This is a genomic window from [Clostridium] ultunense DSM 10521 (genome assembly GCF_000511955.1).
GTDB classification, from domain to species: domain Bacteria; phylum Bacillota; class Clostridia; order Tissierellales; family Tepidimicrobiaceae; genus Schnuerera; species Schnuerera ultunensis.
The window spans coordinates 200,720-258,390 of record NZ_AZSU01000006.1 but is presented as its reverse complement, the minus strand read 5'-3'; the positions used below and the strand labels follow the sequence as shown (position 1 = coordinate 258,390).

The window sequence follows — 57,671 nt, the reverse complement described above, 5'->3', positions numbered from 1 at the left end:
TAAGGCCTAGTTCTGCAAATTATACTGGGGGTAGAACTAGGCCCATGGTGGGCTTATTTTTGCTCTTCTATTGTAGCAATGGCTTCGCTATGAAGCTCTGTTACTTTAGATAGCACATTCTCATCTATTATATTTTGGTTTTCACCTATAATATCTATATATTTAGAAACTACTTTAGATGTTACAGTTTCATCCATATCCTTTACTTTTTTATAGCTTGATAGAATCTCGTCTTTTATTTTTTTACTCTCAAAATCATATATAGGAGTATTGCTTGAACCTTCTAAATAGAATTTTAGATATACTCCATAGAGTCTTAGAATTTCCTCATATTTTATGCTATCTGGATATTTTAGGATATAGTTTTCCGTTTTAATAAGCCTTTCTGCTAACTGGTCGAAGGAAATGACTATCCCTGCATCCAATATGGTAGGCATATTAGAATCCATAGATTTTATATCTATATACTCCTTCATTTCCTCGGATAGATAATCATTATAAACCTTCAGTTCTTCATAATCTATAATTGGATAGAAAGCTCCTTCCATATTGATAAGCCTATATTTACCTTGTATTAGCTTCTTAACCAGTTCATTCAAATTGCCATTTTTTATCTCTTCTATCTTGGTTTCGTCAAAGAATAAGAGGTTTTCAATTTTATTTTCCATTTCATCTCTTCCAGTTTGACCTATTTCAGAAAGACTTAATAATTCCATTTGATGTTCCTCCATGAACAGTTGATCCGTATATCTTTCTATATATCCTTCTTGGACTTCTTCTAAATCCTTTATCATTTCCGTAGCGTATTCTATTTTTACTTTTTCAATATTTTCATCTATAAATTTTACCAGTGTAAAAGGTTCGTTATCGCTTTTTACCATGGTTTTGAAATCCTTCATTATCGTTTCTTCATCATTTTCCACTATATCCTCTGTTGTTTGTTCTACCTTATCTGCAGGTTCTCCATTGTTTTCATCTACATCCTTTCCCCTACATGCTACAATAGAAGTAAATAATAGGATACTGATAAGCAACATAAAAACTGTAGTTCTTTTCTTCATAATCCTTACCTCTTTCAATAATTTTGTTATTCCTATTATATCCATTAATCCAAATTTAATATGGATTACTATATTTAATATACCAATTATATACATAAAAGTCGTTACAAACGGGTTACAATATATTTACTATTAAAAGTTAAGAGCCTTCCTTTGATTCAGGTGACAGATTATCACCGAACTGGGGAAGGCCTTTCCTCTTAACTTTCTATATTATAGGCTTTTGATTCATATTCCTTTCTTTCTTCCACATTATCGTGAGCAGTTGAAAGCATTAATTTAATCCTATTTAACTGATTTACTTCACTGGCTCCTGGGTCATAATCTATGGCAACTATATTAGCTTGAGGATATATATCCCTAATGGCTTTTATTACCCCTTTACCTGTTATGTGATTTGGTAAACAGCCAAAAGGCTGAGTACAAACTATGTTTTCTGCACCAGTTTGGATTAATTCTAACATCTCTGCAGTAAGTAGCCAACCTTCTCCATATTGATTCCCTATGGAAACCAACCTTTCCGCTTCCTTCACCAGCTCTTTTACTGTTAACGGCGCATGGAATCTATTAGAATTTCTCAAGGCTTCCCTTATAGGTTTCCTATAGTATTCTATATATTTTATAGCTATATCGCCACCTATCTTAGGTAATAACCCCTTTGACAAATATTTATATTTATAAGTTGCATTGTAGCAACAGTATAGCAGAAAATCTGTTAGATCCGGTACTACCACTTCTGCTCCCTCAGATTCCAATAAATTCACTAAATTATTGTTGGCCATTGGATGATATTTTACTAGTATTTCTCCAACTACTCCTACTTTTGGTTTAACTAAATCTTCATCTATTTCCAATTCATCAAAATCCTTTACCATCTGATGAACATTCCCTATATATTCTTTTTTATCTCCTATTTTGACTGCCTCAGAACATTTTTCAATCCAGTGTTCAGCCAATAGATTTGCAGAGCCCTTTATCTTTTCATAGGGTCTTACCCTATATAATAATCTCATGATAAGGTCTCCGTACAGTGTAGCCATTACCCCTTTTCTACCCATCTCTAAAGAATAGGTAAACCCTGGATTGGTTTCAATACCTTGGGCCGATACTGCAATTACAGGAACATTTCCAAAACCAGCATCCTTTAATGCCTTTCGTATGAAACCAATATAATTGGAAGCTCTACAAACTCCGCCAGTTTGACTCATTAAAAGGGATACATTGTTTAAATCATATTTTCCAGATTTTAATGCAGCTATATACTGACCTACAGTTATTATAGAAGGATAGCAAGCATCATTATTTACATATTTTAATCCCTCATCAATAGCTTTTAAATCCATTGCAGGCAAAAACTCTATATTATACCCACAGGTGTTTAATGCTTCCTGCAATATTTTAAAATGTATAGGCGCCATTTGAGGGGTTAAAATAGTGTGATTTTCCCTCATCTCTTTAGTAAATACTATTTTTTCTATCGGTTTATATTTGTTCTCTATAGTAAAGCCACTCTTATCCCTTTCTGCCAATGCGGCATAAAGGGATCTTACCCTAATTTTAGCAGCACCTAAATTGCTAACTTCATCAATTTTTAATACTGTATATATTTTTCCATGACCATGGAGTATTTCTTCTACTTGATCTGTTGTGACTGCATCTAACCCACAACCAAAGGAGTTTAGCTGTATAAGCTCTAAATTCTCCTGAGTGGCTATGAAGGAAGCTGCTCTATATAATCTAGAATGATATACCCATTGGTCTAATACCCGCAAAGGTCTTTCTGGTTTTGCCAAATGGGCTATAGAATCTTCCGTCAAAACAGCCATCCCTAAGGAAGTAATCAATTCCGGTATACCATGATTGATTTCTGGATCTATATGGTAAGGTCTGCCTGCCAATACTATTCCCTTTATTCCTTCTTCTTCCATGATTTTTAAAGTTTCTTCACCTTTTTTCTCTATATCACCCTTATAAGCCATCAATTCATTCCAAGCTTTATCTACAGCCCTTTTAATCTCTCTATAGGGTATATCAAAATCCTTTAATTCATCTTTTAGTCTTTTTTTCAATCCACCTTTATCATCAAAGGATATAAATGGATTCAAAAATAATATATCTTCATGCATTACCTCATCTACATTATGCTTTATTACCTCTGAATATCCTATTACCACCGGACAGTTCACATGGTTATCTACCTTATCATCTTCTTTACGTTCATAAAATACTGCAGGATAAAATATAAAATCTACACCCTTATCTATTAAATCCATTATATGACCATGGGATATCTTAGCTGGATAACAGGCAGTTTCACTTGGTATAGAACTTATTCCTTTCTCATATACTTCCCTATTGGATTCGGTAGACAGTACAACCCTGAAACTTAAATCCGTAAAGAAAGTATGCCAGAAAGGATAGTTCTCATACATATTTAAAACTCTTGGAATTCCTACTGTGCCTCGCTTTGCTTCCCCTTTAGACAAAGGCTCATAGTCAAAGGTTCTATTATATTTGTATTCATAAAGATTTGGAATCTTTTTAGTCCCCTTTTCTATTCCCGCTCCCTTTTCACATCTATTTCCTGTAATATATCTTTTACCATCAGAAAAGATATTTATAGTTAAAGCACAATTGTTCCCACATCTTCCACAATTTGCTCTTTTGGTCTTATAGGTAAAATTATCTAGTTTATCTTTTAGCAATATATTAGACTCCATTCCTTCTTCATATCTTTCCTTAGCTATTAAAGCAGCTCCTAAAGCACCCATAAGTCCAGGTATGTCTGGCCTTACTACCTTTCTATTAGATACCAATTCAAAGGATCGTAAAATTGCATCCCCATAAAAGGTCCCACCCTGAACTACTATATTTTCTCCTAATTCTTGTGGATCCCTTACCTTAATTACCTTTTGAATTGCATTTTTTATTACTGAATAGGATAGACCTGCTGCAATATCCCCAACGGTAGCTCCTTCTTTTTGAGCCTGCTTTACCTTGGAATTCATAAATACAGTACAACGGGATCCTAAATCTACAGGATTTTCAGCCAATAGTCCTTCATTTAAAAAATCCTCTACGGACATGTTTAACGAATGAGCAAAAGTCTCTAAGAAGGAACCACAGCCTGAGGAACAGGCTTCATTTAAAAGTATGCTATCTATGACCCCGTCCTTTATTCTCATACATTTCATATCCTGGCCGCCAATGTCTAGGATAAAATCCACATTGTGTTGGAAAAAGAGGGCTGCTTTATAATGGGCCATGGTTTCAACTTCCCCTATATCTATACCTAATGCAGCTTTAATAAATTCTTCTCCATAGCCAGTAACGGTAGAATAAGTAATCTTCTCTCCTTCTGGAAGTTTATCATATATTTCTTTTAGAATTTCAATGGTCAAATCTAAAGGTTTCCCCTTATTATTGCCATAATAAGAATAAAGTATATTATTATCTTCATCTATAAGGATAGCTTTGGTAGTAGTAGAACCTGCGTCAATTCCAAGATAGCAATTTCCACCATGTCTATTAATATCCTTATATTTCATTTTATGGGTTACATGTTCTTCCCTAAATATCTTTAATTCCTTTTCATCTACAAATAGAGGTCTTATATTTCTAATCTCTGACTCAATAGCTACTTCCGAATCTAAAGATCTGTTTTTTAATTCTTCAAAACTAATGGTTTTCTCTTCCTTAGAAGCAACGGCTGCTCCTATAGCCACAAATAGTTGGGAATTATCTGGAAATATTATTTCATCTTCAGATAGTTTTAATGTTTCCACATATCTTTTTCTCAATTCGGGCAAAAAGTGTAATGGCCCTCCCAAAAAAGCAACCTTTCCCCTAATAGGTCTACCGCAGGCAAGGTTAGATATGGTTTGGTTAACTACAGATTGAAATACTGAAGCTGCTATATCTTCTTTTGAGACCCCTTGGTTAATCAAGGCTTGAATATCGGTTTTTGCAAATACTCCACATCTAGAAGCAATAGAGTATATGGTTTTATGGTTTTCTGCCAATTCATTTAATCCTTCTGCATCGGTTTCAATTAAAGATGCCATCTGGTCTATAAAGGCACCAGTCCCACCAGCACAGATGCTATTCATCCTCTGTTCAACATTTCCATCTAAGTAAGTAATCTTTGCATCCTCACCACCTAGTTCAATGGCTACATCCGTTTCTGGAATAAATTTTCTAATACCAGTAGTAGAAGCTACTACTTCCTGAATAAAAGGAATGCCTAACCACTTGTGAACAGAAAGTCCACCTGAACCCGTTACCATAATGGTTACAACTTCATTTTTAAATCTTTTATAAGCATCTAATATAACATCCTTTACACTATTCCTAACATCAGAATAATGTCTTCTATAGGTACTATATACAATATCATAAGATGAGTTTAATACCACTAACTTAACCGTAGTGGAACCCACATCTAAACCTAAACGTAAATTTATCATATCTTCGCAGTTAACTGCTTTACCCCCTTATCTATAATATGCACAGCAGCAACAACTATATTTATATAACTATATTAGATTAAATGAATTATAGCATAGTTAATTATCAATTACAAATATTGTTAATCTCTTGTTAAAACCTGTATATTGACTGAAAACCTAATGCCTTTGTTAATACTAGCTATAGGAACATTATCTCTCTTTTAAGTATATTATACTACATATTTCTTTTAGTTGGAGAATAAGTAAACTTCATGTATAATAATATTATAAGACTTAAAGGAGATGCTTATGGAAGGTAAAGTATTAAAACAGGAACGTACAATATATAAAGTGAATCTTTTCTATCTATTGGTAATCATATGGTCTATAATAGTACAGTTTTTACCTATACCTTTTAATGCCTATCAATATGTGACCTTTTTGTTACCCATTAGTATATATTTGTTCATTAATAGACAAGATGCAGAAAGAATTTTAAAACCCAACATATTAAATTTCGAAAGCACCATAATCATTTTTATTATTTGGTTTTGTACATTACCCATTATGATTTCTATTGTTACTCTATATACTAAACTATTTGGAAATGCATTAGCAGATATTATAGCTGAAAATTCCCATGATACTTTCATAGGAAACCTTTTATTTACCGCTGTAACTCCAGCTATATTTGAAGAAATGCTTATGAGGGGTATTATATTAGATGGATATAGGAATAAGAGTAATTTTGTTGCTGCTTTAATGAATGGATTATTGTTTGGAATGCTTCATTTAAACTCCTTCCAGTTCTTCCACACCTTTATAGCTGGTTTCATAGCATCTTATTTAGTGTTTGCTACAGGTTCCATATACGCTGGAATGATAATTCACTTCATAAACAATGGATTTCCCATATTTATGGATTATTTGTTTCCACCAGACCCCGATGTAGGCTATGCATCTAGCCCAAACTTTATCAACTGTTTTGTATCAGTAACCTTTTCGATTGTTGCCATATATATGCTTATACGTTTTTTAGCCAAAGTAAATGATATAGACCTTAGTAATGAAAAGGATACATCGGATGAGAAAATTTTTAATTGCCCCTTAATAATAAGTATTATTTTGTTCATCCTTTTCAGTATACTCTTAGTAATTCTACTATAAATAAGACTCCCAGCCGGGAGTTTTTTGTTTTTATTTCACTTTACAAATCTTATTTTAACAGTTATAATACCCATATACCCCCTGGTGGTATATTACATTACATAGGAGGTTTCAAATGGATAATTATTATATTAAAACCAATCGAACTTTTACCAATATTAGAAAATACGCTTGGCTATTTACCCTATTAGTGGCTATTGGTGGTCTATGGCAACCGAAATTAGGATTATTAGTTATTTTTATCATGGCTGGTTTAACCATTACTTCATTTTTTTCAGGCAGATATTGGTGCGGAAATTTTTGCCCCCATGGTTCTCTGTTCGATAGGATAGCCATGCCTATAAGTTTAAACAAAAAAATCCCCACAATTTTAAAATCAAAATTTTTAGTTATAGGATTTTTTATATTCTTTATGTATAATTTCTCAAAAAAGGTAATTAAAGCATCAAATTTTTGGGGCACCTATGATTTTTTAGATAAATTAGGCTTTGTTTTCGTTACTACTTATTTGATGGTTTTAATAACAGGTGGATTATTTGCTATATTTTTAAACCCAAGGACTTGGTGTCAATTTTGTCCTATGGGTACTATCCAAAAATTATCTCATAAACTAGGTAGGAGCATTGGTATAACTAAAACAACTGAAAAAAAAGTTACCATAGAATCTTTAGACAAATGCCATGCCTGTGGAAAATGTTCTAGAGTTTGTCCTTTCCAATTGACTCCTTATTTAGGGTTTTCGTCAAATAATCAGTTGGAGGATATTAACTGTATTAAATGTGCCACCTGTGTTGAAAACTGTCCAGCAAATATCTTATCTTTAAGAACAGAAAAAGAAGCTGCTAATTTAATGAAGGACATCTCAATTAAAGGATATGAAAATCGGCAAGAGATAAAAGCAAAGATTATAGATATTAAAAATTTAACTAAAGATGTGAAAGAATTCACCTTTTCCTTTATATCTCCTGGAAAGATAGATTGTAAGGCGGGCCAATTTATTTTAATAAAAATACAAGATGAACCAAAAGCCTTTAGGGCGTATTCTATCTCCTCTTTTAACAAAAATAGTACTACGTTAAGTGTTATTATAAAAAAGGTAGAAAAAGGATATGGAACTAATATTATATTTAATGATTTTAAGGTAGGGGATATAATTGAATTAGAAGGCCCTATGGGTGATGAGTTAGTAATAGATGATTCTGCTGAGAAAATATTATTTATTGGAAATGGAATAGGGGTTACCCCATTTATCGGTTTAACTAAAGAAGTCTTAACAAATAATCCTTCAGTAAAAGATGTAAAGCTTTTAGATGGTCAAAGATACGAGAATGAATTTCTATATAGGGATTATTTCGAATCCTTAGATAAAGAAGAAGATAGATTCCAATATATTCCCGTTGTGTCTCAAGATAAAAACAGTTGTATTAGGAAAGGTTATGTCACCCATATGCTAAAAGATATGGATTTAGAAGGATATAAGGTTTATATTTGTGGTTCTAAAAATATGGTTATAGATAGCTACAATATTTTATTAGATAAAGGGGTTAAAAAAGAAAATATATTCTATGAAAGTGAAGAAAGAATTTCAATAAAGAATTAAAAAGCCCAAATTCTTGGGCTTTTTTAAATCCTTTTAGAAACAAAATACAACACATCTTCTAGGTATGCATATTACCTGACCTATTCGCAGATTATTTGGGTCGATTCCTGGGTTGGCATTTATTATTGCTTGGACTGATACATTAAACCGTTGGCTAATAGCAAATAGGGTATCTCCTGGCCTTATAGTATAATAGAATCCATTTGGACATGGTGGCAATGGTGGTGCCATTTGCGGTATACATATTACTTGACCTATTTGTAGATTGTTTGGATCGATTCCTGGGTTGGCATTTATTATCGCTTGAACTGATACGCCAAACCGTTGGCTAAGTGCAAATAGGGTATCTCCTGGTCTTATGGTATATAGGAATCCATTTGGACACGGAGGTACTGGTGGTGCCATTTGTGGTATACATATTACTTGACCTATTTGTAGATTGTTTGGATCGATTCCTGGATTGGCATTTATTATCGCTTGAACTGATACGCCAAACCGTTGGCTAAGTGCAAATAGGGTATCTCCTGGTCTTATAGTGTATAGGAATCCATTTGGACACGGAGGTGTTGGCATCATTCCTGGTATACATATTATTTGCCCTATTTGAAGATTTTCTGGTTCAATCCCCGGGTTTATAGCTATAATGGCTTCTACTGTGGTATTAAATCTACGTGCTAATGCAAACAATGTATCTCCTGACCTTATAGTGTAGGCAAAACTTCCAGCAGGACATCGTTGTTCTATTTCATGATTTTCTTTCATACTAACCACCTTTCTTTCATATAGTTATTTGCAATATATAATATGCAGATAAGATGGTAGATGTTAATGATTTAAATAAAAGAAAAAGGAGCTAAGCTCCCTTTTCTTAGAAAGTTGGTATACATATTACTTGGCCTATTTGAAGTCTATTTGGATCTACTCCTGGGTTTGCCCTTATTATAGCGTCTACACTAACCCCAAATTGTTGACTAAGTCTAAAGAACGTGTCTCCCGCCCTTACTACATAAAGGAAGCCATTGGGACATGGTGGAGTTGGAGTTACTGCACTTGGTATACATATCATTTGCCCTATTTGAAGTCTGTTTGGATCTACCCCTGGATTTGCTCTAATTATTGCATCTACACTAACCCCAAATTGTTGACTGAGTCTAAAGAATGTATCCCCTGGCCTTATAGTATATAGGAACCCATTTGGGCATGGTGGTGCTGGAGGAGCCATAACTCCTGGTATACATATTCTTTGCCCTATTTGAAGTCTATTTGGGTCAACCCCTGGATTTATTCTCATTATAGCCTCAACTGTAGTATTGAACCTACGAGCTAATAAAAAGAAGGTATCCCCTGATCTTATAGTATAAGCAAAGCTCCCAGAAGGGCAGGCTTGCATTGTTTCATGACGATTATCCATATTAATCACCTTTCTTCATATTTTCTTATGCAATATATAATATGCTAAAAAGGTGCAGGCTGTGAAAGTTATTCCCCCTCTAATACCCTATAAGAATTCCTTCTTCTCCACAGGCGGGGTCGGATTAAAAACTAGGTTTTTTATAGGCTTTATTGCTATTTTCTATGATTATAGATATAATTTTAGAGAGAACTAGTTTATTGATTAGTTCTCTCTAAGGTTGTTGTTTACCATATTCAATAAAATGATTCTTTATCTTATCAATTTTATTCATCTTTACACCTCAATGTCCACTTTCGTTTTTGTAAGCGGTCTTTTAAGTGCATATTATCATAATATTACTTTAAATAACCTTAATTAACTAAATTTCAATAAAAATTTCACTTGAAATCTGGAAATCTTTCTAAAAATACCACATTGGCCTTTAATAGATTCTGGTAATACTCCTCAGCAGATAGTATTGTCCCCTAAAATGCCTAATTCATAGGTGTAGATAAGAAAATCGTCTGGTGATAATTGCTGTAATAGTAAGTATGTTTTCCCTCAGGGCTGCAATACTCTTTATCAATCCTGGTTCAGTGACAATAAATCTTTCCCTAAGGGAGGATGTTCCTAATATAGCATTTTTGTCTGCCTTGATAATTAAACAATTATGACCATCAATAAAATAGAAATTGCCTAGATCATCATAAGCCATCATATATGCTGTGAATCCCTTCTCTTCAAAACCAAAATCATAAATTTTCAATAGCACACTCTCTGGAGAATATTCATATACCCCATTAGATAATTCTAGTAAGTGGATGGACCCAAATATATGGCTAGGTTCCCCGTTGCCGTTAGTATCCTGTATTGCGTATGGTACTATGTCCATTGCAACCACTTCACAATAATATTATTAATAAGAGTGAAGGTATTCTTTTTTTCATATTTTTTCTTCCTACTTTCATATATTTTGTATTGGGTCTTTCTACTGATATCTCCTAAAATATAAGTTACTCCCGATTCCCAATAGCTTACGAATATGTAACGAAAAGTTTTTGCTAATTATCTATTTCATTTATAATAATCTTCCTTACTTATACCTTCAGAATGATGGATAAATCTTAGAAATCCAGAGTATCCGAGCTCTTTTATCAATGCCCTAGAACCTTTTTCCATTATTTCTTTATCTATATATTTAACTCTTTCATTCGATAACATTAATATACATCTCCTTCCTAAGAAAATCTATAGGATTATATAATCTAATATCCCCAATGATATCTTCTAATTTATCATTATTTTTTTCTATTGTTTTTATAAACTCATCATCACATGTAATAAATATACTCCATGTCATATATTAACAACTCTATTAATATAATATATATCCACGTAAAAGGAGAGTCCTTTATGGGAAAAAGATTAAGAAGGTAAATAAACTAGCTTATTTAGGTTTATTAGGATTCTTAAGTATACTACTGGTATTATATTCAAAAAACCCTAAATGGCTGGGTTTGTGTGGATTCTTTGGTTTTTTAGGCTATTTCAATGTAGAGAAAAACTAGTTATGGAAAACAGTAGGACTAGCCTAGGCTAGTCCTTTAAATTCAAGCTAAAATATTCTTCTAATCCATCTATTATTGAATCTACCATCTTATTCTGATAATCATCTGTCAGTATAAGTTTTTCTTCATTTTCATTAGATAAAAACCCACATTCAATTATTATAGCTGGCATCTTTGTCTGATTCAGTACAATTAAATCTTCTCTTTCTATTATTCCTTTATCATTAGCACCAGTTCCATTAATCAGGGAATTCATCATAATTTGTGCCAATTCATTATTATTTAAATCACCAATAGTACTTTCTCTATTTGGGTAATAAAGTACCTGAATCATTCCCTCCATGCCCAGCATCTATTACTATGACCTTTTCTAAAGATTTAAAGTTAAAGCCTATAAAAGGAATCTTCTTCATAATAATCAATATAACTAAAGCTAATAATATGGCTAAAAATACTCGTTTAGTTTTTTTAAACAACAGCTGTCCCCCCTTATATTGATCAGCATTACATAAACTACCCTTCTATAATTTCTTTTTTATACTTATTGTACATCTTTGATATAGAAATATATATTATAAAAATATATCCTACAATAACTAAAATAAATAGATAGTTTAAGTTTAATAAAAAATCTATTGGTCTAAATATCGTAAATATTTTAGACATTATATAGGTAACAGCTAATACTATAAAAGGCATTGAGAAAATAAAGCTAAATAAAATTTTCCTTTTCTCTTGTTCTAGTATACTTTCTAATAATTTTTTGTCCATTCCTATGGATTTATATAATAAAAATTCATCTTTTCTCTTTAGAAATAGGTTATAGAATGAGAAATAGGAATTTGAAAATCCAATTACTACAAAAAACATACTTAAGAAAATTGCCAATACACTTCCTATTATATTTCTTTTCTTGACTAAGTTTTTCTCATCTATTTTAGATTCTAAAAAATAGTCATCTACCTTAAAATACTCCATTGACGTATTATTAATACTCTCCTGAATTTCCTCAATATTATCAGTTTTAACTGAAATATATTCATATTGGTCTAAATCTGCTATTCTTAAAAAGTTATGGAAAAGTTCTATATACTGAGATTTGGGCATGTATACATTTAAACAATGTTTCATAACAGTATAATCAAATAGGGGGGTATCTATTTTATCCTCTACGTTTAAAGTAAATTCATGTCCCCTAGTTCTTGTACCTTCAATTTCTATAAAGTTTTCATATTCTGAAAGAGATAATTCATTTACATCATCTTTTAAAAATTTTATATCTTTCATATCTGATACTGGAATATCAAAATCATCCCCCATAGTATTTAAAAGAATCACTTTATTTCCAACACAATCATCTGGGTTCAACCCTCTTTCTAAAGCCAATTCTTTAAACTTTTCATCTTCTATACCAAATATTTCTACCCTCATGTTATCAAAAGACCCTATTTTTTCTTCTAAGCTACTTAAACTACCTGTGTTCTTATATTTATTTGAAACCATATTAGGAGCAAAATCTAAAAAATACAATTTCTTTTCTAAAATTTACTAAATCCTCTATTTCCAACTCTTTAATTTCTTTTATAAAATCTTCATCTAATGGCTTTAAAGTTGCATATTCACCTTGAATATCAAAGGTTTCATATTTATTTATACGATTATATTTCTTATCCATAGAATAGTAAGTAATGGCCGCCATTATAAATACCATTAATAAAAAACCTATTTTTAAAGTTATACCTGTAAATCTAAAATCATATTTACTATTTTTATAAAATTGTTTTGAAAGATCTTTTTATATATTTCCCTTATATTTTAAATCATATTTTTTATGGCTCTTACCTTTGATATTTCCTTTTAATCCACTTAATATAGAATTTTTCTTAAGTCTTTTAATTGGTTTTTTGGTACTTATATATATTATTAAAAGGCTTAAAATATATATAAATACGATAAGTTTAAAATCAAATTTTAAATTCAAATGCATATATATATTGAATATATATCTTTTTTACCTGAAAAGTATTTTTCGACTCCATTTATAATTAAAAATAATATTTTTACTAATCCAAGAGATAAAAATATTCCTAATGCTATTGGAATCTGGGATATATATATGATCTTTAATCTTATTATTTTACTTATATCTTTATTTGTAGCCCCAATAGATTTAAGCTTTGAATATTCTATAATAGATTTTGATTCTTGAACTAGAAATAAGTTTACAAGTATTGAATAAAAGAGAATTATTAATATTATGAATAAAGCAAGTACTAAAAGATGGCTATTATAATCTTTTAATAAATCCTTTTCTGGGTCAAATACAAAGGATCTATTTAAATATAAATCGTTATAACCATAAGTAACGTCTTTAGTCTCCAAGTTGTTCATAATTTCTTCACTTAAACTGTAGGTTCTATATATATTTTTATACCATATAAAAGGTGATAATTCTTCCCCACTTTCTAAGAGAACTTTTTGGCTTACATTTAAATGTATATTATAGAAGTTTTGATACCCATGAGTTGTACCATAGTATATACCTGATATATGGTATATCTTATCTTCAATTTCTATGTTATCTCCTAAATGTTTACCTATTTCTTTAGCCATATCATCACTTATCATTACCTGTCCATCTTTAGGAAGTTTTCCTTCTTTTAAGGAGAATTCTCTTGTAGACATTGCATTATCATCCATTTTAAAAAGCTTAGTCTGCTCTTTAGAGCCAAAACCTTCTTCCAGCTCTTTTGTATTAAAAAAGCCAACTTTCTTTATATGCCTATTTGAAACTAAATTATTTGCATCTTGACTTGAGATTGCACTTATAATTCTAAAATGTGATCCTCCCATATTATCAACTGGCATATCCATAAAGGATTTAAAATAGGAGGATACTCCAAATATAAAAGTAGAAAGAATCAATACAGCTAAGAATATAGTAATTCTTGTTGAATTATAGCTTTTCCTATTGTTTTTAATATCTCCTTTAATATATTCTTTAAAAATATTCATCTTATCACCTCGTCACTTATAACAAGGCCATCTTCTATTCTAATTATTCTATCTGCTGATAATGCTATTTCTTCATCATGGGTTACTATTACCATTGTTTGCTTATACTTTAAATTGGATAGTCTAAAAAGTTCTATTATATCTTTAGAATTTTTCTTGTCTAGATTTCCCGTCGGCTCATCTGCTAAAACTATACTTGGCTTATATATTAAACTTCTAGCTATAGCCACTCTCTATTGCTGCCCCCCCCCCCTGATAATTTGTCTAGAAAAGCTTTTAATTTATCTTTAATCCCTAAACTAGTTACCAATTCTTCAAAATACTCTGTTTCCACTTCTTTATTATCCATTAAAATAGGTAGTTTAATATTATTCTCCACTGAAAGATTGGGGATTAAATTAAAAAACTGATATATAATTCCTAGCTGTCTCCTTCTATAAAGTGCTAAACTATTTTCATCTAGCTCTGATATATTGCCACCCTCTACTATTATGTCCCCGTCTGTTGCCTTATCTATACCTGAAATTAAATTTAAAAGAGTAGATTTACCACAACCACTTGGCCCAATTATGACAATCATTTGTCCCCTTTCTGCATTTAGATTGATATTCTTTAAGGCTTCTACCTTTGTTTTTCCTTCACCATAGGTCTTTTTTAAGTTTTCGATTTTTAATATTTCCATCCTCTTACCTCCTATAGCTAAAGGATATAATATAAAGATGACATTTAAGTGACATTGTAAAATTTAATTTGAAATATAAGTCCATTATCATTATAGGCATTTATATCTCCATTGTGGTTTTCTATTATTGATTTTGAAAGATTTAATCCTATTCCATAACCCGGCATAGATGTATTTCCCCTATAAAATCTATCAAAAATCCTTTTTAAAACCTCTTCTTCCAATCCCTTTCCATTATCTTTTATCCTTATTTCTCTATATATTGGATTAGATATAAACTCTATTTTAATCTTATCTAAAGTATGTTCTAGAGAATTTTTTATTATATTTAAAAATCCTTCATAAAGCCAAACTTCATCTCCTAAAACTATAAAGTCCTCCCCAATATACTCTACTTTAACATTTCTATCTCTATTTAAACTATTTACTATATCTTCTATTATTTCCTTTACGGAAAGCTTTTCATATTTATAATCTATAGTATTTGAATTTACTTTAGATAACTTTAAAAGTACTTCTGTAAAGTTTTTAAGTCTATCTAATTCCAAATACAACCTTTTTAAGTGTATATCTGTATTTTCTTTATCTGTTTTAATTAACTCTGTCATAAATCCTATATAGTTTGATTTTTCTTCTGCTCCATCTACTCGCCTTAAAACACTTTCTATTTTCGCTTTTAATATTGGGAGTTTAAAAGGCTTTGTTATATATCCATCAGAGATATTAAGTCCCTTTATTATATCTTTCTCTGAATCATTAACTGTTAAAAATATTACTGGTGTAGATTCTATATTAAATATCTCTAAGAAATCAAAACCTGTCCCATCTGGTAAATTTATATCTAAGAGAATTAAATTAAAATCATAAGCAAAGTTTTCTTTAGCTTCCTCTAGAGATTTACTAATTACTACATCATAAATAATTTTGCAAACATGTTTATAGCATTAATTTTATTTGAAAAATGTCTTCTCTACAACCAAATATTATCATAGGAATGAAAAAACGGTAAGATTAATCCTACCGTAAATTTTTAATATTAAATTTTTTATCCATAAGAAAATTCTACTACTGCTTCTTTGCTTAAATATCCTTAGTTAAATGAGTTTCAACAAAATTTTTGTTTGGAATCTAGAATTTTTTTATAAATAGCTCATTAGCCTTCAGTAAGTTTTGATAATGTTGTCGGGTTGCCCTATTAGTGATTAGGCAAGGTAAAACTTATATAAAATTTGCTACTATTTCTTTTGCTACTATTTCTTAGGATAGAACTCCAAACCCATTGATTTATCTACATCTTATGCTCGTGTTATTATTATAGCACTTTCCCCCCATATATAATCATCCTTTACTTTTTGAGCAATAACTTTTATACATTATTTTATATTCTAGCATAAATAGTTTACACTAATATAATAATACTGGGTATACATAGGTAGTATAATATTGATAACTAAATTTTGGAGTGATACCTATCCTAATTCATTTCCATTGTTTGTTTGCCCACTTTTTCTCTAGGTAGTTTTTTATCTCCCATGGCTATAGCTTTGGTAGGACATTTTTCTATAGCTTTTATTATTGCACCTTCCATTTCTTGTTCAGCTTTTGAGTTTACTACCTTAGCCTTTTTATTCCCTACTTTAAAATAGTTTGGGGCCAACTTTTCACATATTCCACATCCTATACAGTATTCTTCTTTTATCACAATTTCACCATCATTTATTTTTTCAGAATCCATAGGAATATCTTTTCTTCTTACTATTTTAGATATGAGATATCCCATTATGAGAATAGCTATAGTTGTCAATACCCATCTTGTTGCCATAAACTTAGGACTTAAAAATTTAGCTTCGTTGGCCAACATAGGTATTTTTATTACTGCCCATGCACTAAGGATTACTACTATATTTGATATGCTAGCTCCCTTTTTTAATAATGTTTTACATACAGGAAAAGCTGCGTATATTGGCCCTGCCGATACGCTACCAAGTAATAAAGATATAAAAGAGCCTTTTAACCCAGAACCATCGCCTAAATGTTCCATTATCATTTTCTTTGGAACCCAGGCTTCTATTAGAGCGGTTAATACAAATATTACTGGCATTATCATAAGCATTTCTTTTATATAATAACCACTATTTTTAAAAGATATAATTGCTTTCTCTGTGTTGGATAACAATAATATCAAATAAATTAAAACAACAAATAATAAAAACTTGTTTTTCTTTATCTTTTCCATCATAGTATTACCCCCATTATCATCGAAATTGCAATGGCAAATATAAAGCTTAAACCATTCCTTGCAAGGGCAAATTTCTTACCGAATTCTTGCTTCTCTAAATTAAAAGTTACAAATCCTACCATGGTTAAAGTCGTTAAAAACGCAACTGCTGGCACAATACTAGCCCCCATATCTACAATAGAACCTACTAGAGGAAAGGCCACAAAAGCTGGAATCAATGTAATACTACCAATCAATGCAGAAACTACAGTGGCCAAAAATATATTCGAACCACCTAAATACTCCTTAATGACATGAGGTGGTATAAAAGTAAGGATAAGCCCTATTAAGAACAATATACCTATTATTTGACCTAACATATTACCCATCATTTTCTTAGACATCTTCATGGCATCTAAGGTCCTTTTTTTATCCTTAATCATAGAAATAATGAACCAAATACCTGTGATAAGCCATAAAACCTTGGTGAAAATATCCATAATCCATCCCCTCCCAAAAAATTATTCTTCTCTATTATAATCCTAAATGGTATAATAAAAAGTAACTATAGTTACTTTTTGGAGGTATATTTATGGATATTGATAAATATAAAAGTTTAATTAGTCATACTTACTTATTTAACACTTTTTCCACAGATGAAATTTCTGCTCTATTCAAAGATGAATATTGTACGATTAAAAATTATAATAAAAATTCCATTATATATCTGCAAAATGAAATATGTACTACTATAGACATCCTATTAGAAGGCAAAGTAACTATCCAAAAAATAGATGAAAATGGGAATATATTAACAATTGCCTCCTTTAAGCCTGGAGATATTATGGGGGGAAGTTTAGCATTTTCCAATAATAACGAATATCCTATGACTGTGGTAGCAGAAGCTAAGTCTAGCCTATTACATATTCAAAAGGAACTAATACTAGATTTATGTCAAAACAATAGAGCTTTTCTATCCAAGTATTTGGAATCCCTGTCCATCAAGGCTTTAATCCTTACAGATAAGATAAAGTTCATGTCCCTCAAAACCATTAGGGATAAAATAGTGGAATTTTTGACCTATGAGTATCATATACAGAATAGCAAGATAATTAAATTGGATATGTCTAAAAAAGAATTAGCAGATAGGTTTGGTGTTCAAAGACCTTCCCTTTTTAGGGAATTGAAAAAGATGAAAAAAGAAAGGCTTATAGACTATGACCATAAAAGCATAGTAATTTTAGATGAAGACAGGCTTTTCTAGCCTGCCTTCTGTATATCTCTTTTTATAATTTACCTACAAACTCTTTACCAAATTCAATACATCTATTTATAGCATCTTCATCTGGGTTCCAGAGTTCTTTTATTCCTTCTTGTACTATTTCTATCTTTGCATCCTTTAATCTTTCCTCTAGGATGCCTACAGATTCTCCTGACCAACCATAGGAACCAAAGGCTGCACCCTTTTTATTCTTAAATCCTATGCCTTTTATCATATCAAGTAGGCCACCAGTTGCATGCATTATACTCTTATTTACAGTAGAGGATCCAAATAGCATTGCCTTTGATTTAAACAATTCTGTAATTACATCATTTTTATCGGAGTTAGCAGCGTTAAACAATTTTATATTTACATCCTTGTCTACAGATTTAATACCTTCTGCTATAGCCTCAGCCATCTTTCTAGTAGCATTCCACATGGTATCATATACTATGGTAATCTGGTTTTCCTGATAGGCGCCTGCCCATTCCAAGTATTTTTCTATAATTTGACCTGGATTATCACGCCAAATAATTCCATGGCTAGTAGCTATCATATCTACAGGCAAATTAAATCCTAATACTTCTTTTATTTTATTGGCCACAAGGGAGCTAAAAGGAGTTAAAATATTTGCATAATATTTTATTGCTTCTTGATATAATTCTCCTTGATCTACTAAATCATTATATAATAACTCTGAGGCATAATGTTGGCCAAAGGCATCATTACTAAATAGGATACTTTCTCCAGTCATATAGGTAAACATACTATCTGGCCAATGTAACATTCGAGCTTCAATAAATATTAATTTATTGTTTTCTCCAATCTCCAATTCATCTCCTGTCTTTACCTCTACAAAATTCCAATCTTCATGAAAATGTGCCTTTAATATTTTAGCCCCATTAGAACTACAGTAAACTGGCACATGAGGCATTTCCTTCAATAACAAAGGTAAAGCTCCACTATGGTCTATTTCAGCATGATTAGCTACTATGTAATCTATTTCATTTAAATCTATTTCCTTCTTAAGGTTTTCAACAAATTCTTCTGCAAAGGGTTCCCATACTGTATCAATAAGTACTGTCTTTTCATCTCTTATTAGATAAGAATTATAGGATGAACCCCTATGAGTAGAATATTCATCACCATGAAAACGTCTTAATTCCCAATCGATCTTCCCTACCCAAGTTACCTTATCAGTCATTTTAATAGCCATATTAAAACCTCCTAAAAATTATTTTTTAATGGATACTCATATTAATTATGTTCTAAAATACAAGACCAAACCCCCTTAGTCAAACTACCTAAATTAGACTCCTCAAATTTCCCTCATCTAATATAACAATTCTTCTATGTCCTATTAATTTTATCCAACCCATATCTTGAAAATAGGACAATTTTCTACTTAAAGTCTCCTGGCTCATACCAATATGGGAGGCTAAATCCCGTTTACTCATATTAAGAACTACTTCTCCCTCATCATTGGCTAGATCCAATAACATTTCAACAATTCTAGTTTCCACGTCATGAACTCCCAAATGTTCTATTAAGTTTTCTGCTCTTTCTAATCTAGAGCTTAATTCTTCTAAAACCTTAAAGGCTATAGTAGGATATTTAGCCATTAGGTTTTTTAACTTTTCACCATCTATTATACATACCGTTGTATCTTCTAGTACTTCTGCATTATCCGTCAATGGTCCATGTACGAATAGGGATAATTCTCCCATAAAATCACCTGGTCCCAATATTCTAATAACCTGTTCTTTTCCTGTATGGGAAAGCCTAGATATCTTAACCTTACCCTTATGGATTACGAATAGTTTTTCTCCTCTATCTCCAGCCATGTAGACCATCTCGCCTTTTTTATAACTTCTAGCCACTGTAATCCTAGCTACTTCCATCATTTCATCATAGGTTAATGTATTAAATATTGGTACTATTTCAATACAGGTTTTTTCTGTCCTATCATGTCCACAGCTACAACTCATCATAACACCCCATTCCAATTAAGTAAATTCTATATTTATTATATTACCCAATAATAATCTATAATCCTCATAACTTTCACAAAAGAAATCCATATTTTGTGCTTGTCCTATACCTATTTGATTATGGGGCGGATCAAGAAGGCAAGGGCAAGAAATATTATATTTCCTACCCTATTCTGTTATAGAATGTTTCTTATTCCGATAACAATCTCTTTTCTCCTTCAATCCCTTTGATTGGAGCTATGTTTTGTGTAAATTCTAAGGTCCCTAAATATTCTCCATCTTTACTCCTTACAGCAAAATATCTAATTAACACGTATAAGTCTCCCATCTTAATCCAGAAGTCCTCATGGTCTTTCTTTCCTGATTTAAAATCTTCCAATATTTTATCCACTATATGAACACTAGCTGGAGGATGACAATTTTGTACACTCCTTCCTATAACTGCTTTTGTTCGGGCAAAGATTCTTTCTTTCCCTTGAGAGAAGTATTTTACAGTATCGTTTTTATCTATAAAAGTCATATCTCCTGGAATGACATTTAGTATTTGGCTTATTTCCTCTGGAGTTAAAAATCCAGTTTCAAATCTTACATGACCTGCTTCTGGTAATTTTTCCTCTGTGTCAGAAATATTTATTCTCTTTAGTTCCCATTGGGTTTCTGGCTCTATCAATGCATAGCCAATTTCATCACTTTCCTTATATATGGCTATCCATTCATCTTCCGTCAATGTTTCCAAGGCCATGGGGAATAGTATACTTTCTTCCTTAAAGATCATTTCCTTTATTTCATTAGCCATATTTTCTATTTTTTCTATTACTTCCTCTTTGTTTCCTCTGTAATCCGTAAGCATAAGCTTTCCTTCTTTTATCAAAGCCCTAATATCATCATCTACTCCCCACATTACCTTAGGTGGCGCAGTAATTCCATACTTCTCTAAATAGGGAAATATTAAATTTTCTTTCCTGCTATAATGTTTATCAATATCCCATAATAAGTTTAGATCCTGAATTAGATTATTTATATTTTCTTTAGAATCATCTTCTTTAAATTCTTTTAAATTATTATTAAGGGTCTCATCCATATATTCTTCTATGGCTTTATTTTCTTGTCTCATAGTATAGACTGGATGACCTGGCACCTCTTCCGGATGATGTATTTCTTCAATTGAGCCTTTAAAGACTGCAGCATGTACATTACATAGACGCTGGATTTCCTCTATAGGCAATCCTTCTTTAACCAATTGGGTTTCCATTGCTGATATTTCCGAAGCGGAAACCCCTTCTATTACCTTAGCAAATTTTTCTTTTACTTCATCTACGGTTCTACCATCATGAAGTTCTTTAATTACTTCCTTTAACATCTTTTGTCTATGTTTTCTATTGTTAATCAATTCACTCATTATATTCACCTCTCATTCTATTTTCTACTTTTCGTATAATACTTTCCTACTTCTTCCCTTTTCCCCATATCCTAATAATCTTACTGCGTTTACTATTACCAATAATACGCTTATTTCATGGATTAACATACCTGAAGATAGAAATACGACCTTACCTAATACTCCTGCTAACAGAGCAGCTGCAACTATAATGGCAAAGTATATATTTTGTTTCATATTTCTCACTGTAGCTCTACTTAGGCCAATAGCATAGGATAATCTTTTTATTTCGTTGGACATTAACACCACATCTGCCGTTTCCATAGCTACATCGGTACCTGCACCGCCTATGGCAATACCTAAATCTGCTGAAGCTAATGCGGGAGCATCATTTACCCCATCTCCAACCATTGCTGTTGCCCCAAATTTTTCTTGTAATTTTTCCAAGGCTTGAACCTTTTCTTCTGGTAAAAGTTCTGCATAATATTCATCTATCCCTAATTCCTCTGATATAGCTGAGGCAGCCCTTTTATTATCTCCAGTTAGCATGACTACCTTTTCAATACCTTGCTTCTTTAAATTCATTATAAGTTCCTTAGCATCTTCCCTAACTGTATCAGCTATAGATATAGTTCCTAATACCTTTTCCATATCTGAAACTATAACCACCGTTTGACCATGTGCCTCTTCACTTTTTACATAATTTTCTTCCTCTTCCCTTATATTGACACTATTTTCCGCTAATAATTTTCTATTTCCAATTAAATATTTTTTTCCTTCTATTTTTACCTTTAATCCCTGACCTGTAATTATCTCAGCTTCTTCTGGAGACTCTCTTAATTCTCCATATCTTTCTTCATAGGCTTCAATAATTGCCCTAGCCAATGGATGTTCTGAATAGCTTTCACCTATTGCAGTAATTTTTAATAATTCTTCTTCGTCTATATTAAAAGCCTTCACATTGGTTACCTTAGGTTTACCTTCTGTTAAAGTTCCAGTTTTATCAAAGGCTAATACCTTGATTTTGCCTAACTTCTCCATTATTTCTCCACCTTTGACCAAAACCCCATGTTTTGCTCCATTACCTATTCCTGCTACTATAGAAACTGGAGTTGAAATAACCAAGGCTCCTGGACAAGCTATTACCAATAATGTTAGAGATAGTACTAGATCCTTTGTAAATAAGAACAATAATGCTGCTAAAATTATTATGGCAGGAGTATAGTATCTAGAGAATACTTCTAGAAACTTCTGTGTTCTTGCTTTTTTATCTTGAGCCTCTTCTACCATTTCTAAAATCCTAGCAAAGGTAGTGTCATCCCCAACCCGATCTGCCTTTATCTTTAAATATCCGGATTCGATAATAGTACCAGAAAATACGGTGTCTTCCTCTGTTTTATCTACTGGAATAGATTCTCCTGTAATGGCTGCTTGGTTTATATAAGCATTTCCCTCTATTATGGTACCATCAACAGCAATCTTCTCTCCAGGTTTTACTACTACTATATCTCCTTCTACTACTTCATCAGGTGAAATTTCTACTTCCACTCCGTTTCGTATTACCCTAGCTATATCTGGTGCCAAATCCAATAAGGATTTAATTGAAGATCTAGTTTTCTCCAATGTTTTAGATTCTAAATAATCCCCTAGCATGAATAGAAAGGTTACCGCTGCCGCTTCCCAATACTCTTGTAAAAACATAGCACCTATTACAGCTAGAGACACTAATGCATCTATACCTAAGATTTTATATCTTAAAGCTACAAGAGCATTCTTCATAATTGGTAATCCTGCTACAATGGCAGCGCTGATCATAAATATATTTCCATACCATATATTTAAATCTGTTCTCTTTAATATGAAAGATATTATAATCAATATTCCTGAAAAAACTACCCTTTGACCTTTACTTATTCTCACCGTACTCCCCCTTTCTAAAAATTATCATTTTTCTCCTAGCACCCTGTAGCCTAATCTCTCAATAACCAGTTTTATATCCTCAGATTCTACTATAGATTCATCAAAGGTAACTTTCGCTTTACTTGAATTGAATAATACTTCTGTCTCCTTCACACCTTTTATCTTTATTAATGCTCCCTCTATCTTTGCCATGCAAGATGGGCATGTTAATGTTTCTAATTTATAAGTTTTAGTCATCATAAAAAATTCCTCCTTATTTTTTATTTCTTTTTTATTCTGTGTCTTTATTATAAAAAATATTATCATTCAATACTTTGACCTAAATCAAATTTTAAAATCTTTTTCAAAATAATTAGAGGTCAGATAATTTAAAACTTTATCTGACCTCTTTATTCATAGTAGTTTTTCCAATTCTTTGGCAGGAATAGGTTTGCTAAAATAATATCCCTGACCAGTATCGGAGCCAAGTTCTTTCAATATATTCAATTGCTTTTCCGTTTCTATTCCTTCTGCAGTAACCAATATATTAAACTGCTTAGCCAGAAGGATTATAGTTCGAGAAATTGCCCTATTCTTTTCATTTATATCTAGATCCCAAATAAAACTCCTATCGATTTTCAATTCATCTATATTCATTTCACCTAAATAACTTAAATTAGAATATCCTGTACCAAAGTCATCCATTATAACGAATACTCCTAATTCCTTTAATCGATCTAAAACATCTAATGTATATGTAATGTCGGATATAGCAGTAGTTTCAGTTATTTCTAATCCTAAATACTTAGGTTCTAATCCTGTTTCCTCCAATATATTAGAGACCATATCTAAAAAATTATAATGTTGAAATTGTCTAGCTGAAATATTGACAGAGACTCGCCTAGGCTTATAGCCTTTATCAATCCATTCTTTATTCTGTCTGCAGGCCTCCCTTAAAACCCATTCTCCAATGGAAAATATTAGCCCAGTCTCTTCCGCTAAAGGTATAAATTCATCGGGGAAAATTAGCCCTCTTCTTGGATTTTCCCAACGTATCAAACTTTCCAGGCCTATTATCTCCCCTGTTTTAATATCGAATTTTGGCTGGTAGTATAAAATAAATTCTCCATTAGTTACGGCTTGCCTCAGTTGATTTAATTTAGTAAGGTTATCATATTCCCTTTTACCAATTTGTACATTATATTTAAAATAGCTATTGCCACCCATTTCTTTAGCCTCGTATAATGCAATTTCCGCATTTTTCATTAGAGAAATACTATCTTCTCCTGCTTCCGGATATATAGCAATTCCAATACTGGTAGTTAAATATAGTTCATAATCTTTATAGGCTATATATTCTTTAAAACTTTCAATAATCCCATCTACTACAGTGTCTATTTTATATATATCCTCTATATTCTTCAATAATATTAGGTATTCATCTCCTCCACCACGGGCTATTAAATCTCCTTTAGAGATTAATTCACCTAATCTTACACCTAGTAATCGTAAAACCTCATCTCCTATATTATGGCCTAAATTATCATTTATGTATTTAAACCTATCTAGATCTAAATGTAATATGGCTAATTTTTCATTGTCAGCTAAATTCTCGATAGTTTCTTCCAATTCCTCCATGAAGTATACTCTATTGGGAAGATGGGTAATAGGGTCGAAATAGGCTAATCTATATATTCTCTCTTGATGAGCTTTCAAATTTTTATTAGCAGTTTCCAATTCACTAGTCCTTTTGGCTACTTCCTGTTGCAATTTTTTATTCCATATGAAAAGCAACAATAGCACTATACCAATTACCCCAGCACCAATAATTATGTACTTGATATAGGTTCTAAGTACAAAATGTCCATAGGATAACTGGTGTCCAAACCATTTTTTATATATCTTATCATAGGTTCCATTCTGTTTTATCCGGTTCAATCCCTCTTCTAATAGCCTATAAGCTAATTTGTTTTCAGGTAGTATAGCCGGTCCATAGGCTGTTTCACCTAAAGGTTCTCCTATGGTTTTCACTTTATTTATCTTTTTAATATTATTTAGATAGTAAACGGCAGTCATTCTATTTCCTATAAAAGCATCTGCTTCCCCGTCTAATAAAGCCTGAATACCTTCTATTTGACTATAACGAGGTATGGAAATAATTCCAGGTATTCCTCTAATTCTCTCTTCATGAATGTCCTTTTCCTGATAAGCCACCCTTAACCCTTTAAGATCCTCAATATCTTTTATATTCTCCAAGTCTTTCATTATAAAAATGGCATGAGAATTAACTACAGTAGATTGGGTGAAAAGATATTTAGCCTTTCTTTCCTCCGTTTTAGACATACCTTGAATACCATCTATTTCTCCATTTTCCAAAGCAAATACTGCATCAGACCATCTCATAGGTATTAACTCTATTTCTATATCCATGGCTTCCCCTATGGCTTTCATTATATCAATATTAAATCCTTTAAATTCACCTTTCTCATCTACATATTCATAAGGTTTAAAATTATTATCCCCTACAATCCTTAATTTTATCTTATCTTTAACATCTACTGGTTCTTTTGATAACTTGGTATGCTTATTAATAGATATTGAAATTGTAATGAAAATTAGAAGGAGAATTCCAACTCCTATAACTCTCTTTTTCATAAAAACCAGTCCTTTATCTAAAAGTAACTCTAAGAAGCAAACCTATACTGTATATTTCTGTATAAATTGTCAAAATCCTTCAATGTTTTCACTTTTTATATTTAATCTTAAAAATTAATTAAATGATTATCCTTTTATTATGTATATTGTATTATATACCCAGTTTTAGTAATACTACGAAAATAAAAAAAGCGACTAAAGAACTAAATATCTCTTTGCCGCTAAACATGTTTAAGACCTGGTATTAGCCAATTCCACCTTTACCTTAATGCCCTTTATTCTTTTGTTATTTAACCCTTTTATTACCTGGTGGGCATATTCTTCTGGTACTTCAACGAAAGTAAATTTATCATACATATCTATATCCCCTACAGTTTTTCTAGGTATACCCGTTTCATTTAGTAAGGCTCCTAATATATGTCTTGGGCTTACCCCTTTTCTCTTTCCAGTATTTATATATATTCTTGCCCTAGTACTAATACCTTTTGTACCATAATCTACTGCATCTAATTCTCTGTGCCCATCTAACTTATTGTTTACAAGGTAAAATTTCAACAAGGCTGCTGCTATATCAAAAGAAGTATAATCTTCCTCTAATATTTGGTTAAGCATCTTTTCATATCTATCTAATTGTCCCTTATCTATCTCATCTTTAATCTTTTCTATTAATATATCGCTTTGTCGTTCTTCCATATCTTTTAGTGTAGGCAAATCCTTCCTAACTATCTTAGTCTTAGTATATCTTTCAATATCTTTGATCCTGTGCCTATCTCTACCTACTACAAAACTAAGGGCAATCCCTTCCCTACCAGCTCTAGCAGTTCTACCAATTCTGTGAACATAATATTCTTCATCCTGAGGTATATCATAGTTAAATACAATATCTACATCATCTACGTCTAAACCTCTAGCTGCCACATCAGTAGCTACTAAAATATCGATATTCCCTGTTCTAAACTTAGACATTACCCTATCCCTTTGAGATTGTTTTAAATCCCCATGGAGCCCATCGACGAAATATCCCCTTCCTTGTAATTCAATAGTTAACTCATCTACCTTTTTCTTGGTATTACAGAATACTATGGAAAGTTTAGGATTGTATATATCTATAAGCCTAGATAATATTTCAGTCTTCATATGTTCCTTTAATTCAAAATAATATTGTTCTACTCTTGGTACGGTTAATTCCTTGTGTACTACTTTAATAGTTTTAGGATTCGTCTGATACCTTTTAGCAAAATCTACTATTTCTTTAGGCATAGTGGCCGAAAAGAATATGGTCTGTCTTTCCTCCGGCATATGATTTACAATGAGTTCAATATCATCTCTAAATCCCATATCAAACATTTCATCTGCTTCATCCAATACTAGCATCCTTATATTTCCTAGTTTTAATGTTTTTCTTCGAATATGGTCTATTATTCTACCAGGAGTTCCTACTACTATCTGAACGCCTTTTTTTAAAGCCTTTATCTGTCTATCAATAGGCTGTCCTCCATATATAGGTAGAACAAAAATATCCCTTTTATACTTGGCTAGTCTTCTAATTTCCTCTGCCACTTGTATGGATAATTCTCTTGTAGGGCATAATACCATAGCTTGTAAACTTCTATCCTTCCCATTACATTTTTCAATAATAGGTATACCAAAAGCAGCAGTTTTCCCCGTTCCTGTCTGAGCTTGCCCAATTATATCTATACCTTCAAGTAGTTTTGGTATTGCTTGGGATTGGATGGGGGACATCTCCTCAAAGCCCATATCGGAAACTGCTTTTTGAATTTCCTCCGAAAGCTTAATATCTTCAAATTTTAATTTATTCATTAATTTTACTACATCCTTCCTTTTTTTATCTAACTTGTTAAGTATATATATAATATGGCTTTTTTGCAAGGGAAATATGAATTTTAAAACCACAAATTCAAATCCTTTTCTTTCCCCCATATAAGTATTAAGTTGTATTATCAGACTATTAAAGATATTATAATATTAAATATAAAAATGGAGGGATAGTTATGGATATGAAATGGAGTTTAAATGAGTTATACACCTCTTTTGATTCAAAGAAATATCAGTCAGACTTAAAAACCTTTGATGAAAAAATGGAAAGTTTTGTCCATTGGGCAGAAGAAAACTTAAAATCCTTTGAGGAAGCTGATAAAAAAATCTCCCAATATTTAAATAGGCTAATAGAATTATCTAGCCTGTCTTCAAAGCTAATGACCTATCCTCGTTTAATATCTAGTGTTGAAGCTAAAAATGAAATGGCATTAAAATACCTGGATAAATTACAGGTAAAATATTCAGAAATCACCAAATCCTATGTACAATTTGAAAAATTTATTGGAAGTTTGGATGATTTAGATAGGGTTATCAATTCTTCTGAGTTTCTAAAAGAGCATAGTTTCTATTTAAATAATATCAAGGACCATACTCAGTATTTACTTAGTGAAAAAGAGGAGATATTAATCTCTAAAATGAAAAATACTGGGTCTAAGGCTTGGACAAAACTTCAAAATATATTGATCTCTACATTATTAGTTGATATTGAAATAGATGGGGAGCTAAAACAACTTCCTCTGCCTGTAATTAGAAATATGGCCCATAATAAAGATAAGGATCTAAGAAAAAAAGCCTATGAAGCAGAATTAAAATCCTATAGAAAAATCGCCGAATCTTCCGCTGCTGCTTTAAATGGAATTAAAGGAGAAGTCATTTCAATTGCAGGGATGAGAGGGTATAAATCCCCTTTAGATGAAACCCTATCTAAATCCAGAATGGATGAAGAAACTTTAAATGCCATGCTAACAGCCATAAAAGAATATTTACCTATATTCCATAAATATTATAGAAAAAAAGGCGAACTTTTAGGTTATGAAAATGGATTACCTTTCTATGATATATTTGCTCCTGTTGGAAAGATGAGTAAATCCTTTACCTATAAAGAAGCCAGAGAATATATTGTAAAAAACTTCAAAACCTTTAGTGACAAATTAGCCAATTTTGCAGATAATGCTTTTGAAAATAGATGGATAGATGCAGAACCTAGGGAAGGCAAAAGAGGAGGGGCTTTTTGCTCTAATATTCATCCTATTAAGGAAAGTAGAATACTTGCCAATTTTAATGGTAGCTTTAGCAATGTTATTACCTTAGCCCATGAGCTAGGCCATGGATATCATGGACTTTGTATACAAGAAGAAAGCATTTTAAACAGTAGATATCCCATGCCTATAGCTGAAACTGCTTCTATATTCTGTGAGACCATTGTAATGAATGCGGCCTTAAGTGAAGCTGATGAAGAAGAACAGTTAAGTATTTTAGAATCCTATATTCAAGATGCAGGGCAGGTAATAGTAGATATATATAGCAGATTCCTATTCGAAAAGGAATTATTTGAAAGAAGAAAGGAATATTCTCTGTCTGTAAATGAACTAAATAGAATAATGATAGAAGCACAGAAAAAGGCTTATGGAAATGGATTAGATCATAATTATCTCCACCCTTATATGTGGGTAAATAAACCCCATTATTACTACGGAGAGCGGAATTTTTATAATTTTCCCTATGCTTTTGGATTATTGTTCTCCAAGGGATTATACCTGAAATACTTGAATAATAAAGATAAATTCGTAAAGGAATATGATAGCTTCCTTAGATCTACTGGCAAAAACAATATAGTTGACATAGCAAAATTAATGGATATAGATGTTCATTCACCAGATTTCTTTAGGGGCTCATTAAAATTAATTGAAAAAGATATTGAAAAATTCCTTGAACTAGTAGAAAATATTAAGTAATGTAATTAATTAGAAAGTAGGTATTTTAAATGAGCATAATATCAAACTTTAATAATAAGGAAATTACCTTTTTAATCTATATTATAATAATAAATATTGTTTCCTTCTTTAACTTTGGATTTGACAAATCTAAATCCAGAAAAAATGATCATAGAATTAGTGAAATGAGCCTAATGGTTTTAGCATTACTAGGAGGCGCTGCTGGTGCATTATTAGGAATGGTAGTTTTTAAACATAAGACCAGTAAGGTTAAATTCACCCTTGGCATCCCAATAATCTTCATACTGAATAAGGTATTAGAACTAATAATATTTAATTATTTAAGATAATCAAATATTCTTAAAATAATAAAAGGATTTTTAAAGTTTATGTAGAATAGAATAATGTGGAAAGATTTAACTATTTTAGAAAGAGGTCGAAAAACACATATGGGGAAGAAGAAAGATTCTAAAATCTGCATTATAATAATCCCCCATACAGAAAAAGTAAGAAGGTTAACGATTCCACAATGGTTGCCCAAAATTTCTGTAATATCTATATCAGCAATTCTTATGGCAGCATTCTTAATTTTTAATAATATCTATTCATCTCATATAAGTTTAGAAAAAGAATATAATGATAGAATAGCCGAAATCAACAATCTTGAGGAAGAAAATAGAAAAAAGGAAACAGAATTATCCAAACTAAAATCCCATACAAAGGAACTATACGAAAAAACCAATGAAGTTGAAGATAAGTTAGCTGAAATAGAAAAATTACAAAGACAAGTAGAAAAGATAGCTGGCATAAAAAGCCCATCTAGAGGTGGGAGAATAGACGACGATATTCCTATTGAAGCATTAGAGCCTACAGAGGAGATTCAGGTATTAAAAGAAGTACTAGAAAATAAGGAAAAAGAATTGCTAGTTTTTATCGATGATTTAGAAAAGAGATTTGAATATCTAGAAACGGTACCTGATCTATGGCCTACTAAGGGTAGACTGACTTCCACCTTTGGCAATAGGAAAAATCCCTTTGGAAGAGGGGTTAGGTTTCATTATGGAATCGATATAGCTAACTCAATAGGTACGGATATTTGGGCCGCCGGAAGTGGAAAGGTAGTGTTTTCAGGATACAAATCTGGTTTAGGTCGAACTATTATAATAGAACATAATAATGAGTATACCACTGTATATGGACATAACAGTAAATTGCTTGTTAATGAAGGAGATAACGTAGAGAAAGGGCAAGTTATATCAAAAATGGGCAGCACTGGTAGAAGCACTGGTTCTCATCTTCATTTCGAAATACATAAAAATGGTAAACCTATAGATCCGTTAACTATTCTTAAATAAAGGGTAAGGGGGAAAACTTGTGTTTAGTAAAAAGGTTGAAAAGTCAATGGAAATTGACTCTTTAATTGGTGAAAACATCAAGGTAATAGGTAAAATTGAAGGTAAGGGGAACTTGAGAATCGACGGTGTTATTGAAGGGGACATCCATTACGAAGGTGATATTATTATAGGGGAAACTGGTAATGTAAAAGGGAATATCCATTGCTACGATATCTCTTTAGCTGGAGTAGTAGAAGGTAATATTAAATCCCGAAAAAAATTAACTCTTCATCCTACTGGAAGACTAATGGGAGATGCAGAAGTCTCCAATCTTATAGTCCATGAAAATGCCTTTTTCCAAGGCAGTTGTAAAATGGCTAATAAAAAGAATGAGAAAATTGATGCTAATGATAGAAAAATTGAAAAAGCTAAATAACAATTTGATTAATAAAAGTAGGCTTAAAACTAAGCCTACTTTTATAACATAAATTGGAATAGATAAACGACAAAAGATAAGATCCTTACAAGAATTGATTTTAATAAAGATACTTTACCTTCTTCTACTGATGAATCAGATAAATAGGAATAATCTTCTCCTACCATTAGACTACTATCAATATAATTGTCCATTTCTTCTTTAAGGTTCTTAGCAAAATCTTCGCTATCGATTATAACCATAGACCCAGTACTAAGAAAGGTAGACCTTGAATCAAGATTAAAGGAGCCTACAGCACTAATCCTATTATCAAATATATAGGATTTTGCATGGGTAGAACCAGGGCCTTGAAACTCATATAAATTAGCCCCAAAATCCACTATCCTTTTTCTATTATTCATATAGCCGGATACAGCAAATGGGTTAGGACTAGAATAGATCGAATTAGTTAGTATATTTATCTGTTCCCTATCTACCGAAATATTATCTACATGGAGAATACTCAACATATTCTTCGTAGGGATAATATAAGGACTTTGAACATATATTGATTCCTTTGCATTTTTAGCTAGGTTGGTAATATAATGCCAACACCAGGGTTCCTTATTCAGACGTTCTATTGGATTATATATGAGGTATATTCTATTAGCTGGAACAGATTCTTCTACCCAATCAATAGAATTATTAAATATTTCAGGATGGGATTTTTTTAACTTTTTTACCCTGTTTACTAAATATTGATATTTTTCCTCACCCTTCTTTTTACCTATATTGGTTAGCTTATTTACAGGATTCTTCGAATAATCATGTTCCCATAAATGGCTAAAATAATCCTTAAATTCTGAAATAACACTATTAGAGACATTGTCTTCATCTGTATTTATGATCACTACATCCCTATCGTAAACAATATGTTCATCAGTGTCATCCCCTATAAAATATTTATCACCAATATTTCTACCACCGATAATGGCATATTTCCCATCCACTATAATAAACTTATCATGGAGTCTGTTATTCCATGTCCATGGTTTAATTAAATTTAAGGGTTCATAAAATTTAAGTTCTATATTGGGATGATCTGAAAAAATATATTTTATCCCTCGTAAATTTCCATTTAAATTATGGAATATACCATCTAACAAAATACGAACCTTTATCCCCCTATCTGCAGCTTCTATGATGCTATTAAAAAAGATATCTGTAGAAACTCCATCATGAAGTGTATAATAGGCAATATCTAATGTTTTCTCTGCATTTTCAATTAAATTTACCCGGCTAAGGCCTGAATCATACCTTCCCTCAACAAGAACAACCCTATCCTGACTCAACTCTTCCCTATAAAAAGTCTCCATAGAATTGTTTTCTAAGTGTTGGATAGTTTTAGGCTTATAGAATGCAAAGAGTAGTACTCCGAATATAAATGAATAAATAATATAGAACCCTAATATATACTTTACAGTTTTTCTAATCTTTATGATATTCATTGTTATGCCACCTTCTAAACTAGCTGTTTTTTATCTTATCTATTATATATTAAACATACTTAACTGCTCCCTTTCTCCTATTCTTTCTATGACCATTGGATCATTATCTTTAAAGAAGGCATAGTTAATATTTTTTTCCTTTGTTAAAACAGATGTATCCCCTTCTACTGACGGCCTTAATTTACAGCTATAGACTACAGGGAAATAATCTCGTATAAATCTACCTTCTCCATGGGCAGTTAAGGCTATGAATTGGAAGCCTAGTTGTTCTGCTATGAAAAACACCGGGCTTAGTACGTGGTCGCTAGAGGCTTTGCCAAAAGGATTATCCATAATAACCGTCCTATGTCTTTTTTGATTAGGTAATATATGTTGTTTCTTTTCTGCTACATAATTTAATATACCTAGGAAAAGGGCCATATTCTTACTCCATTTTTCTCCACCAGACCATTGGTTTGAACTTTCCCAGGAATAATACATATTGCTTACCTTACCATCGTTGGTAACCTTTCGGCACCTTACCTTTATCTCTTTTCCTCCCATAATGATATTCAGTAGCTGTTTAGATTGGAGCCAGTTTTCTATAGCTTTTTTTATTTTCCCTTGATCTTCTTTTCCTTCCTCATCTAAAAATTCTTCCTTTTCCAATTTGCTAATCATCCAGTCTACATGCTTTCTAATTTCCTCCTTGCCTTCTTCCTCCTCCCAACTGGGTACCTGAATTTGGAATATTTCCTTCCAATCATCTCCTATTTTTACTTTAGTGTTTTTAGGGATAGTCCGCATTTCATCTGCCAATGTAGATAAATAGGTATATAGATACTGGATAAATTGATTTAGCTCTTTATCATGTTCCATCATGTTTTTTTCGTGGATTCTTATTACCCGGTTTAAAGTCTTACCCATATTTTTTTCCCATTCTAATACCTCATGGAAAACTCTTTTGTTTTTAATACCAGATACTGCCATCTCCCTCAATCTTATATCCTTTACATTGATGTTTGCAAACTGGACAAATTGATTTCTCTCCGAATCCACCATTGCCTTATGTGTCTCTAGATTCTTGGTAAAGTCCTCCATTTCACAAATTAGTTTAGATATAGTGCCTTCCCTATTATAGGGTAAATTTTGTTTAATATCTGCTGTTAAAACAGTCCCTTGGATATTCTCCAGGAGGAATTCATATTTACCATTTTTAATTTCTAGATTCTGAATATTATTTTGAATATCTTCCAATTGATTTTTAAGCCTTTTATAGTTTGTATCCAAATATTTTTCCTTTTCCTCTATCTCTAATCTTTCTTGGAATATTTGTTTTTTTACACTAGGTAAAGGCTGAGTGAAATATATAATGTCATAGAATTCTTTATGAAAGCTTTCCAATCTTAATTCATATCTATTAGCTTTTTTCTCATAAAATTTTTCCTTTTTTCTTAAAGAAGGCAATATTTTTTCTAATCCTTCCTTTAATTCTCTAATATCGGTTAACAGTCCTTCTATAAGGATTTTACCATTAAAAGGAAATTTTATATTTTCATCTATAGGGTAGTTGGCTCCGGCGTACTTCCTTTTTAATAAATCCCCATCCCTTTCTATATTCTTTTCCGTTTCTTTTAGTTGTCTTTCTATTTCCGATCTACCTTTTTGTTTTTCTGATAACCTATCTTTGATATATTTCCTTTCTTCTAAGATATTATCCTTGTTTACATCCCTATATAAAGCTTTAGAGTGTTTTACTTCCCTATAGTTGGAATCTTCCAATATAATAGATATTTGACTACTTAAATCCCTTATGCCAGCCTTTATCCCTTGAACTATAGCCTCTTTCCTTTCCCTATGCCTTTCATTAAACGATATTTTCTTATCTACAAAAACTAATTCTTCATTTTTTTGGTATAATTGATTGCTTAACCTTTCTTTATATTTAACTTTTTCAAAATAATCTAAAGCTCTTTCCATCTTTCTACCTAAATAATTGGATTCCTGTTCTAAATCCTTCAACTTATTCTCATAATCGTCTATCTCTCTGTCTATAGACACATTTTCTCCTTGTTTTTCATCTAATAGATTTTCATATCTATCTAATCTGTCCTTTAAAACCTTTAATTCCTCAGATAATTGAGTATACTCATCATAGGGATGAGCAAATAAAAATTCATTAGTTATTCTCAATATATTCTGCCACTCTCTTTCCTCTCTTTCTTTCTCTTTTCTCTCCTTTACAGCCTTTTTTGCCAATTCCTCTAACTCCCTTTTCCATTGTTGGAATTTCTCCTTATCTATATTATCCTGCCAAATATGGGGATAGATATATCTTTCTTCTATGCTTACCTTTCCCAATAGTATATTTATTGCTTCCTCTTGAGATAGAATTAATATAGGAAATGTAAGCCTTTGCCGTTGGCCTTCTATTTTTTGCCATAGCTTTTCCAGTTCCCTTTCTGTGGTTATAATTGCTAAAGGCCATAAGGGGTACTCTCTATATATCTCCTTTACATTTCTATTAAGATTTATCGCTGCTTTTTCTACATACCTTGTACCAGTCTCCAATAGATGGAATTGGTTTCTCCAACTGTATAACCACTCTTCAAGCAGTGGTTCTCCAGTAAAATATTCATTGCCTCCATAGTAATCTAATAACCTATAGGATAATCTTTCATCTTCTAATAACTCTTCTCTTTGATTCCTAGTTCGCTCTAATCTCTCTTCAATATATTCTATTATGGATTGTTGCTTTAGGTAGATGGAATCTAAATAATTCCATTCTAGCCTTAGCCCCTTTACAACAGACAGTATTTTATCATGTTTTTCTTCTATAGACCTTAAATCCTTTTCTCTAATGGTAGTGTCCTTGATAAGCCTTTGAATTTCATCATGGATATTAGGTATTTCTATGGAAAGTTGTTCTTTTCTACTTTTTAAACTGTTTAGCTGTTCTTTATAGGATGTATTTAATCCCTCAATTTCCTCTACCCGTTGTCTCCATTTAGGATATTCTCCTTCTACCATTTCATTAATAGGGTTGGCCAATATGTCCTTCCTAATATTTTCCATATTATCTTCTATACCTTTTATTTCTCCTCTATATCCAGCCCTTATTTCAATTAAACTTTGTTTTTCTTTCTGAAGGCCGACTATCTTTTCATGAATCTTTTGTAATTCATCTTCATATCGATTCTTTTGGCTTTCCAAAAGCTCTTTCTGTTTTTCTAAATTTTCTTTTTCCCTTTCAAAATATCCCTTCAATATACTAGAATTTTCTTCTAATCTATCCTTTAAAACCCCTATATCCTCATCTTCATCTAGTTCCTCTAATTGTTCTTTTAATATATTACTAAACTCTTCATTTTTCTTAATATTTTCTTTAAGCTCTGCAATTTCTAAATTTTGGAGTTCTTCTTCCTTTCCTTCTAGTCTGCTAACTATTTCCCTATGCTCTTCTGCAATAATTTCATAATCATCTCTCGCATTTTTCAATTCCTTATCTAACAAGGCTAATTCATAGGAAGCTTCTTTTCTCCTAAGTTCCTGTTTGTCCTTTGATAAAAGTTCCTTTAACTCCTCTACATGGCTTATTTCCTTCTGAGTTTTATCTTCTTCCTCTACTAAAAATTCATATATAGATTTAGCCTCTCTCTTTTTATTGAGCATCTTTTCCTCTGCTTCATGTAATCTAGTATAGGTAGATACATAATGGGCTATCTTTTGTTCTATATTCTTACTTTCTTCAATTCTTCTCCTAAGCTCTCTATGCTTTTTAAAATGCTCCCTCTGTCTTTCAAATATTTGAATAAAATCCTTGGTGCCATTGCCTACCAGAGCTCCTTCCACTACAGGTATAAGTAATTGATCCACTAGCTGAGAGGTAGTTTTACAATGTTCAAAAAATTTCTCCACATCCCCTTCTGCTCCATTTATATGAGCGATACTTTTCCATTCAGAAGGTATTATATGGAAGTTTTCTTCAATATATTGGTGGAAATCCTTTATGGTATCAAAAGTGTGTGCATTCATCTTATGGCTCTGCATATATTGATAGTATTCTTGAATTTCCTGTCTGCTAGCAGGTCTATTGTTGCCTTCTTGATTTTTCTTTACAAAGGGAATATTCTCTATGGAATGGGCATCACCTCCAGAGTAATCATATACATAGCGTAATGACTTTAAACCTTCGGGCCCTAAAAATAGTGTTACCGCTGTAAGGCCATATCTTCTAGGCCTATCATTTAGTATCCATTCAATAGCTATATGGCTGGCTCCTCCTTCCAATGATAGAGTATCCCTTATTCTTCTTTCCCCTAGATTGGCATGAGGCAATACGGCTTGGAGGGCTGTCTGAATAAAGACCGTCTTTCCTCCACCATTTTCTAATAGTATTACTCCATTATATCCATCAAATTCAAATATATCGTCATTAAACCTCTTACCTCCATTTTCATATATTATATTGGTCAATCTAATCTTGGATATGGCTGGCAATTACATCACCTTCCTTTTCCTCTAAAGAGTATATGAACTCCAATATTTCCCTATTATATTCCAATTCCATATAATATCTTTGGATAATAGCTTTTGCTTTTTCCGTCAATTGGATTTCATTATTTCCAATCCCCTCTATTAACTCCTGTTTTTCCAAAAATCTCTTTACGATATTCATAAAGCTCATTCTACTTATGGTTCTAGCCGTTTGTTGAACATTTTCCTTTATATCATCTAAAGCATCCCATTTGTCCACTATAGCTAACCAATTGTATTCATATTTCCTTTCCAATTCCATTAATTCTTTCTCATCATAACCCTTTAAAGATAATATCTTGTCATTTACACTATTTAACCAATCTTCCATCTTAATAAAATCCCTAGTAGCCTCTGTTGTCTGGTAACTATCATAAAATTCTCCAAATAGGATTATTATAGCTACATACATCATATATATATCTGCATTTACAGCTCTAGAAGGTAGATGTTTCTCTTTAATAGTTTCGTTGGATATATGATAAGGAGAATTTATAGATAAAGGTATCATATATATTAGATCACCTACTAGCAATAGAGTACAATCTACCTCTTTAGCAAATTGGTCCACTAAGCCTCTAATGGAATCATCAGCTAAATATAATCTTAAATCCTCTTTAAAAGCCTTTCCATTAATAGCTAAGGTAGAATATATTTTGAAAGCCTGTATTACTTGTTCCTGTTCATATAGCATCTTTATTCCCCTCCAATGTTAACTCCATATTCCTGATTGTATACCTCTCATTCGGTTCTATCTTGCCTGGAATTTCTACTACTATTAAACTTGTATAATCCCTTTCTAATAATTCTATTACCTTATCCAACATATGGTTTTGATTTTCCTCCACCTCTAATTTTATTGGAGAACTGTGATGTAGTAGTATCCAGAAATCATAAAAAGACCTATAATTTAATATATCTTCTTTGCCATTTTCTTTTATAAACTCTATAAGTTCCCTTAGAGTTATGCAATTTTCCTTCTCCATTGCCTTTAAAATTATTTCCATAATATGCTTAAAATTTTCCTGTTGAATTTTAACTTCCTCTTTTATTTCCCAGTCCTCTAAAGGGCTTGCAAAAGTTAAGTTTTCTTCTTCTAAGCCTCTTTTCTCAATTCGCTGCTTTCCAAAAACCGCCAAAGGAGACCAAAATCCTCCTCTTTCCAAATATAGAAAAGGCTCTACCAACCTTCTTGAGGCTTCCAAAGGTAATGGTGTAGACATTAGTTTATTGGCTATTTGATCTTTAAAATTGAAAGAATCAATGCCTATATAATAGAGAGATTCTTGAGCCGCATTTAGAGCTGTTGTCTTCATATCTATACTTTGAGAAAGGAGTTTCCTATGCTCATAGTGGACTTCACCTAACTCCTTATCCACTTTAATAATTAATCCATAGGCTTTTTTCATCTTGTCTTCATGAATTTCATGTTCTAATCTTTCTTTTGTCTCCTTTATGAAGGATTTCAATTCTTCAAACTCTTCATTTTCTCTACTTAATCTAAAATGAATATCATCAACAATGGATTCATAACGTCTATAGGTTTCATCGGATATAATATTCCTTTGAATTTCATGTTTTATCCTATATATCTTATCCTGTAAATTCCTTACATCCATCCTCATCTCATCTATTTGCCTTAAAGCCCCTACAAATTCCCCTTTTTCCAATTGTTTTCTAAGTATTAATTGATTAATAGATAGCTGAAACTCTGAAAAATATTCCTTAGTTGCAAATATAAGCTCTAACCCTTGTTCATCTAATTCATAATATTGAGTATTGGCCTTTGCATCAAAATGGGAGGCCTTTAATATGGAATACTGGATTATTTCTTCTTGTCCTGTTTCCCAATTGTAAAATTTCCGGCTATTTCTCTTACCGCTAGGAGGCCTGAACACTTGAACTATCTCTCTAGCTAGTTTTACATATTCCTCAAAAGTTAAATCTAACTTTTCTTGAGTTAAATTAGAGAAAAATTGGGCTAGTTCCATAACCCCAGCCTTTTTATTCCTAATTAACATATTTTCAAAGAAAAATAATAATGTTAAAAGTCCCAGTCCATAATAATCTATAGGTTCCCCACTATTATCCTTTCCAGACTTTCTCTCTAAAGCATATAAAGGATCGAATAATGCTAATCTTTCCATCCTATCCCTATAGTTTTCCGTAATATTTTTTATGGAAATATCCATAAACCATTCCTCCAAACATTGATCAATTCTTCCTTTTTTAAACCTTCCTGAGGGATATAGCCTTCCCTTTGAATTAATTGGTCTATAATCGCTATTTCATCTTCCTTAAAATAGCTTTTAAATTTTGCCATGGCTTCCATGTTTTTCTGCTGAGTTTCCTTGCCAATGGAGTAGCTTTTCTCTAATAAGGCTCTGTAAAAGGGGAGGGCCAACTCTATTTTATATTTTTGGTACAAGGAATACCAGATGGAAATACCCTCAGGGTCTAAATCTCCAAAATAGTATATCTTATGTATATCATTTCCCAACCCTAATTGAATAGGTAACCTTTGGATATTTGATACCACCTTCCACCCAGCACCATATATTATTGAGGTAAAATCCGTGTCCTTTATGGAATCCATCAGGGCATAGAAGGTAGCTTTGTTTTCCACTGTCAAGTGAATATGTCTAGATTCCCTAAACTTTAAGGGATTAACCCCTAACATCAGCGGGTCTGGACTGGCTATTATTTTAAGCTTATCCCATAATTTAATCCTTTCCAATAACTTTTTGCCATCCTTTTCAGCTATCCATTTTTCATCTCCTACTAATTGGAAGGACCTTTCTGGTATGGTGGCATAATCTGTAGGCAGACCTTTATTATTTAAATAGGAATCAATCCTTTGTATATAGGGGAAGTCCCTATGCCATTCCTTTTCGTCCAATGAAAAGTAGGAATTTAAATATATATTAGGATTAAATTTAATACTATAGTATTGGATCTCACTATTGAGTGTTTCCCTTAAATTGGATTTCATAACACGATAGGTATTGTATAATGGAATAGATTTACCATTGGTACCATGAGATTTTATAGGTTTTAAGACTCCTTTTTCCACCAATTTTCCTATAGCAGATGCAAAATTCTCATAGGCTTGGCTTCCTGTTAGTAGGTTTTCCAATCGGCTTAATGGAATTGTCCTCTTCTTATAGGATTTTAAATATTCAAAGATTGTATTTTCCATAAACTATTTCACCTTTTCATCTAATATAAGTAATATAGGAGATTAATCTTAATCCTATTATACTTTATTGATTTATTATTTTCCAATATAAATGAGCCGGGGCTATCCCGACTCATCTATGAGCAATAATATCTATTAACTCAACTTGGGGTGAAATATAATCTTCCTTTACTAATTCTTCTTTCATCAAATCCGTACTTAGATACTTTTTATTATCATCTGGAAAAACGGTAACGATAATCTTCTCAGGTCCTAAAATCTCCTGTACCCTTATAGCCCCTATAAAATTGGCACCAGAGGAAATGCCTACCCCTAATCCCATCTCAGCTGCCAATCTTTGAGCCATTATTATAGCATCTCCATCATGAACATCAATAATATCATCTAATTCATCAAGCTTAGTAATAGGTGGAATAAATTCATCGGATATTCCCTGAATCCTATGTTGCCCTACTTTATGGCCTGTAGACAAGGTAGGGGAACTAGAGGGTTCTAAAGGATATAGTTTAATATTTGGATTGTTTTTCCTCATATATTTACCTATACCCATAATAGTGCCTCCAGTTCCCACTCCAGCAACTATGCCATCAGGTTTTAGGTTTAACTTTTCAAGTTGTTTCAATACCTCTGGCCCTGTAGTATTATAATGGGCTTCAATATTGTCTTCATTTGAAAATTGACAGGGTAAAAACACATCATCGTTTTCTTCTGCCAATTGTTCCCCCATTTTAATACTGCCTAAAAATCCACCTTCTTCTGGACTAACTAATCGGATATCTGCACCAAAACTTTTTATTAAATTCATCCTTTCCTGACTCATCCAATTAGGCATGAATATAATTACTTTATGTCCAAGGGAGCTACCAATAGCAGAAAAGGAAATCCCTGTATTTCCACTAGTTGCCTCTACTATACTGTAGCCTTCCTTTAATTTTCCAGTTCTATATCCTTTATCTATGATGTGTAATGCCATTCTATCCTTAATGCTACCCGTTAGATTGTATTGTTCTGCTTTAACAAATACTTTACGATCCATACCTTTATATTTAAAATGGATCTCTAGTAAAGGAGTATTCCCTATCAAACTAGATAAACTTTCTATCCTCTTAAAAATTTTATCCATTGTCATATCCAATTCTCCTATTCTATGAAATTATTGTATTCCTACTGTTAAAACAACATCCCCTCAACAGTCAACCTTTCCTTCCATAGAATCTTTGTATATTTAATCTTAAGTTCATCATCTTTTGCAACTGCATCTGATTTCACATATACATCAATATCATCAACTTTGTGAAGATTAAATTCTTCAATGTTTTCAGGCTTTCCCATCCTAACTGATGGTTGTGGTTCACTAGGACCTCAAGAAGCGCAGCCTTCAAGCCATACCTCTATGGCTTTTTCTCCTTTAGATTTAATAAAATTTTTTGCCTTTTTATCTATTAAAATTTCCATTTTTATTCCTCCTTCAAAGAATCTTTGCTAAACCTCTTCTATTGTTGAGCTATTATAAATATCTGTATCTAATTCACCCATGAATTTGCTAGATAGCACTCCTGCCAACATGGAACCGCTTACATTTAATAGGGTTCTACCCATATCGATTAAGGGTTCAATAGCTATTAACAAGCCTACTAAACCCACTGGAAGCCCCATAGCTGATAATACGGTAAGGGCAGCAAAAGTAGCTCCTCCACCTACTCCAGCTATTCCAAAAGAAGCTAAAGCCGTTATTATGGTTAGCTTAATTAAAAAGGCTGGTGCCATTGGGTTTATACCTACTGCAGGGGCAATCATTACGGCTAGCATAGCTGGATATATTCCTGCACATCCATTTTGCCCTATACTAGTTCCTAAAGAGCCAGATAGATTTGCATGACCTTCAGATACTCCTAGGTTTCTTACTTGGTTGTTAATATTTAAAGGCAAAGTTCCAGCTGAAGATCTAGAAGTAAATGCAAACATTAAAACTGCAGCAGATTTTCTAACATAGGTTATAGGGTTTAATCCAAATATCATCAATATTATTAAATGGATAATAAACATTATGGCTAGAGCCACGTAGGATGCTATAACAAATTGGATTAACCTGGCTATTTCAGAAAAATCACTACTTGACACTACTCTGGTCATTAAGGCTAAAACTCCGTAGGGAGTAAGTCTTAATATCATAGTAACCATTCTCATAACAATATCGTGTAGTGTTTTTATGAAATTAATAAAGTTTTCTGCTGATTCTGGTTTAGTTCTTTTAATGCCAATAGTAGCCAATGCTATAATAACTGCAAAAAATACAACCGATAGGGTTGCGGAACTACCTTGGCCAGTCATAGCATAAAAGGGATTAATGGGAATTATCTCCACTAATTGCTGCTGAATAGGCTTTGATTGGAAATCCTCCAACCTTTCTTCTAGCCCCATACTTGCTTGTTGCTCTTTTTCACCTGCCATAAGTCCCTCTGACGTTAAATTGAAGGCTTTAGCCGTTCCTCCACCAATAAGGGCAGAAATTGCAGTGGTGATTAATAGGATTGCAATAATTTGAGTCGCCATCTTCCCTAAATTTTTGGAATCCTGGCTAACTATAGCGTTGGTAATGGATACAAATATTAAGGGGATTACGATCATTCTCAATAACCTTACGTATCCAGTCCCTATTACATCAAACCAACTATTAGATTGGGTTATAGTTTCTGAACCAGCTCCAAATATTAGCTGAAGAGCTGCTCCAAAAACAATTCCTAATACTAGAGCAAGTAAAACTCTAATGGTAAAGGATATCCCCTTTTTCTTTAAAGATAATAAACCATATATTAGAGCTGCCATTATAATGACATTTATAATTACATATAAAGTTATATTCATTTTTCTACCTCCTTGTTTTATTCATAGTTCTACCTTGTATAGGTATATTAAATTTACCCCCTTTTTATGTAAATTAACATTTTAATTGTATAATTAGTGATATTTTCTACCAATAGAAAAGAGACCTTAATCGGTCTCCAATATTATACGAATAGACTTTTATCGCTTATATCCTTAAATAAAGATAATAGTTCTTCCTTCGTTAACGATTTTTTCATATTTCCATCTATGTCTAGAATCTTTTTCCCTAGGTGAAGCATTATTAGTCTATTCCCATATTTAATGGCATGTTCTATATTATGGGTTACCATGATAGTAGTCAGCCCTTTTTCTTTAACTACCTTTTCGGTAATATCCATAACTATTTGGCTAGTTTTAGGATCTAAAGCTGCAGTATGCTCATCTAATAACAGTAAATCTGGGTTCCCAATAGTTGCCATAATCAATGCTAGAGATTGTCTTTGTCCTCCTGATAGTTGGGAAACAGGAGTGTGTAGTTTATCCTCTAAGTTTAAGCCTAGAATCCCTAATGAATCTTTAAAAAACTCTTCATCATCTTTATCCATTAAAAAAGTTAACCCAAATTTTTTCCCTTTATTCTTAGCCATAGATAGGTTTTCATATATGGTCATAGAAGGATTGGTACCCATAGATGGATCTTGGAATATTCTAGATATATTTTTACATTTTTCATATTCATCTTTTTCCGTTACATCCACTCCATTTAAGGTAATCTCCCCTTTATCCACTTCCATTTTACCAGATATTAGATTTAAAAGGGTAGATTTACCTGCACCATTACTGCCAATGACGGATATGAAATCTCCTTTTTCTATGCTTAAGGAAAAATTTTTAAATAATTCTTGTTCATTTATATTGCCTTTATTAAAAGTTTTAGATATATTATTTAATCTAAGCATTTCTACTACCTACTTCCCCTAACTTTGAAGAGTATTCCGTCTTTTCTTTCTTTAAGGTATATTTTTTAAATAATCCTCTACCATTGCCAATAGACAAGGCAATTACCACAATAATTGAACTAATAAGCTTTAAATCACTAGGATTAAAACCAGCTCTTAGACTTAAAGCTATACTAGTCCTATAGACTAAAGTGCCAAATATACATAATATACTAGAGTTTGAAAGTTTAAAGTTCCTAAATACGCTAAATCCAATTATTATAGAGGCAAGTCCCATAATCATAGTTCCAGTACCCATATTTATATCGCTAAAACCCTGATACTGGGCTAATATTCCTCCTGATAAAGCTATAAAAGCATTAGATAAGGAAAGAGCAAATATCTTAATACTGCCCGTATTTATACCTAAGGAAATAATCATGTTTTCATTGTCTCCAATACCTTTCAGCAAATAGCCTAGTTTTGTTTTGAAAAATAAGGTAAAAAACATTCCAGAAATAGCAGCAAAGCAGAATATAATTAGCAATATATTTCTACCTGTAAATATGGTGTTCTGGTTGAATAAGGGAAGATTAGCCATCCCACCCATTACCCTAAGGTTTATGGAATAAAGTCCAATCATCACCAAAATACTAGAAAGTATATCCTGTATTTTAAGCTTAACGTTTAATATGCCAGTTATAGTACCGGCTACAGCTCCTGCCAACATGGAAATTAACAAAGACATAAAAGGATTAACTCCTTTAGTTATTAGTATTGCCGATACACTGGCACCTAAAGTAAAACTACCATCTGCTGATAAATCTGCAAATTTAAGAATTTTATAAGTTATATATATGCCCATAACTGCTATGGAGAAAATTAAACTTTGTTGAATAATACCTAATATAAAACTATTCATCTAATCTTCCCCCTCTACTATAACTGCTCCATCTAATATCTCTTCTGGTAAACTAATACCCAATTTATCGGCTATATCCTTATTTATAGTAAGTTCAGTTTCCGTTGGCCTAGAAACAGGTAATTCCTTTACTTCCTTTCCTTCTATTATATCTATAGCCATAAGTCCCGTTTCATATCCTAGTTTATAATAATCCAAACCTTCGCAGGCTAACGCTCCATTTTTAACCATAGGTTCATCTACTCCAATAGAACCTATATTATTATCTAAAGCCACTTTAGTTATTATAGACATGCTAGAAGCTATTAAATTATCTGATGGAAGGAATAAGAAATCAATTTCTCCAATTTTACCACTAAGGGCTGGTTCTATCTCCGACGAATTGGTAACGGGTATTTCGACTATGTCAAGGCCTTGTAATTTAGCAGCTTCTTTAGCCAGTTCTACTTGTACCTGAGAGTTTACTTCACTGGTATTATAAGGTACTCCAACCTTTTTTGCATGAGGAAAGATTGTTTTACCTAATTCCAGTTGTTCCTCTATAGGCACCATATCTGTAGTTCCAGTTATATTTCCTTCTGGAGAGTCTATATTTTCGATTAATCCTGCTGCAACAGGATCTGTTACAGCTGTAAATAATATTGGTATATCTTTAGTAGATTGGAATGCGGCTTGGGCTGATGGGGTAGATATGGCGAGGATTAAATCTTTTTTCTGGGATACAAAGTTCTGAGCTATAGTTGTAGTTAATGCTATATCTCCTTGAGCAAACTGTGTATCTATTTCAATATTTTTTCCATCTTCATAACCTTTCTCCTTTAGGGCATCGACGAACCCTTCCCGTGCCAAATCCAGAACGGGATTTTCAACTATTTGACTAATACCTATGGATACTATTTCTTGAGAGTTTTGAGATGAACACCCACTTAAAGATAAGCTAATAATTAATAACAAAATAAAGCCTAAGCATTTACTTAGACTGGTAAGACCTTTTTTACCTACCATGCTACCATCCTCCTAATATTAATTTTTTAATTGATAAACCCTACTAATCTACCATCCTACCCTTAGCCTACTTGCTATCTACAAAATTATATGTTTAGATTATAATACGTTTCAATGCTATTGTCAATAATATTTTGAACATTTTGTTATTATATTTTGAACATTTTAATCTACTACTGGAATAGACCTATGTCCAACTGCTATGGCTAAATCATTTAAATGAAGTAGTCCTATACTTATAAATAAACAAACTACCACATGTTCCCCTGATCTAGCTATGCCTAATTTTCCACCAAAATTAAGGCCCAATGCCTTAGAATCCACTTGGCTTATGGCATCCTTAGCTGCACCTGCTACCGCCCCTTCATGGACATGGATATCCTTGATAATCCCCGTCTTCTTTGAAGCCACCAATGCTCTTTCTATAATCTTAGGTATAGAATTAATTAAATCTCCGCCAATGTCTACAGCTGCTCCTTTAATATCCCTTTTTTCAAATTCACCTATTAAAGTCTTCTCCTCTTCTCTAGTTGATACTGCTAATTTTATAGCTGCCTTTGCAACTTCCGTACTATTGTAATTCATACTAATCCCTCCTATATATGTAATTGTATAATATATAAGAAAAAAATCCAATGATAAATGGATGATAAATTGATATAATCCTATGGTAACAAATATATATTGATTATTGACTCCTATTGTGATAGCATTTTTCATATATAAAGTAAACTTATATATTGACAAATACAGAGAATTATCATAAATAGTCCTATACAAAAGAGAGGAGAAAAAATATGAAAACCAATGTTTATGTACTTTATGGAGGCAAATCTGTTGAACACGAGGTATCTTTAAAATCTGCTTCGGCTATACTAAATGCTTTAGATAGATCTAAATTCAATGTTTACCCAGTATATATTACAAAAGAAGGTATATGGTGTAATCTAGGATTATTAGAAGAGGAAATAGAGGATGTAAAACAACTACAAATTGAACCATCTACTACCGTAGCTAAATCCATAGGGGAGTTTCTAGCTAAGGATTTTAGGGAAGGGGAGAAAAATATCATATTCCCAGCTATCCATGGAATTAACGGAGAAGATGGCACTATTCAAGGTCTCCTAGAACTATTAGATGTGCCCTATGTAGGAAATGAAGTTTTATCCTCTGCTGCAGGAATGGACAAGGTAATAATGAGGGATATATTTGCTAGACATGGTATACCTCAAACAGAATACACTTCCCTTCGATTACATAATTGGAAAGAGGATGAAGAAAGATGCTATCAACAGGTAGAAGAAAAAATCGGCTACCCTTGTTATATTAAGCCTGCTAACTCCGGTTCTAGCGTTGGAATATCTAGAGCTGAGAATAGGAAGGAGTTAAAAAAATCCTTCCAAGAAGCTTTTCTCTATGATTGTAAAATTATCATAGAAAGGGAAGTCATAGGTAGGGAGATGCAAACCTCAGTTATAGGAAATGATTATCCTAAAGCCTCTGTTTCGGGAGAATTTATTATGGAAAGGCCTTTCTTCGATTATAATGCCAAATATATAGATGGCACAATTATTCCTGTAGTCCCTGCCAGATTAGAACCTGCAGTTGCTGATAATGTAAGGGAAATGGCAATAAAATCTTTTAAGGTCCTAAATTGCTATGGTCTTGCTAGAGTAGATATATTCGTTACTGATGATAATCAAGTATTAGTAAATGAAGTAAATACCATGCCAGGCTTTACAGCGTTAAGTATGACTCCCGTTCTATGGGAAGCTACTGATGGTACTACCTATGCTGAACTAATCGAATGGTTAATCCAATTGGCCTTCCAAAGGTATCAACAGAAAAAATCCATCTTGTATACAAGGGGCGTTGAAGAATGATAAAACGTAAATTAAAAGATATAGAATTAATGGTTAAAGGTTTAGGTTTAAAAAGGGAGTATGAAGACATTTATATAGAAGGGGTATCTACCGACTCGAGAACTATTGGAAAAGGCCAGTTGTTCATACCCTTAATAGGTGAAAACTTCAATGGACATAGTTTTATAGAACAAGCCATAAAAAAAGGTGCTATAGCCTCATTATGGGACAAAAGTCAGCCTATACCTGAATTGGACTTTCCCTTTATTTTAGTAGAAGATACTCTAATAGCTCTTCAACAATTGGCTAAAGAATATAGGGAACAGTTAAATGTAAAAGTAATTGGCATAACAGGTAGCAACGGCAAAACCACTACTAAGGACATTATAGCCAGTATATTGAGTACTAAATACAAAACAAAAAAGACTAAAGGCAACTACAATAACCTTATAGGTGCACCCCTTACCCTATTAGAATTAGATGAAGACACTGAAGTTTCTGTAGTGGAAATGGGAACGGATAAATTTGGGGAAATATCCGTACTTACCTCTATAGCTAAGCCAGACGTAGCCATTATAACCAATATTGGTGAAGCCCATTTAGAGGATTTAAAAACTCCAGAAAACATTGCCAAAGCAAAGCTAGAAATATTGGAAGGGTTGTCTAAGGATGGATTATTCATATACTGGGGTGATGACCCAATACTAAAAAAGATAATAAAGGATATGGTAATAGAACAGAAAATCACTACCTATGGAATAGAAGAACCAAACGACTACCAATGTGAACTAGGATTAGTTGATGAAAATGGTATTTCCTTTAAGCTGAAAAAACCAGACGAGGAAGATTTTTTCCTACCGATGCTAGGAAAACACAATATGTATAATGCTACTGCAGCCATAGCAGTGGCTAGGTATTTTGATATCCCATTCAATCTAATAAGAGAAGGTTTATACCATGTTGAAAAAACGGGAATGAGGAATGAGTTAGTATATGCAGAAGGTTTCACCATATTAAATGATTCCTATAAATCCAATCCTTCAAGTGTATTAGCAGCCTTAGATACCCTTTACCATATGGATCAATACAGTCAAAAAATAGCAGTATTAGGGGATATGTTAGGATTAGGTGAAGATGAAATAGCAATGCATGAGGATATAGGTAAAAAAATAGACCCAGAAAAAATTGATTATTTATTTACCATTGGACCCTTTGCCGAATATATAGCTAAAACTGCTAAGATAAAGTTTGAAAAAGATAGGATAATATCCTGTGTAAATAAGTCTCAATTAATTAAAAGATTAAAAAAGGTCATTAAACCTAAATCCATAATATTAGTAAAAGCTTCTAGACCTTTAGAGTTAGAGGAAGTAGTGGATAAATTAAAAGAGGAAGTAATATTGCCTAAAAATCAAGTCATATAAATAAGATGTGGAGGACAATCCTTCACACCTTATTTTAATCTATTTTTAATTATTATAATCCGTATATCTTCATAGCTTATTTCTTCTGGCAATATTTCCTTAATAGGCCTCAATCTTTCCAAGCCTACCTGGTCTATGGCCTTTAGTATCTTTTCTTCCTTGGCTGGATCATCTATAAACCTAGACCAATCCACTGTTTTTCCCCTCTTCTCACACCTTTCCAAATGCTTGATTATAGTATTAGGAGTAAAATTCCTTATTTTTGCAATCTCCTCTAAGGAAAGGCCTTCTAAATAACAGTTATAAGTTTCCTCATACCTGTCTATAGATTCTACTTTTAGTGATTTCTCTATCTCCACTCTTTTAATATTAGAAATGTCCATGTTATTCCTATCCAAATAATCCCTAATTATATTGATAAAATCTTCCCCATAGTTCTCATATTTCTTTAAACCTATACCTTTTATCCTTAAAAATTCTTCCTTATCCTTGGGAAAGTAAGTGGCCATTTCCTTTAAAGTGGAATCATGGAATATTATAAATGGAGCTACACCCTTTTGTTGAGCTAATCTATACCTAAGTTCCCTTAACTTGGCAAACAATTTTTTATCGTAATTTTCATCTATATACTCTAAATCCAAGGTCCTTTTCCTAGTAATTTGTTTTGATTCTAATAGTTCTTTCTTATGGTATACTTTCACGTCTCCCTTTAATACTGGAATGGAAGCTGATGTCAATTTTAAAACGGGATATTTGTCTGCTGTCATATGGATATAATCCATGGCTACCAAGGTCATAATAATCTCCTTTAAAGCTGGTTCTGTATATTCCTTCATAATCCCATAGGTAGATAGATTGTCTAAACCTAATTCCAATATCCGCTTCCCTTTAGACCCTTTTAAAATCTGAGTTATCATAGTAGCTCCATATCTTTCCCTTACCCTATATATACAAGAAAGGATCTTCTGGGCTTCTATTGTAATATCTACCATCTCCGATTGACTTAAGCAGTTCCCACAATTATCACATTTTTCATCTTCTATTTCCTCTCCAAAATACTTCAATATACTATTTCGCAGACATTTGTTAGTATTACAATAGTCTATCAAATATTGAAGATTTTTATATAACATAGTCTCCCTTTCCTGAGAAAAGGTGCTACTCTGAATTAAAAACTTCTGTTTAACTATATCCCCAGGAGAGTAAAGGAGTATACAATCACTAGCTTCACCGTCTCTACCAGCCCTGCCTGCTTCTTGGTAATAGGCTTCCATATTTTTAGGCATATTATAATGGATTACAAACCTAATATCTGGTTTATCTATACCTAGTCCAAAGGCATTAGTAGCAACGATAACCCTGACTTTATTATATATGAAATCATCTTGATTTTTTTGTCTAGTGTTAGAGTCCATACCTCCATGGTAACTTACGGCAGATATACCCTTTTCTATTAATTTCTCTGTCAAAGATCCTACGGTTTTTCTAGTAGCACAATAGATTATCCCTGATTCCTCTCGGAAATTTTCTTCCAAATAATCTATTAAATATTTAAATTTGTCCCTTACCTTTATGACCTGATAGAATAGATTAGGCCTATCGAAACCTATTATAGATACTATAGGATCTCTTAATCCTAATAAGGTTTTAATTTCCTCTACTATTTCTCTAGTGGCAGTAGCTGTATAGGCGGAAACAACTGGTCTGTTATCTAAAGAATTAATAAATTTAGGTATTTCAAGATAACTAGGTCTAAAATCATGACCCCATTGACTTATACAATGAGCTTCATCTACTGCAACCATGGAGATATGAATGCTCTTTACTAAATTTAAAAATAGATATGTATTTAACCGCTCTGGAGCTATATATAAGATTTTATATTTTTTTGCCTTTATATCCTGTAACCTAATATTGAATTCTCTATCACTAAGGGTACTGTTTATAAAGGTTGCAGGTATTCCCATCTCCTCTAATGAATCTACTTGGTCCTTCATAAGGGAAATCAAAGGTGAAATAACTATAGTTATCCCTTCCATTAAAACAGCAGGCAATTGATAACAAAGGGATTTACCTCCACCAGTAGGCATTACCCCTAATACATCTTTACCTTCTAAAGTCCCTTCTATTAAAATCTTTTGACCTTTTTTAAACTCATTAAACCCAAAAATATTCTTTAATCCCTTATAAATATCCATTTTAAAACTCCTAATTTATAAATAGTTTACTTTCTATTATAACATATATAACATAGTTTAGTTAAATAGAGATGACTGCTATAACTAAAGTAGAGAGAAAACTTTTATCGGATAAAATTAGAAAATAATAGTATACTAAAGTTGATTAAACAATTAATTAATGATATCTTTAATTTAAATCGATAATATTTCGGATATTGAAATAATGAAAAGGAGGAAGCCATGTTTAAATTAGGTAATATTTATTATGGATTTAAGCTAATAGAAGAAACTGAAGTTAAAGAAATTCAATCTATAGCAAGGATATTCATACATGAAAAAACTGGAGCAAAACTACTACATTTAGAAAATGATGACCATAATAAGGTGTTTTCCATAGGGTTTAGAACTCCTCCATCAGATAGTACAGGGGTTCCCCATATTATAGAACATTGTGTTCTATCTGGTTCTAGAAAATATATTACAAAAGAACCCTTTATGGATATGGTGAAAGGTTCTTTACAGACCTTCTTAAACGCCATGACTTTTAGCGATAAAACCCTTTACCCTGTAGCCAGCAGAAATGAAAAGGACTTTTTCAACTTAATGGATGTCTATTTAGATGCAGTATTTTATCCTAAAATTTATGAAATACCTGAAATTTTTATGCAAGAAGGGTGGCATCATGAAATATTTGATGAAGAAGAAAATATTAGATATAAAGGAGTAGTCTATAATGAAATGCAAGGAGCCTATTCTTCTCCAGAAAGGATATTGGGAGAAAATATAGGTAAATCCTTGTATCCAGATACTTGTTATCAATATTCCTCTGGTGGAAATCCAGATATAATTCCTGAACTTAGCTATGAAGATTTTTTAGATTTTCATAGAAGGTTCTACCATCCATCTAATAGCTATATATATCTATATGGCAATGGAAATGTTGAAAAACAACTTAAACATATAGATGAAAATTATCTATCCAATTTTGATAAAGCCGAAATCCATTCAACTATTGGAATTCAAAAACCTTTTACCTCAAGAAACGAAATAGTAGATTATTATCCTATTTCCAGTGAAGAAAATGATGAAAATCGCAGCTATCTAAGCTTGAACTTCGTATTAGGAGAAAATACAGACCCAGAAATCTATCTTATGACTAGTATACTAAGCCAGTTGCTAGTAGAATCGGAAGCAGCACCATTAAAAAAAGCTTTACTAGATGAGGGCATAGGGGAAGATATTTTTCCCGTTAGCTCCGGAGGACTACAGCCTAGCTTTGGTGTAGTTGCTAAAAATACTTCTCCAGATAAAAAGGCACAGTTTGAAAAGGTAATTTTTGAAACATTAAATAATTTAGTTGAAAATGGAATAGATAGAAAACTAATAGAAGCCTGTATAAATATAGTTGAATATGACCTTAGAGAAGCATCCAAATTTCCAACTAAAGGTATTGTCTATAATATGATATCTTTAGATAGTTGGCTATATGATGGGGATCCTTTAGTCCATTTACAATTTGATAAGACTTTAAATAAGCTAAAATCCAATATGGACACTAGTTATTTTGAAAATTTCATTAAAGAGCGAATAATCAACAATCCTCATAGTTCTTTAGTAATAATTGAACCAAAGAAAGGGTTAGGAGAAGAAAAACAGAGAATTATGGAAGGAAAATTGGATGAATATAAAAAATCTTTAAGCCCAGAGGAAATTAAAGAATTAATTGAGGAAAATAATAAACTAAAGGAAATGCAGGTTGCCGATGATTCGGAAGAAGCTAAAGCTACTATCCCTAAACTCTCCATAGCCGATGTAGAACCAAAAGCCCAAGTTATTCCTCAGAAGATAATTAAAGAAGATAAGTTGACAATATTGTCTCATAATATATTTACAAGTAAAATTGCTTATGTAGATTTTTATTTTGATATTAGCATGGTAGAGGAAAAGTTAATCCCTTATATTAATCTACTGATAGGATTGCTAGGGAAAATAGATACTAAAAAAAGACCTTACTCCCAATTAGCCAATGAAATCTACATCCATACTGGCGGCATAGACTTTGATGTTACCTGTTACGACCAAAAGAATAGTGATGAATTATACCATCCTAAACTTATTGTGAAAGGAAAAGCCATAGGGGATAATATAACCAAAATGATGGAGCTTGTTTCTGAATTGATTACTCAATCAAAAATTGAAGATAAGAAACGTATTAAAGAATTATTCCAACAGATGAAATCACGAATAGAAATGACCATATTTGATGCAGGACACTCGGTAGCCGCTAGTAGAGTTAGCTCCTATTTTTCACCTTCTAAAAAGTATATGGAAAGGTTAAAAGGTCTAGACTTCTATTGGTTCTTATCTGATATACTTGAAACTTTTGATAGCAATAGTGAAGAAATTTTATCTAATTTGAATAAGGTTTATAATATGGTATTTAGCGCAGATAATTTAATCCTTAGCTTTACTGGAGACGAGGATGATTTTTCATTGGTAAAGGCTAATTTACCTATTGTAATAGATAAACTTAATACACTAGACTTTCAACCTATAAAATATGGCTTTGCTGAAGAAAGGTTAAATGAAGGTATATTATCTTCAGCTAATGTCCAATACGTTTCAAAAGGATATAATTTTAGGAGACTAGGATTTAACTATAATGGTAGCATGAGAGTTTTATCCACCATATTGAGTAGAGATTATCTTCACAATAAAATTAGAGCCCAGGGTGGAGCCTATGGTGCAGGTATTCTATTGGATAGAACTGGCCATATAGTAACCTTCTCCTATAGGGACCCAAATTTAGATAGGACTATTCAGGTATATGATAAAATGGCAGATTATATCGATAGTTTAAATATAGATGAAGAAGAATTGACTACCTATATAATAGGAACTATGAGCCAATTAGATCCAGCTACCACTCCCCATATGAAGGGGCAGATTGCAACAAATAGATATATTTCAAAGATAACTCAAGAAGATATTCAAAAAACAAGGGATGAAGTTTTGGCTACAAAACTTGAAGATATAAAGGCCTTTATACCTCTAATTGATAAGGCTATGAAAGAAGATTATCTATGTGTATTAGGCAATGAAAATATGATTAAGGATAATGAGAAACTATTTAATAAGCTTGTACAGCTGAAGAAATAGTAGTAAAAATAATGTAATTCCAGATTTTCAAGAAAGCACAGAGGCCATCCCTAAGCAATATTTAAATGGCGAAGATGACCTCTGTGCTACCTTTATTTTCTCATATTTTAAGATTACCTTAATTCTTCTCGGCTATATTTGGGTACTGTATTAGTGAATTCTTCATATATATTCCTTCTTAAATTTTCATCTGCAAATATATCGTACCCAGTTAGAGCCATTGCCTTAGCCCCTTTAATCATCTGCTTATGGGCCCTAGGGCTATTAGCAGCCTTTGTAAAATCCATGGAATGACTATTAACCCCTTTATCTGCTATTTTTATATAGGAATGGATAGAAGGAATTTTAAGGCTAACATTCCCTATATCTGATGCTCCATATTTCATACTTGGATCTGGATATTCCATATCTACCCCAAATTCAGCAATATTTTCTTTAAGCCTTTCGTCAATAAATCTATTTGGATATCTTTCAGTATACATTAGACCTTTTGTTATCTTCCCTTTAACCCCTATTAATTTTTCTACCGTTTTTACTATATGTTCTACATATCCTACAACTACATTTAAATCTTTAGCTGTGGCTGCTCTTACCGAAAATTCACAAGAAGCATAGTCTGGAATTATATTTGCTGCCCCTCCACCATCAGTTATAATACCGTTTATATTGGTCTTTAATGGAAACAAAGCTCTAAATTGATCTATCATATTGAAGGTCTGTATTACAGCTTGCAAAGCATTAATTCCACCTTCTGGAAAAGAAGAATGGACTGATTTACCCTGGTATTCTATCCTAATGCTTCTAGTTGCTAATCCTCCCCTACAAATCAAATTATTTACACAGGGATGCATCATTAAAGCATAGTCTATATTATCAAAGCATCCTTTTTCTAACATTATAATCTTTCCGCCGCCACCTTCTTCACCTGGTGTTCCCAGTATGACAATTCTACCATTTATATGCTCTGCTACTTCTTTTAAGCCAATAGCCGCACCTACAGCCATAGTAGCTATTAAATTATGGCCACAACCATGGCCAATTTCAGGTAAAGCATCATATTCTGCTAAAAAGGCTACTGTAGGCTCTTTATTCTTTCCATGATACTCTCCTCTAAAGGCAGTTTCCAATCCTCCTATCCCCTTTTCAATAGTAAAGCCATGTCTTTCTAGTACAGCAGTTATATTTTCTACTGCACTAAACTCCTCAAAGGCTAATTCAGGTTTCTCGTGGATTTTATTGCTTAACTGTATTAATTCTCTTTCTATACTATCAATTTTTTCTATTATAGTTTCCCTACATTTCATTTATGAATACTCCTTCAATAATGATTTTATATGGAATAAAATTTTGTCTTCTAGATAGTAGATACTATGCTGGTAAAATCCTTCATAATTTCTTTAAATTTTTCCTCTCCAATTTCCGATATACTTTTACCCATTTCCGAATAATACTTCCCCAATAAATCATTTATTTTTTCCTTATAGCTAATATCTACTTTATTATAAAAATTACCCATCACTAGAGCTATAGCAATAAAAGGTTGTCTTTCAATGAAATTTACATCTACTATACCACCTATATCGTATTTATCACAATTAAACATGGCCTTTACCGTTACTTCTATTTGATAGGCATAGTCATGAGGCTTGAACATGGTATCACCTCCATATATGATAAATTTTGTTAATATAATTTTATCATCATAGTGGAATCGATTCAATTAATTTATACTAAAGGTGTGTGTCAAGTATTCGTGGGCATCTTTCCTTCTCATGAAATCAACCGTTACAATATAATCAAGAAAAATACTTTTAATTTTATCATTTTCCAGAGTTGTCAAGCCTAAAATGCACTCCACTTCGTTACGGACTTGACAACGAAGTCTATCTTTGGGGTCATGATTTTATATTTATAGTTTTTCTTTTCTTTTTCATGTTTTCTTTTCTTTTTAGCGATATTATAGCTAAAATTAGGCATACTACCCCTTCGGAAGATAACCTATCTTATCTTAAAATAAGTTCAACACGGTTTTTTGTTAGATCCCTAATGGCTTTCCTACCAAATGTCATTGGTTGCCCTTCAAAAGGCATAGGAGCCTTCTTTATAGGATATATACCACTATCCTTAGGTTTCTTATTGACCTCTGCAGCTGATAGCTGCACAACCTGTTCTACTACCTCTTCTAATTTATCATCGGTGATCGTATCATCAAATAATGAATCCAATGTCTCATAAAGATTACCACTTGCTCTTAAAGCTAATAGCTTTCCTAGGG

Annotated in this window: 48 protein-coding genes and 2 pseudogenes; 10 read left to right on the top strand and 40 right to left on the bottom strand. The window is 32.2% G+C overall.

Going from position 1 to position 57,671, the window contains the following annotated elements; translation table 11 throughout:
• Nucleotides 1-53 precede the first annotated feature (53 nt).
• Both CUL_RS0114320 and CUL_RS17550 read right to left on the bottom strand, forming a co-directional pair.
• Nucleotides 54-1,061 carry a hypothetical protein gene (locus CUL_RS0114320; RefSeq protein ID WP_157752673.1) on the bottom strand — a complete coding sequence of 336 codons (1,008 nt, stop codon included), beginning with the start codon at nucleotides 1,059-1,061 and terminating at the stop codon, nucleotides 54-56.
• A 200-nt stretch (nucleotides 1,062-1,261) separates the two neighbouring features.
• The gene (locus CUL_RS17550; RefSeq protein WP_005585354.1) at nucleotides 1,262-5,527 is read right to left on the bottom strand and encodes a 2-hydroxyacyl-CoA dehydratase; all 4,266 of its coding nucleotides are present in this window, start codon (nucleotides 5,525-5,527) and stop codon (nucleotides 1,262-1,264) included.
• Between the two features lie 291 nt (nucleotides 5,528-5,818).
• Here CUL_RS17550 and CUL_RS18125 point away from each other — a divergent pair, with 291 nt between their 5' ends.
• Nucleotides 5,819-6,676 carry a CPBP family intramembrane glutamic endopeptidase gene (locus CUL_RS18125; protein WP_005585355.1) on the top strand — a complete coding sequence of 286 codons (858 nt, stop codon included), beginning with the start codon at nucleotides 5,819-5,821 and terminating at the stop codon, nucleotides 6,674-6,676.
• 115 nt (nucleotides 6,677-6,791) lie between these two features.
• Complete coding sequence (locus CUL_RS0114305; RefSeq protein ID WP_025642359.1) at nucleotides 6,792-8,276, top strand: 4Fe-4S binding protein; 1,485 nt, start codon at nucleotides 6,792-6,794, stop codon at nucleotides 8,274-8,276.
• A 33-nt stretch (nucleotides 8,277-8,309) separates the two neighbouring features.
• Here the strand turns inward: CUL_RS0114305 and CUL_RS0114300 are convergent, their stop codons facing one another.
• The 15 genes and pseudogenes from CUL_RS0114300 to CUL_RS0114230 form a co-directional block, all read right to left on the bottom strand.
• Nucleotides 8,310-9,038 (bottom strand): LysM peptidoglycan-binding domain-containing protein, encoded by a 729-nt coding sequence (locus tag CUL_RS0114300; protein WP_025642357.1) that lies wholly within the window; start codon nucleotides 9,036-9,038, stop codon nucleotides 8,310-8,312.
• A gap of 106 nt (nucleotides 9,039-9,144) precedes the next feature.
• Entirely contained in the window at nucleotides 9,145-9,687 is a 543-nt protein-coding gene (locus tag CUL_RS0114295) for a LysM peptidoglycan-binding domain-containing protein (RefSeq protein WP_005585356.1), read from the bottom strand.
• A 481-nt stretch (nucleotides 9,688-10,168) separates the two neighbouring features.
• Nucleotides 10,169-10,561 (bottom strand): hypothetical protein, encoded by a 393-nt coding sequence (locus CUL_RS0114290; protein WP_005585357.1) that lies wholly within the window; start codon nucleotides 10,559-10,561, stop codon nucleotides 10,169-10,171.
• A gap of 182 nt (nucleotides 10,562-10,743) precedes the next feature.
• A complete protein-coding gene (locus CUL_RS19005; RefSeq protein WP_157752672.1) occupies nucleotides 10,744-10,890 on the bottom strand; it encodes a hypothetical protein in 147 nt (48 codons plus the stop codon).
• Complete coding sequence (locus CUL_RS19195; protein ID WP_005585360.1) at nucleotides 10,877-11,029, bottom strand: hypothetical protein; 153 nt, start codon at nucleotides 11,027-11,029, stop codon at nucleotides 10,877-10,879. The genes CUL_RS19005 and CUL_RS19195 overlap by 14 nt, the downstream gene beginning before the upstream one ends.
• A gap of 236 nt (nucleotides 11,030-11,265) precedes the next feature.
• A complete protein-coding gene (locus CUL_RS17540) occupies nucleotides 11,266-11,571 on the bottom strand; it encodes an N-acetylmuramoyl-L-alanine amidase family protein (protein ID WP_025642355.1) in 306 nt (101 codons plus the stop codon).
• A complete protein-coding gene (locus CUL_RS19000; protein WP_157752671.1) occupies nucleotides 11,543-11,713 on the bottom strand; it encodes a hypothetical protein in 171 nt (56 codons plus the stop codon). Before CUL_RS19000 ends, CUL_RS17540 begins: the two co-directional genes overlap by 29 nt.
• Nucleotides 11,714-11,750: 37 nt before the next feature.
• Entirely contained in the window at nucleotides 11,751-12,767 is a 1,017-nt protein-coding gene (locus CUL_RS0114265) for an ABC transporter permease family protein (protein WP_025642353.1), read from the bottom strand.
• A complete protein-coding gene (locus CUL_RS0114260; RefSeq protein ID WP_005585367.1) occupies nucleotides 12,742-12,948 on the bottom strand; it encodes a hypothetical protein in 207 nt (68 codons plus the stop codon). The genes CUL_RS0114265 and CUL_RS0114260 overlap by 26 nt, the downstream gene beginning before the upstream one ends.
• A 266-nt stretch (nucleotides 12,949-13,214) precedes the next feature.
• Entirely contained in the window at nucleotides 13,215-14,252 is a 1,038-nt protein-coding gene (locus CUL_RS0114250; protein WP_005585370.1) for an ABC transporter permease family protein, read from the bottom strand.
• Nucleotides 14,249-14,934: pseudogene (locus tag CUL_RS17535) on the bottom strand (ABC transporter ATP-binding protein). The gene CUL_RS0114250 and the pseudogene CUL_RS17535 overlap by 4 nt, the downstream one beginning before the upstream one ends.
• A gap of 44 nt (nucleotides 14,935-14,978) precedes the next feature.
• Nucleotides 14,979-15,542 (bottom strand): sensor histidine kinase, encoded by a 564-nt coding sequence (locus CUL_RS0114240; protein ID WP_025642350.1) that lies wholly within the window; start codon nucleotides 15,540-15,542, stop codon nucleotides 14,979-14,981.
• Between the two features lie 69 nt (nucleotides 15,543-15,611).
• A pseudogene (locus tag CUL_RS20240) lies at nucleotides 15,612-15,839 on the bottom strand (response regulator transcription factor); the annotation flags it as partial.
• 569 nt (nucleotides 15,840-16,408) lie between these two features.
• Nucleotides 16,409-17,173 carry a permease gene (locus CUL_RS0114235; protein ID WP_025642349.1) on the bottom strand — a complete coding sequence of 255 codons (765 nt, stop codon included), beginning with the start codon at nucleotides 17,171-17,173 and terminating at the stop codon, nucleotides 16,409-16,411.
• Nucleotides 17,170-17,652 (bottom strand): permease, encoded by a 483-nt coding sequence (locus tag CUL_RS0114230; RefSeq protein WP_005585372.1) that lies wholly within the window; start codon nucleotides 17,650-17,652, stop codon nucleotides 17,170-17,172. Before CUL_RS0114230 ends, CUL_RS0114235 begins: the two co-directional genes overlap by 4 nt.
• A gap of 92 nt (nucleotides 17,653-17,744) precedes the next feature.
• Between CUL_RS0114230 and CUL_RS0114225 the strand changes: the two genes are divergently transcribed.
• Nucleotides 17,745-18,416, top strand: coding sequence for a Crp/Fnr family transcriptional regulator (locus tag CUL_RS0114225; RefSeq protein WP_025642347.1), 672 nt, complete (start codon nucleotides 17,745-17,747; stop codon nucleotides 18,414-18,416).
• A gap of 22 nt (nucleotides 18,417-18,438) precedes the next feature.
• Here CUL_RS0114225 and CUL_RS0114220 read toward each other — a convergent pair whose 3' ends face one another.
• The 7 genes from CUL_RS0114220 to CUL_RS0114190 all read right to left on the bottom strand — a co-directional run bounded on the left by CUL_RS0114220 (nucleotide 18,439) and on the right by CUL_RS0114190 (nucleotide 28,157).
• Nucleotides 18,439-19,629, bottom strand: coding sequence for an anaerobic nitric oxide reductase flavorubredoxin (locus CUL_RS0114220; RefSeq protein WP_025642346.1), 1,191 nt, complete (start codon nucleotides 19,627-19,629; stop codon nucleotides 18,439-18,441).
• Nucleotides 19,630-19,717: 88 nt separating this feature from the next.
• Nucleotides 19,718-20,401 carry a Crp/Fnr family transcriptional regulator gene (locus CUL_RS0114215; RefSeq protein WP_236616482.1) on the bottom strand — a complete coding sequence of 228 codons (684 nt, stop codon included), beginning with the start codon at nucleotides 20,399-20,401 and terminating at the stop codon, nucleotides 19,718-19,720.
• 193 nt (nucleotides 20,402-20,594) lie between these two features.
• A complete protein-coding gene (locus CUL_RS0114210; protein WP_005585377.1) occupies nucleotides 20,595-21,803 on the bottom strand; it encodes a DUF438 domain-containing protein in 1,209 nt (402 codons plus the stop codon).
• A gap of 24 nt (nucleotides 21,804-21,827) precedes the next feature.
• Complete coding sequence (locus CUL_RS0114205; protein WP_005585378.1) at nucleotides 21,828-23,702, bottom strand: heavy metal translocating P-type ATPase; 1,875 nt, start codon at nucleotides 23,700-23,702, stop codon at nucleotides 21,828-21,830.
• A gap of 24 nt (nucleotides 23,703-23,726) precedes the next feature.
• Complete coding sequence (locus CUL_RS0114200; protein ID WP_005585379.1) at nucleotides 23,727-23,942, bottom strand: heavy-metal-associated domain-containing protein; 216 nt, start codon at nucleotides 23,940-23,942, stop codon at nucleotides 23,727-23,729.
• 153 nt (nucleotides 23,943-24,095) lie between these two features.
• Complete coding sequence (locus CUL_RS18120; protein ID WP_051403567.1) at nucleotides 24,096-26,336, bottom strand: EAL domain-containing protein; 2,241 nt, start codon at nucleotides 26,334-26,336, stop codon at nucleotides 24,096-24,098.
• Between the two features lie 231 nt (nucleotides 26,337-26,567).
• On the bottom strand, nucleotides 26,568-28,157 hold the full coding sequence (locus tag CUL_RS0114190) for a DEAD/DEAH box helicase (protein WP_025642341.1): 1,590 nt from the start codon (nucleotides 28,155-28,157) through the stop codon (nucleotides 26,568-26,570).
• A gap of 191 nt (nucleotides 28,158-28,348) precedes the next feature.
• On the opposite strand from CUL_RS0114190, the gene CUL_RS0114185 reads away from it, so the two are divergent.
• From CUL_RS0114185 to CUL_RS0114170, 4 genes are all read left to right on the top strand, one after another.
• The gene (locus CUL_RS0114185; protein ID WP_025642339.1) at nucleotides 28,349-30,130 is read left to right on the top strand and encodes a M3 family oligoendopeptidase; all 1,782 of its coding nucleotides are present in this window, start codon (nucleotides 28,349-28,351) and stop codon (nucleotides 30,128-30,130) included.
• Between the two features lie 29 nt (nucleotides 30,131-30,159).
• Complete coding sequence (locus CUL_RS0114180) at nucleotides 30,160-30,459, top strand: DUF1294 domain-containing protein (RefSeq protein ID WP_005585385.1); 300 nt, start codon at nucleotides 30,160-30,162, stop codon at nucleotides 30,457-30,459.
• A 99-nt stretch (nucleotides 30,460-30,558) separates the two neighbouring features.
• Nucleotides 30,559-31,464 (top strand): M23 family metallopeptidase, encoded by a 906-nt coding sequence (locus CUL_RS18115; protein ID WP_025642337.1) that lies wholly within the window; start codon nucleotides 30,559-30,561, stop codon nucleotides 31,462-31,464.
• A gap of 19 nt (nucleotides 31,465-31,483) precedes the next feature.
• Nucleotides 31,484-31,879 carry a bactofilin family protein gene (locus tag CUL_RS0114170; RefSeq protein ID WP_025642336.1) on the top strand — a complete coding sequence of 132 codons (396 nt, stop codon included), beginning with the start codon at nucleotides 31,484-31,486 and terminating at the stop codon, nucleotides 31,877-31,879.
• A 41-nt stretch (nucleotides 31,880-31,920) separates the two neighbouring features.
• On the opposite strand, the gene CUL_RS0114165 is transcribed toward CUL_RS0114170, so the two are convergent.
• From CUL_RS0114165 to CUL_RS0114105, 12 genes are all read right to left on the bottom strand, one after another.
• Nucleotides 31,921-33,366: a phospholipase D-like domain-containing protein gene (locus tag CUL_RS0114165; RefSeq protein ID WP_051403566.1), complete on the bottom strand. Its 1,446-nt coding sequence runs from the start codon at nucleotides 33,364-33,366 to the stop codon at nucleotides 31,921-31,923.
• Nucleotides 33,367-33,408: 42 nt separating this feature from the next.
• On the bottom strand, nucleotides 33,409-37,845 hold the full coding sequence (locus CUL_RS18110; RefSeq protein ID WP_025642332.1) for a coiled-coil domain-containing protein: 4,437 nt from the start codon (nucleotides 37,843-37,845) through the stop codon (nucleotides 33,409-33,411).
• A complete protein-coding gene (locus tag CUL_RS0114155; protein ID WP_005585392.1) occupies nucleotides 37,823-38,575 on the bottom strand; it encodes a DUF6063 family protein in 753 nt (250 codons plus the stop codon). Before CUL_RS0114155 ends, CUL_RS18110 begins: the two co-directional genes overlap by 23 nt.
• Nucleotides 38,565-40,073 carry a hypothetical protein gene (locus CUL_RS0114150; RefSeq protein ID WP_025642330.1) on the bottom strand — a complete coding sequence of 503 codons (1,509 nt, stop codon included), beginning with the start codon at nucleotides 40,071-40,073 and terminating at the stop codon, nucleotides 38,565-38,567. Before CUL_RS0114150 ends, CUL_RS0114155 begins: the two co-directional genes overlap by 11 nt.
• A complete protein-coding gene (locus CUL_RS0114145; RefSeq protein ID WP_025642328.1) occupies nucleotides 40,058-41,080 on the bottom strand; it encodes a Wadjet anti-phage system protein JetD domain-containing protein in 1,023 nt (340 codons plus the stop codon). The genes CUL_RS0114150 and CUL_RS0114145 overlap by 16 nt, the downstream gene beginning before the upstream one ends.
• Nucleotides 41,081-41,192: 112 nt before the next feature.
• Complete coding sequence (locus CUL_RS0114140) at nucleotides 41,193-42,209, bottom strand: PLP-dependent cysteine synthase family protein (RefSeq protein ID WP_025642326.1); 1,017 nt, start codon at nucleotides 42,207-42,209, stop codon at nucleotides 41,193-41,195.
• 41 nt (nucleotides 42,210-42,250) lie between these two features.
• Nucleotides 42,251-42,535: a CC/Se motif family (seleno)protein gene (locus CUL_RS19975; protein ID WP_269077337.1), complete on the bottom strand. Its 285-nt coding sequence runs from the start codon at nucleotides 42,533-42,535 to the stop codon at nucleotides 42,251-42,253.
• Between the two features lie 27 nt (nucleotides 42,536-42,562).
• Complete coding sequence (locus tag CUL_RS0114125; RefSeq protein ID WP_025642324.1) at nucleotides 42,563-43,945, bottom strand: L-cystine transporter; 1,383 nt, start codon at nucleotides 43,943-43,945, stop codon at nucleotides 42,563-42,565.
• A gap of 143 nt (nucleotides 43,946-44,088) precedes the next feature.
• Nucleotides 44,089-44,865: an ABC transporter ATP-binding protein gene (locus CUL_RS0114120; protein WP_025642323.1), complete on the bottom strand. Its 777-nt coding sequence runs from the start codon at nucleotides 44,863-44,865 to the stop codon at nucleotides 44,089-44,091.
• Nucleotides 44,858-45,766 carry an ABC transporter permease gene (locus tag CUL_RS0114115; RefSeq protein WP_025642322.1) on the bottom strand — a complete coding sequence of 303 codons (909 nt, stop codon included), beginning with the start codon at nucleotides 45,764-45,766 and terminating at the stop codon, nucleotides 44,858-44,860. The genes CUL_RS0114120 and CUL_RS0114115 overlap by 8 nt, the downstream gene beginning before the upstream one ends.
• A complete protein-coding gene (locus tag CUL_RS0114110; RefSeq protein WP_005585402.1) occupies nucleotides 45,767-46,771 on the bottom strand; it encodes an ABC transporter substrate-binding protein in 1,005 nt (334 codons plus the stop codon).
• Nucleotides 46,772-46,936: 165 nt separating this feature from the next.
• Complete coding sequence (locus CUL_RS0114105) at nucleotides 46,937-47,356, bottom strand: HutP family protein (protein ID WP_005585403.1); 420 nt, start codon at nucleotides 47,354-47,356, stop codon at nucleotides 46,937-46,939.
• Between the two features lie 212 nt (nucleotides 47,357-47,568).
• Here CUL_RS0114105 and CUL_RS0114100 point away from each other — a divergent pair, with 212 nt between their 5' ends.
• Together CUL_RS0114100 and CUL_RS0114095 are read left to right on the top strand one after the other, a co-directional pair.
• A complete protein-coding gene (locus tag CUL_RS0114100) occupies nucleotides 47,569-48,654 on the top strand; it encodes a D-alanine--D-alanine ligase (protein ID WP_005585405.1) in 1,086 nt (361 codons plus the stop codon).
• Nucleotides 48,651-50,057 carry a UDP-N-acetylmuramoyl-tripeptide--D-alanyl-D-alanine ligase gene (locus CUL_RS0114095; protein ID WP_025642321.1) on the top strand — a complete coding sequence of 469 codons (1,407 nt, stop codon included), beginning with the start codon at nucleotides 48,651-48,653 and terminating at the stop codon, nucleotides 50,055-50,057. The genes CUL_RS0114100 and CUL_RS0114095 overlap by 4 nt, the downstream gene beginning before the upstream one ends.
• Nucleotides 50,058-50,086: 29 nt before the next feature.
• Here CUL_RS0114095 and recQ read toward each other — a convergent pair whose 3' ends face one another.
• Nucleotides 50,087-52,255, bottom strand: a complete 2,169-nt coding sequence (gene recQ / locus CUL_RS0114090) for a DNA helicase RecQ (RefSeq protein ID WP_025642320.1) — start codon at nucleotides 52,253-52,255, stop codon at nucleotides 50,087-50,089.
• Nucleotides 52,256-52,477: 222 nt separating this feature from the next.
• Between recQ and CUL_RS0114085 the strand changes: the two genes are divergently transcribed.
• The gene (locus CUL_RS0114085) at nucleotides 52,478-55,396 is read left to right on the top strand and encodes an insulinase family protein (RefSeq protein WP_005585617.1); all 2,919 of its coding nucleotides are present in this window, start codon (nucleotides 52,478-52,480) and stop codon (nucleotides 55,394-55,396) included.
• A 113-nt stretch (nucleotides 55,397-55,509) separates the two neighbouring features.
• Here CUL_RS0114085 and CUL_RS0114080 read toward each other — a convergent pair whose 3' ends face one another.
• The 3 genes from CUL_RS0114080 to CUL_RS17515 all read right to left on the bottom strand — a co-directional run.
• A complete protein-coding gene (locus tag CUL_RS0114080) occupies nucleotides 55,510-56,700 on the bottom strand; it encodes an amidohydrolase (protein ID WP_005585616.1) in 1,191 nt (396 codons plus the stop codon).
• 50 nt (nucleotides 56,701-56,750) lie between these two features.
• Nucleotides 56,751-57,050 carry a hypothetical protein gene (locus CUL_RS0114075; protein WP_025642318.1) on the bottom strand — a complete coding sequence of 100 codons (300 nt, stop codon included), beginning with the start codon at nucleotides 57,048-57,050 and terminating at the stop codon, nucleotides 56,751-56,753.
• Between the two features lie 349 nt (nucleotides 57,051-57,399).
• Nucleotides 57,400-57,671 (bottom strand): hypothetical protein (locus CUL_RS17515; protein ID WP_035143019.1); only part of this gene is annotated, 272 nt, incomplete at its 5' end.

Excerpts from the sequence above, each read along its gene's own strand:
- CUL_RS0114080 (WP_005585616.1), bottom strand. The coding sequence starts at position 56,700 with ATGAAATGTAGGGAAACTATAATAGAAAAAATTGATAGTATAGAAAGA.
- CUL_RS0114120 (WP_025642323.1), bottom strand. The coding sequence starts at position 44,865 with ATGCTTAGATTAAATAATATATCTAAAACTTTTAATAAAGGCAATATA.
- CUL_RS0114320 (WP_157752673.1), bottom strand. The coding sequence starts at position 1,061 with ATGAAGAAAAGAACTACAGTTTTTATGTTGCTTATCAGTATCCTATTA.
- CUL_RS18125 (WP_005585355.1), top strand. The coding sequence starts at position 5,819 with ATGGAAGGTAAAGTATTAAAACAGGAACGTACAATATATAAAGTGAAT.
- CUL_RS0114305 (WP_025642359.1), top strand. The coding sequence starts at position 6,792 with ATGGATAATTATTATATTAAAACCAATCGAACTTTTACCAATATTAGA.
- CUL_RS0114085 (WP_005585617.1), top strand. The coding sequence starts at position 52,478 with ATGTTTAAATTAGGTAATATTTATTATGGATTTAAGCTAATAGAAGAA.
- CUL_RS0114140 (WP_025642326.1), bottom strand. The coding sequence starts at position 42,209 with ATGACAATGGATAAAATTTTTAAGAGGATAGAAAGTTTATCTAGTTTG.
- CUL_RS0114115 (WP_025642322.1), bottom strand. The coding sequence starts at position 45,766 with ATGAATAGTTTTATATTAGGTATTATTCAACAAAGTTTAATTTTCTCC.
- CUL_RS17540 (WP_025642355.1), bottom strand. The coding sequence starts at position 11,571 with ATGATTCAGGTACTTTATTACCCAAATAGAGAAAGTACTATTGGTGAT.
- CUL_RS18115 (WP_025642337.1), top strand. The coding sequence starts at position 30,559 with ATGGGGAAGAAGAAAGATTCTAAAATCTGCATTATAATAATCCCCCAT.
- CUL_RS0114100 (WP_005585405.1), top strand. The coding sequence starts at position 47,569 with ATGAAAACCAATGTTTATGTACTTTATGGAGGCAAATCTGTTGAACAC.
- CUL_RS17550 (WP_005585354.1), bottom strand. The coding sequence starts at position 5,527 with ATGATAAATTTACGTTTAGGTTTAGATGTGGGTTCCACTACGGTTAAG.
- CUL_RS0114295 (WP_005585356.1), bottom strand. The coding sequence starts at position 9,687 with ATGGATAATCGTCATGAAACAATGCAAGCCTGCCCTTCTGGGAGCTTT.
- CUL_RS0114105 (WP_005585403.1), bottom strand. The coding sequence starts at position 47,356 with ATGAATTACAATAGTACGGAAGTTGCAAAGGCAGCTATAAAATTAGCA.
- CUL_RS0114145 (WP_025642328.1), bottom strand. The coding sequence starts at position 41,080 with ATGGAAAATACAATCTTTGAATATTTAAAATCCTATAAGAAGAGGACA.
- CUL_RS0114250 (WP_005585370.1), bottom strand. The coding sequence starts at position 14,252 with ATGAATATTTTTAAAGAATATATTAAAGGAGATATTAAAAACAATAGG.
- CUL_RS0114150 (WP_025642330.1), bottom strand. The coding sequence starts at position 40,073 with ATGGATATTTCCATAAAAAATATTACGGAAAACTATAGGGATAGGATG.
- CUL_RS19005 (WP_157752672.1), bottom strand. The coding sequence starts at position 10,890 with ATGTTATCGAATGAAAGAGTTAAATATATAGATAAAGAAATAATGGAA.
- CUL_RS0114110 (WP_005585402.1), bottom strand. The coding sequence starts at position 46,771 with ATGGTAGGTAAAAAAGGTCTTACCAGTCTAAGTAAATGCTTAGGCTTT.
- CUL_RS0114220 (WP_025642346.1), bottom strand. The coding sequence starts at position 19,629 with ATGGCTATTAAAATGACTGATAAGGTAACTTGGGTAGGGAAGATCGAT.
- CUL_RS0114225 (WP_025642347.1), top strand. The coding sequence starts at position 17,745 with ATGGATATTGATAAATATAAAAGTTTAATTAGTCATACTTACTTATTT.
- CUL_RS0114095 (WP_025642321.1), top strand. The coding sequence starts at position 48,651 with ATGATAAAACGTAAATTAAAAGATATAGAATTAATGGTTAAAGGTTTA.
- CUL_RS0114210 (WP_005585377.1), bottom strand. The coding sequence starts at position 21,803 with ATGAGTGAATTGATTAACAATAGAAAACATAGACAAAAGATGTTAAAG.
- CUL_RS0114215 (WP_236616482.1), bottom strand. The coding sequence starts at position 20,401 with ATGAGTTGTAGCTGTGGACATGATAGGACAGAAAAAACCTGTATTGAA.
- CUL_RS0114125 (WP_025642324.1), bottom strand. The coding sequence starts at position 43,945 with ATGAATATAACTTTATATGTAATTATAAATGTCATTATAATGGCAGCT.
- CUL_RS0114235 (WP_025642349.1), bottom strand. The coding sequence starts at position 17,173 with ATGATGGAAAAGATAAAGAAAAACAAGTTTTTATTATTTGTTGTTTTA.
- CUL_RS0114165 (WP_051403566.1), bottom strand. The coding sequence starts at position 33,366 with ATGAATATCATAAAGATTAGAAAAACTGTAAAGTATATATTAGGGTTC.
- CUL_RS0114260 (WP_005585367.1), bottom strand. The coding sequence starts at position 12,948 with ATGGTATTTATAATGGCGGCCATTACTTACTATTCTATGGATAAGAAA.
- CUL_RS0114300 (WP_025642357.1), bottom strand. The coding sequence starts at position 9,038 with ATGAAAGAAAATCATGAAATAGAACAACGATGTCCTGCTGGAAGTTTT.
- CUL_RS0114180 (WP_005585385.1), top strand. The coding sequence starts at position 30,160 with ATGAGCATAATATCAAACTTTAATAATAAGGAAATTACCTTTTTAATC.
- CUL_RS0114190 (WP_025642341.1), bottom strand. The coding sequence starts at position 28,157 with ATGAATAAATTAAAATTTGAAGATATTAAGCTTTCGGAGGAAATTCAA.
- CUL_RS0114155 (WP_005585392.1), bottom strand. The coding sequence starts at position 38,575 with ATGCTATATGAACAGGAACAAGTAATACAGGCTTTCAAAATATATTCT.
- CUL_RS0114230 (WP_005585372.1), bottom strand. The coding sequence starts at position 17,652 with ATGGATATTTTCACCAAGGTTTTATGGCTTATCACAGGTATTTGGTTC.
- CUL_RS19195 (WP_005585360.1), bottom strand. The coding sequence starts at position 11,029 with ATGACATGGAGTATATTTATTACATGTGATGATGAGTTTATAAAAACA.
- CUL_RS18120 (WP_051403567.1), bottom strand. The coding sequence starts at position 26,336 with ATGAAAAAGAGAGTTATAGGAGTTGGAATTCTCCTTCTAATTTTCATT.
- CUL_RS0114185 (WP_025642339.1), top strand. The coding sequence starts at position 28,349 with ATGGATATGAAATGGAGTTTAAATGAGTTATACACCTCTTTTGATTCA.
- CUL_RS0114290 (WP_005585357.1), bottom strand. The coding sequence starts at position 10,561 with ATGGACATAGTACCATACGCAATACAGGATACTAACGGCAACGGGGAA.
- CUL_RS0114075 (WP_025642318.1), bottom strand. The coding sequence starts at position 57,050 with ATGTTCAAGCCTCATGACTATGCCTATCAAATAGAAGTAACGGTAAAG.
- CUL_RS0114240 (WP_025642350.1), bottom strand. The coding sequence starts at position 15,542 with ATGACAGAGTTAATTAAAACAGATAAAGAAAATACAGATATACACTTA.
- recQ (WP_025642320.1), bottom strand. The coding sequence starts at position 52,255 with ATGGATATTTATAAGGGATTAAAGAATATTTTTGGGTTTAATGAGTTT.
- CUL_RS0114200 (WP_005585379.1), bottom strand. The coding sequence starts at position 23,942 with ATGATGACTAAAACTTATAAATTAGAAACATTAACATGCCCATCTTGC.